The organism is Streptomyces paludis, from assembly GCF_003344965.1.
In the GTDB taxonomy this organism is placed as follows: Bacteria; Actinomycetota; Actinomycetes; order Streptomycetales; family Streptomycetaceae; genus Streptomyces; species Streptomyces paludis.
Genome location: NZ_CP031194.1, coordinates 627,021 through 684,691 on the forward strand (window position 1 = coordinate 627,021; position 57,671 = coordinate 684,691).

Sequence of the window (57,671 nt, forward strand, 5' to 3'; positions counted from 1 at the left end):
GCCACCGCTTCACCACCGGCTCCGACACCGAGGTCGTGCTCCACGGCTACCAGGAGTGGGGCCCGGCGGTGGCCGGACGCCTCAACGGCATGTACGCGTTTGCCGTCTGGGACGGGCGCGAGCGCAAGCTCGTGATGATCCGCGACCGGATGGGCATCAAGCCGCTGTACTACTACCCCACCGACGACGGGGTGCTCTTCGGCTCGGAGCCCAAGGCGATCCTCGCCAACCCCCTCGCCCGCCGCGAAGTCGCCCTCGACGGCCTGCGGGAGCTGTTCGCCTTCGTCAAGACCCCCGGACAGGCCGTCTGGGAGGGCATGCGCGAGGTCGAGCCGGGCACCGTTGTCACCGTCGACCCCAACGGCCTCCGTACACACACGTACTGGACGCTGGAGACCCGCCCGCACACCGACAGCCAGGACGAGTCCGTCGCACAGGTACGCGCTCTCCTCGACGACATCGTGCGCCGCCAGCTGGTCGCCGACGTACCGCGCTCCACCCTGCTCTCCGGCGGTCTGGACTCCTCGGTCATCACCGCGCTCGCCGCGCGGCAGCTGGGCGAGGCGGGCGAGACCCTCCGCAGCTTCACCGTCGACTTCGTCGGCCAGACCGACAACTTCACCGCCAGCGAACTGCGCGGCACCCCCGACACCCCCTTCGCGCGGGACATGGCACGCGCCGCCGGCACCAACCACCACGACATCGTTCTCGACTCCGGTCGGTTCGCGGACCCCGAGGTGCGCTCACAGACGATCCGCGCGCGGGACATCCCCATGGGCCTGGTCGACCTGGACCCCTCGCTGTACATGCTGTTCAAGGGCGTACGGCAGCACTCGACGGTCGTCCTCTCCGGCGAGTCGGCCGATGAGGTCTTCGGCGGCTACCGGCAGTTCTTCGACCCCCGGGCGCGCGAGGCCGACACCTTCCCCTGGCTGATGAAGTTCGCCGAACAGGCCGGCGACGACGGCGACATCCTCACCGCGGACGCCGTCCGCGCCCTCGATCTGGACCGCTTCGTACGCGACAGCTACCGGTCCGCCGTCTCCGGTCTCCAACGCCTCGACGGCGAGAGCGACTTCGAGTTCACGATGCGGAGGATGTGCTATCTGCACCTGACCCGCTTCGTCCGCACCCTGCTGGACCGCAAGGACCGCGTGAGCATGGCGGTGGGCCTGGAGGTACGCGTCCCCTTCTGCGACCACCGGCTCGTGGAGTACGTCTACAACACCCCCTGGTCGATGAAGTCCTTCGACGGCCGCGAGAAGAGCCTGCTGCGCGAGGCCACCGCGGATGTTCTCCCCCGCTCCGTGTACGACCGGGTCAAGAGCCCCTACCCGTCCACCCAGGACCTCGGCTACACCGAGGCGCTCAAGCGGCATGTGCAGGACATTCTCGCCAAGCCCTCCCACCAGGTCTTCGACCTCGTCAGCAGGGACTGGGCGGAGCGCGTCGTCAAGACCGATACGCGGCGGATCAGCCTGTCGGCCCGGTGCGGGCTGGACCGCACGCTGGACCTGGCCCTCTGGATGGACATGTACCAGCCGACCCTGACGCTCTCCTGACGGTGGATCTCGCGTGTCCGGGCCCCACTGACCCTCGGTCAGCTCCACTGCGATGAAATGACTAATTACTCCGAATGGGCGAGATCCACACGGGTGAAAATGGCCCCGTCAACCCACTCTGACCAGCCACAACAGCCTCTCCCGTAACTGTAGGAATATTGCTCCGTACGTGGAACGAATCGGCGCGATACGCCACAGTGTCAGCGGACCGGTACCCAAGTCCATCAGTAACCCGGCGCACCAGCGGCGGGGCATCGGACATAACAGAAACAGGTGACCGCGATGATCGCGAAGATTCGAGGCGCGCTCGGCATCCAGAGCCGTACGCTGTCCGGCCGTTACGAGATGTACATCTGGGCGCTGTAACGAATCCGAATGCCGGCTGGGGAGGGGCATGCGCACTCGTGCTCCTCCCCAGCCTTTTCATGGAAGGCACATCATGGCGACCTCACCTGACGCACTGGCTGACGCACTGACGCTACCCGGACCTGTCGGAGCGGATCGCCGCGGATGGCGCCGTGCCTATGACGCCGACCCGGCCGGATTCCTCTCCGCGAGCCAGGAGCGGTGGGGGGACACCTTCACCCTCGACAAGAACCTGGTGGTGGTCGGTGATCCCGACATGGCGCACCAGATCCTGGTGGCCACCGACCGTGAGTCGGTGATCGGCCCGGACCGGCTCGAAGGGCGCTTCCCCACCGCCGAGGAGACCCGGGAGTGGATGGGGACGCGCAAGCTGATCGGCCGGGTTCTCACACCCCAGGCCGTCCGGGGCCAGCTGCCACGGCTGGAGCAGGCCGTGAGCACCGGCCTGGAATCGCTCGCCGGAGGCGGGCCGTTCGACCCGATGGCGGTGACGCACGAAACCTGTCTGCGCGCCTTCCTGCCGATGTATCTCCCCGGCCCCGCGCCCGCGGTGGTATCCGCGCTGCGGGACTCCATCAGGGCTGCCCTTGTACTGGCCGACGCCGGCGTGCATCTGCCCCGCTGGTGGCCCAGCTCGATGCGACGGCGGGTGCTCACCGCTCGCCGCCGGGTCCACGCCGAGCTGCGCGCGCTGATCACCGCTCAGCGCCCCGACGACCAAGTGCCGAGCGACAGCCCGACCTTGTCGGACCTGCTGCGCACCGCCTCCGTTCCCACTGATCAGGCGGTCCATGTCCTGGGCAACGCGCTGTCGAAGGGACTGCCCGCCACGGCCGGCGCCTGGAGCTGGCTGCTGCACGACCTGGCCGCCCGTCCCGACGACATGGCACGTATCCGCGACGAGGCCATCGCCTGCCGGGCATCCGGTGAGGAGCTGTCGTACACCCGGGCGTTCGTCCGGGAATCGATGCGCACTCACCCGCCCGCCTGGCTGCTGGCCCGCGAGACGACCGCGCCGACCGCGGTCAGCGAGCGGTGCACCGTCCCCGCCGGTACGACCCTCTTCGTCAGCCCGTATCTGATCCACCGCGACCCTCGTTACTGGCCCGATCCCCACCGGTTCACCCCGGACCGCTGGACGTCCCCGCACACCGAGCGGCACCGCTACGCCTATCTGCCCTTCGGTGCCGGGCCCCGGGTCTGTGTCGGCCTGCATCTGGGCGAGGTCCTGCTGACGCTGACCGCGGCCCGTATCGCCACCGATCACCACCTCACCGTCACCACCCCGGCCACCGCACCGGCCTTCCGCTCCGTGCTCCAGCCGACCGGGATCCGTCTCCAACTCACCCGCCGCGCTCCGGGCGCCTGAGCCTGTACCTCAAGGGCGAATCACATATGAGCTTGCTTCTCGAAGAACAGCGCCCCACGGCCCCGCGGCCCCCCGCCCCCGAAGCCGCCCGGCTACGGCCCCTTTCGGTGATCCCCGGCCGGCAGCGCTGGCATGTCGACGTGGTGGGCCGCGATCCCGCGGTGGCACGGCTGCTGGAGGAACTGCTGCTGGCGGGCACGGGTATCCAGCGGGCCCGGGCCAATCCCGTCACCGGCCGGGTCCTGGTCGTACACGACCCGGCCATCCCGTCGGCCCAGGTGGCGACGGTGCTCGGAGAAGCCGTGGGGCGAGCGGTCTTCGCCGCGCACGGCAGCGGTGCGGGGCGGAGGCGCGAACACACCTCCGGTCCCGGTACGAGTACGCCGGCCGCGCCCGGACGGGCGGAGACCGCCCCCGCGCCGGCCGCCCTGCCGTCGTCGGAGAAGGACGGTGCCCCCGACCGCACCACCGCGCCCGGTCCCCGCACCTCATCCCCGGGGCCGCTCGTCAGGGGCGCGGTCGGCGCGATCGCCGTCGGCTGTGCGTGGCTCTGCCGGAAGTTGCTCACTCGACCGCTCGTCGGCCTCGGCGTGGCCCTGACGGCGACCGCGGCGGTTGTCAAACGCGCCTCGGGACGTTCCACCGCTCAGGACACACCACACACCGACGTGCACGAGGCAGCGGACGAGAGCACGGGCAGGCATCCCCTATTGCGGATGCTCGGCCCGCACAGACGCATGGCCGCATGGGCCTGTCTGCTCTCGACCATCGGGCAGATCGTCGAGGCAGCGGTGTTTGTCCTCATCGCCGCGGGTGTGCTGCTCCTGGCCAACGGCGGGAACGCCACACTGGCCCAGCTGGGAATCACCGCCTTCCCGGGTCAACTCGCCTTCCTCGCCGGGGCCACCGCGCTGGTGTGCCTGGCGAGCAGCGCCCTGAACTACAGCGCGACGGCCGCATGGCACGACGTGGGCCACGAGGTGGAGCACGACTGGCGCGTCCGTACCCACGCGCACGCGCAGCGACTGCCGATGGCCTACCTGGAGGACGAGCGCACCCATCACATCGCCTCCGTACTGTCCGACGACATCGGCCAGATCGGCCCCTTCCTGGGCAACGCACCCCACGAAGCGGTCCAGTTGGCCACCAGCATCGCCCTGCTGGTGCCCGTCTTCTGCTTCATGGCGCCCCAGCTCGCCTGGATCGCGTTCGCGCCGATCCCGCTGATGGCATGGCTCTCGTACCGACACTACGACCGGGCGGTGAACGAACAGGCGGTGGCCAACGAGCGGCGCACGGGCATGAGCGGCCGTATCAGTGAGACGCTCCAGGCCGCCATCACGGTCAAGTCCTCGTGCACCGAGACACACGAGGACGAGCGGCTGGCCGATCTCAGCCTCCAGTACACCGAGGCGAACAAGCGCACCGACCGCGGCACCGCGGCGCAGGGTCTGATCGTACGGGCCTGTGCGATGGCGGCGCTGCCGACCGTGCTGCTGTTCGGCGGCATGGCGGTCTTCAGCGGCCAGATGTCCGCCGCCGTGGTCACCCCGCTGATCGAGATGCCCGGCCTGGCCCTGTACCGGCTGTCCCGGCTCGGCGCGGTCACCGACCAGTATCAGCGCGCGCTCGCCGCCTTCGGACGCGTGGAGCGTACGAACCAGCTGCCCATCGAGCCGGCGACCGGCCGCGACGAGCTGCCCGCCGTCCCGCTCACCGGCCCGGTCACCGGCCGGATCGACCTGCGCGACGTCACCTTCTCGTATCCCGGCAGGCCGCCCGTGATCAGCAACCTCTCCCTGGAGGTGCCCGCCGGCCGCACCACCGCCATCGTCGGTGTCACCGGGGCGGGCAAGAGCACGATCGCCAAGCTGCTGCTGCGCCTGCGTGACCGTGACGACGGGCTGATCCTCCTGGACGGCGTCGACGTCAACGACCTGTCTCTCCAGGATCTGCGCCGGACCATCGGCTATGTGGGCCAGGATCCGTATCTGTTCGACACCACGATCGGCGACAACATCCGCTACGGCGCCTTCGACGCGTCGGACGACCAGGTGACGGCCGCCGCGCGCATCGCCGGTGCGCATGACTTCGTCCAGGCACTCCCGCTCGGCTACCGCACCCCCGTCGGGGAACGTGGCGCGGCCCTGTCCGGTGGTCAACGCCAACGCGTCTCCCTGGCCCGTACGATCCTGCGCGACCCGCCGGTCGTGATCCTCGACGAGGCCACCTCGGCCGTGGACAACGAGACCGAGGCCGCGATCCAGCGCGCGCTGAACGCCTTCGGTCACCAACGGACCATGCTCGTGATCGCCCACCGGCTGTCCACCGTGCGTGACGCCGATCTCATCTACGTCCTCGACAGCGGTGGCGTTCCCGCCGAGCGCGGCACCCACCAGGAGCTGGTCCAACAGGGCGGCCTGTACGCCAACTTGTGGAAGCTCCAGGCGGGAGAGCAGACGCGGCGCACCACCGCTCGGAAGGCCGGCAAGAAAGCGGCTTCCCGGCCGGCGAAACCGGCCGTCGAAAGCTGACGGACAGGCCCCCCGCTCACCGATCCGCTCACCGATCCGCTCAGGAGGCCGCCCCATGGCGACCGTGAACATCTCCGTCGAGGACGACACCACCGAGGGCGACACCACTGCCCACCCGCCGCCGACGGTCTTCGCCGCGTGGGACGATCGCCGGCTCCCCGGGCCGCCGGGGCTCCCGGGTCTCTGGGGCCGCCACGATGGATCCCTGGGGCATCCGGGGCGCCATTGGACGAGTACGTGTCTCCGGGGCCTGGGGGGCGAGTTGGAGATCCGCTGATCCGCCAATGCCGCGAACGTATTCCCGCGGCTGCCCGTCGAAAACCCTCGAACTGTCGTCGGTGTTCACCTTCACGGATGAACTTGACGCAATGGTTGGCCGCGTTGTTCGCGCAGCCGTTAGCGTTCCCCCTGTCGACCGTGCACGACGCGATCGACGGCGACAGAAGCAAAAGTGAGCCGAATTCCCGTCGACGCTTGATCATTTACCGATTGCCGTTATCCATGCGGAGCGGCATTCGCTGTACAACTGCGGGCCGTCCGGTCAGCCACACGCAGAGAGAGATCACCATCATGCTGCCTGTTGTCCCTCCCTTCCTGCTCGGTCTTCTCGTAGCACCGTTGGCGAAGCGCCTCGCGAAGCCACTGGTGTTCGGCGTCGTCAAGACGTCGGTGGGCCTTGCGATGGAGGTGAAGAAGGTGGCGCACCAGGCCAACGAGGGGCTCCACGACCTCGCCGCGGAGGCGACCGCCGAGATGATCAGCGCCCAGCTGCGGGCCGACGCGGACGCGGACACCAAGCTGGTGAAGCCCCGGTCCGAGGCCACCGCGTCGGGCACCGCCGGCCCGAACCACTGACGTGATGAGCGCGACGGCCGCGGACGACGCGTCGAAGGACGTGCTGTACACCGCCGAACTCGTCAACGACCGCGGGACCTACACATTGATCGTGCGGGACCTGGTAAATGGCACCCTTCAGTCGGTCACCGTCCCCGGAAAGACAGTCGGAAAGATTCCCACATATCTGTCCATGATCGGCCTCCGGTAGTAAGGAGAATTCACCGTGCCACCTGTTGTGCTTCCTTTCCTCGTGGGTGTGATCGTGTCTCCGCTGGCACAGAAGATCGTGAAACCCCTCGCACGCGGCGCGGTGAAGAGTTCGGTGGGGCTCACCGTCAGTGTCAAACAGGCATGCGCCAGGGCGCGTGCCGAGGTGCAGGGTGCGGCAGCCGTGGCGGCTGCCCAGCATGCCGTCGAGGCCCCGGCTCCGGTGGGCACCGCCGAGGCCACGCCTTCCGCAACCCCACACGGCGCGACCGAGCGGTAGTTCCGCCGCCCAGTCGAATCGGCACCGTGACCGGCGGCGGCGCGGGCCCCGGATAGACTCGCCCGTATGGTCCGATCGTCTCGTGATGGTACGAATCCCGGGACATGGCGGCGCGAGACGGGCACCGTGGTGCGCCGGGCCGCGGCGCTTCCGGAGCGGGCCGGGGGTCCCTTCGCGATCGTCGCCGGGTCACGGGTGCCGCATGCCCCCACGGAGTGGGCGCCGCACTCGCACCCTCTGCACGAGCTGGTCTGGGTACGTGGGGGAACGCTGACGTCCCGCGTGGAGAACCGTATCTTCACCGTGTCCGAGGGGCATGGGCTGTGGATGCCGGCCCATGTGGTGCACGGCGGCCGGGCCACCGCGGGCGCGCGGTTCCACGACGCGTTCTTCGCCCCCGACCGCACTCCGTTCGCCTTTACGGAGCCGGTGGCGATCGCGATGACGCCGGTGCTGGAGTCGTTGCTGACCCATCTGTCCCGCACGGATCTCGACGCGGCGGCCCGGGCGCGGGCCGAGGCGGTCGTGTTCGACGTACTCCAGCCGTCGGAGCGCCAGTTCACGCTGCGGCTGCCCGGCGACGCGCGGATCGACGCGATCACCGAAGCCCTGCTGGACGACCCCGCCGACCACCGCTCGCTGGACGAGTGGGCGCGGGCGCTGAACACCAGCGACCGTACGATCACCCGCGCGTTCCGCCACGCGACGGGACTGTCCTTCGCGCAGTGGCGGCAGGCGCTGCGGGTGCACTGGGCGCTGACGATGCTCTCCGAGGGGCACGACGTGCAGACCGTCTCCGAGACCCTCGGCTACGCGCAGCCCAGCACCTTCATCGCCGCCTTCCGCCGGGTCATGGGAACCACGCCGGGCGCGTTCTTCGACGTGACCGACTGATGGCACGCGACTGACGGCACGCTGCTGACTGACGGCACGCGACTGAGGCACGCGACTGGCGCCGGCGCACTCGGCCGTGTCCCAAATCCCGTATTGGGTGTCCAGAACTCCTGATTGTCGACAAGGTGAGCGGAATATAAGCTTCCTCCAGTTAGGCAAGGCAAACCTTAGTTTTTGCTCCTCCCTCGAGTCACCCGGAACCGTCAATGTTCACGAACTCCTCCGCCCTCGGCGGCCACGATCTGGTGCTGCGGTACGGCGGGACCCCGGTCGTCCACGGCGTCTCGCTGGCCCTGGAGCCCGGCCGCGCGACCGCTCTGGTGGGGCCCAACGGCAGCGGGAAGTCCACGCTGCTGCGCGCGCTCTCCCGGCTGCACCGGGTGGACGGCGGCCGGGTGACGCTGGGTGCCCGTGACGGCCGTCCCGAACGCGAGGCATCGCTGCTCAGCGCCCGTCAGTTCGCCCGCGAGGTCACCCTGTTCTCCCAGTCGAGACCCGCGCCCCAGGGGCTGACGGTGGCGGAGGTCGTAGCGTTCGGACGCCACCCCTACCGGCGCGGCTTCGCCGGTCTGTCCGCCGAGGACCGCGCCGCCATCGAGCATGCCATGGGCGTCACCGGCGTACGGGACATGTCCGGGCGGCCGGTCGGCGAACTCTCCGGCGGGGAGATGCAGCGTGTCTGGCTCGCGGCCTGTCTGGCCCAGGACACCGGCGTCGTACTGCTGGACGAGCCGACGAACCACCTGGACCTGCGCTATCAGATCGAGACGCTCGACCTGGTGCGCGACCTGGTCGAGGAGCACGGCGCCGCGGTGGGGATCGTGCTGCACGACCTCGACCACGCCTCCCGGGTCGCGGACACGCTGGTCCTGATGCACGCCGGCCGTGTGCACGCCGCGGGCACCCCCATCGACGTACTCACCGCGGAGAACATCGGCGCCGTCTACGACATCCGTGTCGAGGTCGGTGTGGACCCCCGCACGGGCCGTCTGCGTATCGACCCACTCGGGCGGCACTCCGCCCGCGGCGGCGCGTCCGCCGCTTCAACGAACCGTAAGAAAGAGGACCTTTCATGAACCGTGCCCGTCGTCTGGCCGCGTCAGCCTCCGCGGGGCTTGTCGTCCTCGCCGCAACGGCGTGCGGCACGACCAGTGTCGAGAAGACCGAGGCCGCCGCCGAGAGCGCGGCCCCCGCGTCGAAGAGCTGTGCCGATGACACCACGGCGACCTCCGACAAGCCGGTGTCCTTCAAGGACGGGGTCGGCCGGCAGGTGACGCTCGACAAGCCCGCCAAGCGGATCGCCGTCCTGGAGTGGCAGCAGGTCGAGGACGCGCTGACGCTCTGTGTCACCCCCACCGCGGTCTCCGACGCGAAGGGATACAGCACCTGGGTCAGCGCGGAGAAGCTGCCCGCCGGGGTGACGGACATCGGCAGCCGTGAGGAGCCCGACCTCGACACCCTGTACGCGGCGAAGCCCGACCTCATCGTCGTGGAGGCGTTCAAGGCCGACGACGAGACCATCAAGAAGCTGGAGAAGCGCGGCGTCCCCGTGATGGCCACGCGAGGGGCGTACCCCGCCGACCCGATCGGGAACATGCGGCAGGTCTTCAGCATGATCGGCGAGGCGACGGGCCGCACCGAGCGCGCCGACCAAGTGCTCAAGGAGTTCGACGAGCACCTCGCGACGGCGAAGAAGCAGGTGGCCGACGCGGATCTGCCGACCAAGGACTTCCTGTTCTTCGACGGATGGCTCCAGGGAGGCAACCTCACCGTCCGTCCGTACGCCAAGGGCGCCCTGTTCACCGAGATAGGTGAACAGCTCGGTATGAAGCCCGCGTGGACGAAGGACGTCAACAAGGCCCACGGAAACGGCGGCGTCAACGCCTCCTACGGTCTCGCGCAAACCGATGTCGAGGGCCTCACCGGCGTGGGCAACGCCAACCTCTTCTACGCCAACGACGAAGGCGCCGGGGGCTATGTCAAGGCGCTTCAGAAGAACCCGATCTGGAAGTCGCTCCCGGCCGTGAAGGAAGGCCGCGCGCACTCCTTCCCGGCGCGGGTGTGGGGCGCCGGCGGGCCGCGCTCCTGCGCGCAGGCGATCGACGCGTACGTCGACGTACTCACCAGCAAGAAGTGAGCACACCGCGACAAGAGGTGAAGCCACCACCTCCGACACCGGCACCCGAACGCCCCGGCGGGTCCGGGCTCTCCGGATCTCCCGGATCTCCCGGATCTCCCGGATCCCCCGGATCCCCCGGATCCCCCGGATCTCCCGGACCCGCCGGACGCGAACCGCTGGCGCGCGCCGATCGCGGCGGCGGCCCCACCGGGCTGGCCGTCCTGGCGCTCCTCGCCGTCGTGACCGTCCTGGTCGGCATGTGGCATCTGACGCAGGGGACGTCGGGGGTGGGCGTCGGGGACCTGGTGCGCCATCTCGCCGGTGCTCAGGAGAGCGCCGGCGGGGCGCCGGTCGGTGAGATCCTCACCGGCTCCCGGCTGCCGAGGCTGGCCGCGGGGGTTGCGGTGGGCATCGCCCTCGGCTGCGCCGGCGCGCTGCTCCAGTCCGTCACGCGCAACGCTCTCGCCTCGCCCGACACCCTGGCGGTCACGGCGGGGGCGTACTTCACCCTCGCGCTCGTCGCGGCCTTCGGCCTCGCGGTCCCGCTGTGGGCTTCGGGCGCGGTCGCCTTCGCCGGCGGCCTGGTCGCGGCGGCGCTCGTGCTGGCCCTCGCGGGCCGGGCCGCGGGCACGGCGGGTACACGGCTGATCCTCGCCGGATCGGCGGTGGCGATGGCCCTGGACGCGGCGACCGGGATGCTGCTCATCCTCTTCGGCCAGAACACGACCGGCCTCTTCGCCTGGGGAAGCGGCTCGCTCGCGCAACTGAACATCGACGCGTCGCTGCGCGCGTTCCCCCTCGTCGCCACGGTGCTGTGCGTCGCCCTGGCGCTCTCCCGCAGGCTGGACGTGATGAGCCTCGGCGACGACGCCGCGGCCACCCTCGGTGTGCCGATCCGCAGCACCCGCGTAACGGCCGTGCTCTGCGCGGTACTTCTGACCAGTACGGCCGTCACTCTCGCGGGCCCGATCGGCTTCGTCGGGCTCGGCGCACCCGTCCTCACCCGGCTGATCGCGAGCCGGGTCCGGGCGCTGCACCGGCATCTCTTCCTGGTGCCCGCGTCCGGGCTGTTCGGCGCGCTGCTCATCCTGCTCGCGGACGCGACGCTGCGGGCGGTCCAGGGCGCGGACGGCGCCGCCGCCATTCCCACCGGGGTGCCGACCGCGCTGCTGGGCGCCGTCGTGATCGTCGTCCTCGCGCTCCGGCTGCGCGACACGGGCCGGCTCCGGCAGCCGCCGCACGCGCGGGTCGCCGTACGGTCGCGCCGCGCGTTCCTCCTCGTCGTACTCGGCGCGGTGGCGCTCCTGGCCGCGGCGGTCCTCGTGGCGGTCCTCGCGGGAAGTCTCTGGCTGCGGACGGGGGACCTCGCGCTCTGGGTCCGCGGGGCCGCCCCGGACCTGATCGGCCAGGCGCTCGACGACCGGGTCCCGCGTGTGGCCGCCGCGGTCCTCGCCGGCGCGGCGCTCGGACTGGCCGGATGCGCCGTCCAAAGCGCGGTGCGCAACCCGCTGGCCGAGCCGGGCGTGCTCGGCATCACGGCGGGCGCCGGTCTTGGCGCGGTGATCGTCGTGACGTCCGGCCTGCCCGGCGGACGGCCGCTGCTCATCGCGGCGGCGGTCGTGACGGGGCTCGCCACCTTCGCGGTGATCACCCTGCTGGCCTCGCGCGGCGGCCTCCTGCCCGACCGGTTCGTCCTGATCGGTATCGGTTTCGGGTACGGCCTCAGCTCCCTCACCACGTTCCTGCTGCTCCGCGCCGACCCCTGGAACACGCCCCGGATCTTCACCTGGCTCTCCGGCACGACGTACGGGCGCACCCTGCCCGATGTGCTGCCGGTCGCGGTGGCCCTGGCGCTCGCGCTCCCCGCGCTGCTCGCCATGCGGGGCCGGCTCGACCTGCTCGCCGTCGACGACGACACCCCGCGTATCGTCGGCGTCCGGCTGGAACGCACCCGCTTCACCGCGCTGGCGATAGCCGCGGTGCTCGCGGCGCTCAGTGTGATCGCCGTCGGCGTCGTCGGTTTCGTGGGGCTCGTCGCCCCGCACCTCGCCCGGTCGCTGGTGGGCGCCCGCCATGGCCGTACGATCCCGGTCGCGATGCTGCTCGGCGGGCTGCTGGTCTGTGTGGCCGACGCCCTCGGCCGTACGCTCGCGGCCCCCGCCCAGATACCGGCGGGCCTCATGATCGCCCTGGTCGGCGCGCCGTACTTCGTGTGGGTGCTACGGCAGTCCCGCGCATGACGCCGCCGGGGAACACGGGAGTGCCGAAGCGATCGACGTACCGGAACACAGGAGCACAAGAGCAGGAGCCACCGGCATGCCGTCCCACCAGGAAACACCCGTGAGAAGCGCCCTCGTCCCGTTCGAGCCCGACGCACTGCCGGCGCCGCTGACACGGCTCGTGCCCCCCGACGTACTGGCGCGCTGGCGGTCGGCCGACCGTGCCGGCCAGGCCCCCCGCGTCGTGGCCGTACCCGGGGAGGACGGCGAGGGGTGGACCGCCGCCGCACTGGTGACGGCGCGCCCGCGCACGGCCTATCTGAAGATCGTCGACGCGGTGGGCGAGGTGCCGGCGGCCGTCGCTGCCGTGGTCGCCGCCGCACGGCACCAGGGGCTCGTACAGGTCAAGTGGGAAGGGTGGACGGCGGACGCCGGGGCAGCCGCCGCTCTCGGCTTCACCCCACTACGGGTTCCGCTCGCGCGGGCCGAGGACGCCGACGGGCCCGGCTCCGGCTATGTGCGCTGTCTGGGCGAGGGCGACGGTGAGGGTGGCAGCGACGATGACGTTGAGGGGAACAGCGGCGGCGCGGTGGCCGAGCCCCCGTACTACGGGCAGACGACACACTTCACCTGCGGCGCCGTCACCGCCCTGATCGCGCGGACCCACGCGGGAGCGCTGCCACCGGAAGCGTTCGACCGGGCGGCGGAGCTGCGGCTGTGGCGCGACGCGACGAACTTCCCCGCGTGCGAGCCCGTCGGGCTGGGCGTCGCGGTGCGCCGGGCATGGCCGTCGTCCCCGGTCACGGTCTTTCTCGATGAGGAGCGGCCGGTCCTGCTCGGCCATCTCCCGGAGAGCGAACGGGAATGGCGCGCCGTGCTCCAGCGCGAGTCGCGGGCGGACGCCGGCCGGCTCGGCGTCCCCGTCGTCCCGCACCGCCTGCCCATGGCCGCGGTCCGTGACGCGATCGGCCGGGGGGAGCAGGTGCTGCTCCTGCTGTCGCTCGCCGGGATGCAGGGGTTCGATGTGCCGCACTGGGTGCTCTGCCACGGTGCCGTACCGGGCGCCGTCGTGATCGAGGACCCCTGGGCCAACGCGGCCACGGGCGACACCTGGGTCGACGCCCACCTGTTGCCCGTGTCCGACGCGTCGCTCGACGAGATGTCGACGCTGTCGGCGCTCTCGGCTGATTCGGCCGAATCAGCGGAATCAGCGGACCACTACCGTGGTGCGGTCATCATCGGCGATACGGAGCCGCGTCACGCATCCTGAGGGGCGGCCGGCCGGTCACGCGCGTCACGCGGACCGGTGTGCCGCACAGAACCCGCAGAGAAGCCAGGAGTCCATGGAACTCGCCGCCTTTCCCCGTCAGTTCGCCAGGACCCGCCGCTTCTCGCTCGGGGTCCCGCAGCGGTTCACCGTCTCACCGGACGGGGAACGCGTGCTGTTCACCCGGTCCGTGTCCGGCACGGACGCGCGGATCCTGCTGTGGGTGTACGAGAACGGCGCGGAACGGCTGCTCGCGGGCGGCGACGGAGACAGGGCCGGAGCGAAAACCGGGGCAGGGGCCGGGATCGGGTCCGGGTCCGGGATCGGCTCGTACGCGACCGACCGCCACGCGCGCGTGGCCGCGTACACCCGCGACGGCGCGCTCTGGACCGTGGAAACCGTGGGAGGCGACACCACCCCGCGCCGGCTGCCCGTCCCCGGCCCGGTGACCGACCCCCGCCCCTCCCCCGACGGAACCCTGATCGCGTACGTCCGGGACGGCGCGCTCCGCGTCGTACGGGACGACGGCACGGCCGACCGGGCGCTCGCCGAGCCGGAGTCCCCCGATGTCACCTACGGGCTGCCGGACCATACCGCCCGGGAGTCCATCGGCCGTACGCGTGCCTTCTGGTGGTCGCCGGACGGCACCGCGCTGCTGGTGGCCCGGGTGGACACGTCAATGGTGCGGCGCTGGCACGTCGGCGACCCGGCCGACCCCGCGCGCCCGCCGCGCGCCGTCCGCTACCCGGCGGCGGGCACCGCCAACGCGGAGACGTCCCTGCTCCTGATCACCGTCGGCGGCGACCGCACCCCGGTCGCGCTCCCGCGTACGGCCCCGGAGCCTGGCGGCGCGCCGGCCGCGCCCGGCACCTGGCGTGACGGCGCCTTCGAGTACCTCCTGCGCGCCGACTGGGACGGCGCCGCCCCGGTCGTCACCGTCCAGACCCGGGACCAGCGCACCGTGTGGGTGCTGCGCGTCGACCCGTCGACCGGCGCCGTACGGCCGCTGTCGCGTCACACCGACGACGCGTGGGTGGAGTTCCCGCCGGGCACCCCGCTGCACACCGGCTCGGGAACGGCCGTGCTGCCGTACATACGCGGCGACGCGTACGGGATCCGGATCGGGGATGTGCCCTCGCCCGCCGGGCTCCAGGTCAGGGCGGTGCTGGGGGCGGTGGGCGAACGGGTCTTCTTCACCGCGTCCGAGGAGCCGACGGAGACCCACGTCTGGTCGTACACCCCCTCGGCCACCCCCTCCGCCGGGCCGTCCCACGGCCCGGACCCCCGCTTCGTCCGGCTCACCGACGTCCCCGGTGTGCACACCGCCACCGTAGGCGGCGACAACGACAACGGCGCGACCGTCGTCCTCGACAGCCGGACTCCGGCCGCCCATACGGTGACGGTGGTACGCGGCGGCGAGCCGGCCGGCCGTATCGCGGTCCTCACCGAGCGTCCCCTCGTCACCCCCGCGCCGGTCCCCCTCGTCCTCGGCGCGCGGGAGTCGCGCGGGCAGCTCCATCTGCCGTCCTGGTACGAACCGGGCGCGGGCCCGCTCCCGGTGCTGCTCAGCCCGTACGCCGGCCCCGGTATGCAGGTCGTGAACCGGGCGGGCGCCTGGCACTCCGTGGTGCGCCAGTGGTTCGCCGAACACGGCTTCGCGGTGCTGGTGGTGGACGGCCGCGGCACCCCCGGCCGCGGGGTGGCCTGGCAGCGCGCCATCACCGGCGACCGGCTGACGCCCGTACTCGACGACCAGATCGACGCGCTGCACGCGACGGCCGCGCGGTACGACGGCGCCCTGGACCTGACCCGGGTCGGCATCCGGGGCTGGTCGTTCAGCGGCTATCTGGCGGCCGGCGCCGTGCTGCGCCGGCCCGATGTGTTCCACGCGGCGGTCGCCGGGGCGCCCGTCACCGACCGGCGGCTGTACGACACGTACTGGGAGGAGCGCTATCTCGGCCACCCGGACAGCCGGCCGGAGGGCTACGCGCGCTCGTCGCTGCTCCCGTACCCGAGCGACGCGAACGGTACGGGCACACCTGTCCGGCCGCTGCTGCTCGTCCACGGGCTCCTCGACGACAACGTCTTCCCGCTGCACACCCTGCGGCTCTCCGCCGCGCTGCTCGCCGCGGGCCGGCCGCACTCCGTCCTGCCACTGCCGGGGACCGGGCATCTCGTCGCCCGGGAGGGGACGGCCGACGCCCTCCTCCTGCGCGAGCTGGCCTTCTTCCGGGAAGCACTCGCCGCCGGGGGCCGGCCGGCCGCTGAATCCGCGGCCCGTTGAACACAGGAACGCCCGGTACCGTACTCCCCCATGAACCGGCCGAACGAGCGCCGGACGGGAACACGGGAGTTCGGTATGACGGGAACGTACGGCGGCAGCGCACGCATCGTGACACGCCGGACCGTGGTGGCGGCCGCCGGTGCGGCGGGGCTGGGCGCCGCGCTCGTGGCATGCGGCTCGGACGACAGCTCGGACAGCGGTTCCGGTAGCGGTAGCGGTTCGGGCAGCGCTTCCGGTGGCGGTTCGGACAGCGGCTCCGGTGGCGGTTCGGGCGGCGGCTCCGGCGCGGTTCTCGCCAAGACGACCGACATCCCGGAGGGCGGCGGGGTCGTCTTCGGTGACCAGGGCGTGGTCGTCACCCAGCCGCAGGCCGGCGAGTTCAAGGCGTTCTCGTCCGTGTGCACCCACACCGGCTGCGCGGTCAAGGGCATCGCGGACGGCATCATCAACTGCCCTTGCCACGGAAGCAAGTTCAGCGCGACGGACGGCAGTGTGCAGGCGGGCCCGGCGACTGCGCCACTGCCCGCCAAGGAAATCAAGGTCACCGGTACGGAGATCAGCCTGGCCTGACCGGTACACGTGTGACCGGTACGAGCGGCGTCCCGCGCGGACCCCGCTCCCCCTGAACGGCGGCCGGCCGGCCCCACCCTTCGTCGGCAGAAGGTGGGACCGGCCGGCCGTCCTCTTTGTTCAGGTGCCTGTGCTTCAATCCAGCGTCTGTGCCTGCTCGTTCGGGCCGCCCGCCGCCGTCCTCAGCGCCTCGACCGCCGCCCTGATCGACGGCCGCCGGTCCGCGTCGGTCCGCCACACCGCGTACACATGCCGGCGCATCCGCTGCCGTACGGGGACGACGGCGACCCCCGCCGGCACCGGACCGCGGCCGAGCCGGGGCGCGACACAGACGCCGAGTCCGGCCGCGATCAGGGCGAGTTGGGTGTGGTACTCCCCCGCCAGATGCGCGATCCGCGGCTCGACGCCCTTCGAGCGGAGCGTGAACATCAGCCAGTCGTAGCAGAATTCACCCTCGGGCCAGGACACCCAGTCGTCGTCGGCGAACTCCTCCAGGTCCACCTCCGCCCGCCCCGCGAGCGGATGGCCGACGGGCATGGCCACATCGGGGGCGTCGTCGAGCAAATGGGCCGACGCGAGCCCGCCGGGCACCGGCAGCCGCTTGTTGCTCCAGTCCAGCGCGACCGCGAGATCGAGATCCCCTCTGATCACACTGCGGATTCCAGCCTCGGGCTCCATCTCACGGGTGTGGACGCGCAGTTCGGGATGGTCCTCGCGCAGCGTCCGGATCAACTGCGGAAAGAGTCCCCGCGCGGCCGTCGGGAAGGCCGAGATCCGCACTTCGCCCACCACCGCGCCCCGCTGGGCCTCGATGTCCGACTGGGCGATCTCGACCTGGGAGAGGATCCGCGCGGCGTGGTCGGCGAGCAGCCGTCCGGCGTCGGTGAGCCGGACCCCGCGCCCGTTCTTGGTCAGCAGCCGCTGGCCGACCTCACGCTCCAGTTTGGCCAGTTGCTGGGAGACCGCCGAGGTCGTGACATGCAGCCCGTCGGCCGCGCCGCTGACCGAGCCGTGGCGGGCCAGGGCGTCCAGGGTGCGCAGGCGCTCCAGATTCAACATGTAAGCAATGCTAAGCGATGGGGTGGACTTATTCTCGCTTGTTCTACGAGGTCAAGCGGGCCATGGTGGTCCTCATGAGCGCCACCACCGACACATCACCCACAGCGGCACCCACCCCCACGCCCACACCTCCGGCCGTCTCCGCACCCCACGCACACCGCGCGAGCGCCCGCAGCCGTCCGGCGCTCGGCTGGCGGGTCCGGTTCGCGGCGCTCGCGCTGATCTGGGGCTTCAGCTTTCTGCTGATCAAGGTCGGCACACACGGCTTTGCCCCGTTCCAGGTGACCTTCGGCCGGCTGTTCTTCGGTACGGCGGTGCTGGCTGTCGCGATCGCGGTGAAGCGGGAGCGGCTGCCCCGGTCGGCACGCACCTGGGGGCATCTGGCCGTCGCGGCGTTCCTGCTCAACGCCCTGCCGTTCTCGCTGTTCGCGTACGCGGAGCTGACGATCCCGTCGACGCTCGCGGGCATCTGCAACGCCACCTCGCCGCTGTGGGGCATGCTGCTGTCCCTCGTCGCGCTCTCCGAGGACCGGCCCACGCGGCGCCGGGTGGCCGGGCTCGGTATCGGTTTTCTCGGGGTGCTGACCGTGCTGGGCGCCTGGCAGGGCTTCTCCGGACTGGATCTCAGGGGTACGGGGATGGCCCTGCTGGCCTCACTGAGCTATCCGATCGGCTGGATCTACGTACGCAGGACCCTGGCGGGCAGCGGCAGCTCCCATCTCTCGCTGACCGGCGCGCAGCTCTTCCTGGGCACTCTGCAACTGGCCGTGGTGACACCGCTGTTCACCACGCTCCCGACATCCTTCCCGGTGGGGCCACTGCTCGCGGTGGTGGTGCTGGGCGCGCTGGGCACGGGGCTGGCGATCCTGATCCAGTACGGCATCGTCGCCGAGGTCGGCCCGACGACCGGGCAGATGGTCACGTACTTCATCCCGGTCATCGCCGCGGCGGCCGGGGTCACGCTGCTCGGAGAGCGGCTCGACTGGAACACACCGGTGGGCGCGCTGGTGGTGCTGGCGGGCGCGGCCCTCACCCAGAGCCGCGCGAGGCGGCCCGGAGCGGCGAAGTAGCGGCTTGACGGCCCCTAGCCGACCCACCGCGGCACGCACAGCGCACCGCACACCCCCTCAGCCGTGGGTACGGGCCGGAGCCGGCCCGGCCGCCGAGGCCAGCGCGTCGGCGACCGGCCCGATGTCGTCGGCCGTCAGCTCGGAGACCGTCAGCCGTACGCCCGGCGGCGCCGCCAGCCGGAAGCGCGCCCCGGGCGCGACCGCCCAGCCGGCCCGCAGCAGCCGTGTCACCGCGCCGGTCTCGTCCGCGACCGGCACCCAGACGTTCATCCCGCTGCGGCCGTGTGCCGCGACACCCCGGGCGGCGAGCGCGGAGACGAGCGCGTCGCGCCTTTCCCCGTACGCCCGGGCCACCGCCGTCACATCGACCGCGCCCGAGGTCCACAGCTCGACCACCGTCCGCTGGAGGATCCGGCTCACCCAGCCGGGGCCGAGCCGCTGCCGCCCCGCCACCCGGTCCACGGTCAGCGCGTCGCCGGTCAGCACGGCGATCCGCAGATCGGGTCCGTACGCCTTCGCCGTGGACCGTACGAGCGCCCAGCGGTCGGTGACACCGGCCAGCGGGTACAGCGGGAGGTCCACGATGTGGTGGCCGTGGTCGTCCTCGATGAGCAGGACGCCGGGGTACGCGGCGAGGAGCGCGCGCAGGGCGGCGGCGCGCGCGGCACCGACCGCCGCACCGGTCGGGTTCTGCGCGCGGTCGGTGACGACGACCGCGCGGACGCCCGCGCGCAGGGCGTCCGCCAGCGCCCCGGGGAGCGGCCCGTCGTCGTCCACCCCCATCGGGACCGGCCGCAGCCCGAGCGCGGGGACGAGATCGAGCAGGCTGCCCCAGCCCGGGTCCTCGACGGCGACGGCGTCGCCGGGCCGCAGATGCGCGGCCAGCACGCGTTCGATGGCGTCGAGCGATCCGGAGGTGACGGCGACGGGCCCCGGGGGCACTCCGTCGACGTCCAGTCCGGCCCGGGCCAGCCGGGCGAACTCCGGGTCGACGGGCGCCTGTCCGTACAGTACGGGCCGCTCGGCGGCCTGGCGGGCGGCGGCGGTGAGCGCGTCGTGCAGCGGGGGCAGGAGGGCGGGGTCGGGGTTGCCCTCCGAGACGTCCCGTACGCCGGGCGGTACCTCGATCCGGATCGAGCCGCGGACCGTACTGGCGGGACGCGGCCGGATCCGGCTGCCCCTGCGCCCGGCCGTCTCGATCACCCCGCGCTCGCGCAGGGTGCGGTAGGCGGCGGCGACGGTGTTCGGATTGACCCCCAGCTCGGTCGCCAACTCCCGCATGGGCGGCAGAAGTTGCCCCGGAACCAGCTCCCCGGCCCCCACCGCGCGTTCGACGCTCGCGGAAATCTCCGCGGCACCGCGTCCCGTAATCCGATACTCTCCTAGCACAAAGAACATTATGCACTAGAGCAAAAGAGAACGCAATGAAGGAGAAGGAGCGCACCGTGAACATGAAGGAGAACGCCGTGAAGGAGAGCGCCGCACCGGAAAACACCGCGCCGGAGGGTGCCATGCAGGAAAACACCGCGCCGGAAAACGGCGGCACCGCCTACCCGTCCTCCTCCCGCACCGTCCCCACCCGGGCCCGCGAGCGGGCCTCGTACGACCGTGAACTGGTGCACGGCATACTCGACGCGGCGTATGTCTGCCATCTCGGCTTCGTCCGCGACGGCGCTCCCGTGGTGCTTCCGACGCTCTACGCGCGCGTGGGCGAGCGGCTCTACCTCCACGGCTCCACCGGATCGCGCCCGCTGCGCATGGCGGGCGGAACATCTGCCGCGGAGGGGAGCGACCCGGGGCTCGCGGTCTGCGTGACCGTCACCCATGTCGACGGCCTGGTGCTGGCGCGCTCCGCCTTCCACCACTCGATGAACTACCGCTCCGTGGTGGTGCACGGCACCGCCCACCGCGTCACCGCGCCGGAGGAGCGGCGGACGGCCCTCGACGCGATCGTCGACCAGGTCACCCCCGGCCGCTCGCGCGACTCACGCCCGGCCAACGACCGCGAGCTGGCGGCGACGGCCGTGATCAGCCTCGATCTGCACGAGGTCTCCGCCAAGGTCCGTACGGGCGGCCCCAACGACGACCCCGAGGACCTCGCGCTGCCGTACTGGGCGGGGGTCGTACCGCTCACACCGGGCTACGGCGCCCCCGTACCGGCGGACGACCTCGATCCGGCCGTCCCGCTGCCCGGCTACCTCTCCGCGCGCCGAGAGAGGGGCGGGCGCTGAGACGGGGGCGAAGCTACTGCCCGGCGGGCCCGGCCGGAACCGGGGAAGGATCGCCGTCCCCCACGCCTTCCCCCGCAGGCGCACCCGCACCCACGCCGCCCACACCCACGCCGCCCGCACCCGCACCCGTCCCCCCACCGGCCACCGGCCCGGCGGGCGGCGCCTTCGGGGTCGACGACTGCGCGATGAACGCGCCGATCAGCACGACCACCCCACCGAGGATCTGCGGCGCCGAAAGGTGCTCCCGCAGCAGCACCCACGCCAGTACGGTCGCGATGACCGCCTCCAGACAGGCGACCACACCGGCGACCTGCGGGGAGAGGCGGCGTACGGAGATCACCCCGGTGACGTACGCGAGGACGGTGGCGATCAGCACGATCCAGCCCAGCAGCAGCCAGACCGCGACACGCGACCCGTCCATCACGGCGCTGCCGCCGAGCAGCGACCAGTCCATCCGCCAGGGGCGGGCGACGGCCGTCAGCACGACGGAGCCGATGATCAGTCCGTACGCGATCACGCCCAGCGGATCCGCCACGTCCTCGCCGTCGCCGTCCGGGTCGGACAGGACGAAGTAGCCGACCTGGCAGCAGGCCGCGCCGAGCGCGAGCAGCACCCCGACCGGGTCGAAGCCGAGCCCGGCCCACACCTCCACCACACAGGCGAGCCCGCCCACCGCGAGCACGACCCCGACGGCGGCGGCGCGGGTGACCGGCCGGCGCCGTACGAACCGGACCCAGAGCAGCACGAGCGCCGGCGCGAGGTACTCGATGAGCAGCGCGACCCCGACGGGGATACGGGAGAGCGCGGCGAAGTAGAAAGCCTGGACGCCCGCGACAGCCAGCAGCCCGAAGCCGAGGAGCAGCGCGGGCCGGCGGACGAGCAGCGCGCGATGGCGCCAGGCCACCGGGAGCATGACAAGGGCGGCGCCGGTGACCCGGAGCCAGACGACATGGAGCGGGTCGAACCCCGCTTCGATCAGCGGCTTGGCCGCGACACCCGAACCACCGAACGCGACCGCCGACACGAGGGCGAGCCCCAGGCCGGCGTTCCTCTCCCGAGACACCTGCATGGCGTCATCATGACACCTCGCGTCAGGAGCCTCACTCCCATGACACCTGTCGAGACGCGGCGGAGACACGGTCGCTCAGCGACAGGGTGTCCACCCCGGCCCGTTCGAGTACCTCGACCGCCCGGCAGGACCCGTCGGCGGCGAGCGCCGCCAGCAGATCGAGCCCGCGGGCCCGGGGCGCGCCACGCAGCGCCGCCCGGTTCAGCGCGGCGGCCATGGCGGTCACGGCGGGCGGCGACCAGCCCGGCACCTCACGCCGTACAACGGGCAGCGCGCCGGAGTCCTCGACGGTCCCCTGCCAGCGCAGCCCGTATCCGATGCTCCGCTGGACGAGATAGCCGAGCACCCGGGCCGGCTGGGGCTCGCTGTCGAACACGGCCCGCACCTCGGGGTCCGTCTCCAGCAGGGAGTGCAGCAGATGGGCCGTGTCGATCTGCGCGTCGGCGCCGCGGTGGGCCCGTCTGCGGGCGCCCGCGACCACGGACATCAGCTCGGGAGAGAGCTGCGCCTCAAGTTCGTCGATGCGCGGCGGCGCCGCCGGGTGGGGTACTCGCGGTGGAGGGTTTCGCACTCCTTCACCCCATCAGTCCCGGGCGTGCGTGGCATCCACGCGGGGGAGCATCTTCGGACCTGCCGGAGAGTAGTACATCTGCGCCCTTTCTCCTCCTTACGGATGAGAAGAGGCCCGCGACACCCAGGCCACGGACCTCCAACACCCCCTCCCCCACGCCCTCATCCTTCGTCGGCGAGGATCAGATAGAGCTTCTTGCGCGATTCGTTGATGACCGCGAGGGCCTTCTCGCGCTGCTCGGGCGTGCCGGTCTTCCAGACCTGCCCGAACGCCTCCATCAGCCCGAATCCGGCCTGCCGGATCTCATCCACGGACTCCCGGTCGAACCCGCGGCCGGCCTCCTCCCAGGGAGCCTCCGACCCGGCCTCGGCCTCCGCCGTGCCGGCCTCGGTGAGCGTGAACAGCTTCTTGCCGCCCTCGCTCCGGTTGGTGATCAGCCCTTCGTCCTCCAGCAGCTGGAGCGTCGGGTACACCGACCCCGGACTGGGGCGCCAGGCCCCGCCACTGCGCTCGCCGATCTCCTGGATCATCTCGTAGCCGTGCATCGGCCGGTCCTTGAGCAGCGCCAGGATCGACGCCCGCACATCACCACGCCGAGCCCTCCCCCGCCCCCCACCGGGCCCCCGCCCCCGCCCGAACGGCCCACCGAACGGCGGCCCAAACGGCCCAAAAGCCCCACGCCGCCCGACTCCCGGCCCGTACTCATGTCCGTGTTCATGTCCATGTGAACGCATCGCTTCCACTTCTCCTTCTATCGTTGATCTGTCGCGATGCGTCAACGATATATCGGAACCTTTCGTTTGACAACACCCCCGCCGCATGGATGGTGTGCGCGTCCCGGATCGCGCCAGAGTGACGGGTCGCCCGGACGGGCGGACGGCGGACGGTTTTACGTCGCCGGAGTACGGCGTCGCCGCTCCCGCAGCCAGCCGTCGATCACGGCGAAGTCCGCGCCGGTGAGACCGGTCATGGCCGCCACGCGGTGCAGAAGCGCCGGACCACGGTGGTGGCGCGATACCCAGGCGCGGTCGAGGGCGGTGATCTCGTCGTCCACCCAGACGAAGGGGCGTCCGTCGGCGAGGGCGACGAGAGCGCGGGTCTTCCAGTGCAGGGCGCCCGTCTCCTCCTCTTCCGGCGCGTCCGGCAGGCCCACCACCGGCAGTGGGGGCAGCCCGAGCAGCGGGGCTATCACCTCGTTGGCATCGTCCATCCACGCGGTGGCCCACATCAGCACGCAGGGGAGCGCCAGCAGGCGCGGACCGTGTGTGCGGTCGATCTTCGCCAGCTGGGGGTTCGACGTGTCCTGCCAGCCGTCCCACTCTTCGGCGCTCGACGGAAGCCGCGCTCCTCCGTACGGGAGGAGGGTGCCGTCAACGTCCAGGAAGAGCAGTGGGGTTTCCACGTGATCGGTCATGGCCGCACACGCTATCGACCCTTCGCCCGAGCGAGCGGTGGACCGTATGCGCGGCCCCGGACTGTCCGTAGCCATGCCACCATCCGAGCGAGCGAGGTCGCGGCCCATGGCCCATGCGGCGGATGCCACCTCGCCAGGGACGGGGGCGGGCGGTGCCGGTGGTGGATGTGGTGCGGGAGTCGGCTCGGGCGGGGCGGATGGTGTTCTTCGAGGAGTCGGCGCGGGACGGGGCGCAGGCCAAGACATTGATGGGCGCCGGTTTCCGGGTGCGGCTGGCCCGCGAGCAGGGTGCGATCTTCGGCGCGGACGGGCCGCGGCATGTGGTGTTCGCGGCGGGCTTCCCCTCGGTGTGCGCCCAGGAGTTCGAGGCGACGCGCCAAGTCGCCCTGGAGGCACAGGATTCGGTGAGTCCGGCGGCGATCTGCCGGGGCACGGCGGCGGACGTGCGGCTGGCGCTGGGTGCGGTACGGGGCGCGGCGGGCGCGCGGGTGATGGTGATCGTGGCGGCGTCGGAGGCGACCGCCCGCGCCCTGGTGCACAGCGACGCCCGTACCGCCCTGGCCACGGGCATGGACGTGGTCAAGGAGGCCGTGGACCTGGCGGCGGGCGACGGTGTCGCGGTGGACGTGTGCCTGGTGGACGCGCCCCGCGCGGACCCCGCGCTGGTGGCCGAGTACGCGGGGGCGATGACGGCGGGCGGCGCGGGGACGATCGTCCTGGCCGACACCGTCGGAGATCTGCTGCCCGGCCAGGCCCGCACCCTGTTCCAGCGGGTCGCGGCCGGGGCCGGCCCGGACACCGTCCTGGTGTCACACCTGCACAACGACCTCGGCCTCGGCCTGGCCAACACCCTGGCCGCGCTGGAGACCGGCGTACGGGTGGTGGCCTGCTCCTGGCTCGGCATGGCCGAGCGCAGCGGCATGGCGGCCACCGAGCAACTCCTCTTCCTGCTCGCCCACGACCCGGCCAAGGCCGCCCGACTCACCGGTTCCGCAAGGGAGTTGTGGTGGACGCCGCCGGACCTGACCCGGCTGCCGGGGATCGCCCGGATGGTGTCCGCCGAGACCGGTGTGCCGCTCACCGTCACCACACCCATCGTGGGCACCGGCGTCGCCACGATCTCCACCGGCACCCCGTTCACCCACCCGAGAACCTTCCAACCGTACGATCCCCAGCGGCACTTGGGCCTGGAGCCGACCGTCGTCCTGACCCATCTCGCGAGCCGGCGTGTGCTGCGCGCGGTCGCCGAACGCCTCGGACACGACCTGGACCCGGTCCGTACCCGGACCGCACTGGCCTGGGTCAAGGACCGCGCGTACCGGCTCGGCCAAGCCGTCGTCCCCGACGCCGACTTCGCCGCCTACCTCGACGGCCTCACCGCCAGCACAACGGCGCCCACGCCCGAGCCCGTACCCACGCCCGGACCCGCGACCGCGCCCACTTCCTGAACGGACCCCGATGCCGCCCACCGCACCGCTCGACACCGGCCCCGCCGCCGACGCCCTCGCCGCCGGCCGGGCCGCCGTCCTGCCGAACCCCAGCCCGCTGACCTACGTCGTCACCGCCACCGGTCCGCAGGCCGTCAACCACGCCAAAGCCCGGCCCTCGAACCAGGAGGTCGCGCTCTGGACGCACGACGACACCACGTGGACCGAACTGACCGCCGCACTCGACCTGACGCCCGCCGCCCTCGGCACGGCGTCGTATCTGCTCCGCGTCGAACTGGTCACCCTGCTGGTGCCCGTACGCCCCGGCACCCCACCCCCGGCATGGGCTCTCCCCGCCCTGCGCGACGGTCACCTCCTGCTCTTCGGCGCCCGCTGGCAATCCCTGGCCCCGCTGCTGGCGCGCTTCCCCCGTCTGTACGTCAGCAGCGCCAACCGCACCGGGCAGGCACCCGCGCCCACCGCCGCCCGGGCCGCCGCGATGTTCGGCCCCGGCGTCCCCGTCGCGGACGGCGACCACCTGCGCGACACCAGCACCGACACCGACACCAACGCCACCACCACACTGCGCATCACGCCCGACGGCACACTGACCCATATCCGTCACGGAGCCCAGGACCTGGCACACGGCCCCGATCCCGCCGTCTACCTCGAACGGCTGCGTACACAACACCGTTGACGGCAGCGGTATGCGCTACGGCTACGCCCGCGGCGCCGAAGCCGACTCAGACGCCGCGCCGGACGTCGACACGGACACCGCCGCCGGTGTCCCCGTAGCGATCGGCTCCGTGCCGGTGTCGCGCCGCAGCGGCACCTCCTTGATGAACAGCACCATCACGAACGCCACCAGCGCGAGCGGCGCCGCGTACAGGAAGGTGTCGGCGACGGCATGCCCGTACGCGCTCTCGACGACCGCCCGCACCGGAGCCGGGAGCAGCGCGAGATCCGGGATGGAGCCGCTGCCGGATCCGGTGTCCGTGACGCCGAGCCGCGCCAGGCCGTCCGCCATGTAGTGCGTGACCCGTGTGCCGAGCATCGCGCCCAGCGCCGCGACCCCGGCGGAGCCGCCGAGCGAGCGGAAGAAGCTGACCATCGAGCTGGCCGCGCCCAGATCCCGCTGGTCGACCTGGTTCTGGGTGGCGAGCACCAGGTTCTGCATCATCATGCCGACGCCGAGACCCACCAGCGCCATGAAGACGGCCGTCCGCCAGTACGGTGTGTCGGCGCGGATGGTGCCCAGCAGACCGAGCCCGGCGGTGACGAGCGCGCCCCCGGAGACGAGCCAGATCTTCCAGCTGCCGGTCTTGGTGATGATCTGCCCGGAGAGCGTGGAGGAGACCGCCAGCCCGCCGATCAGCGGAATGGTCATGATCCCTGCCATGGTCGGCGACTCACCGCGGGCCATCTGGAAGTACTGGCTCAGGAAGATACTGCCGGCGAACATCCCGACGCCGACGAAGAGGCTCGCGACGGAGGCGAGGGTGATCGTCTTGTTGCGGAACAGCCGCAGCGGGATGATCGGCTCGCTCGCCCTGCTCTCCACCAGCACGAAGACCGCGCCGAGCAGCACCGCGCCGCCGGTCATGACCGCGGTCTGCCAGGAGGCCCAGTCGAACTTGCTGCCCGCGAAGGTGACCCAGATGAGCAGCAGACTGACGGACGCGCTCATGAAGAACGCGCCCGTCCAGTCGACCTTCACGTCCCGCCTGACCACGGGCAGCCGCAGGGTCCGCTGCACCACGGCGAAGGCGACCGCCGCGAACGGCACGCCTATGTAGAAGCACCAGCGCCAGCCCAGCCAGCTGGTGTCCACGATGGCCCCGCCCAGCAGCGGTCCCGCGACCGTTGAGACCGCGATGGTGGCACCGATGTAGCCGCTGTACCGGCCCCGCTCGCGCGGCGAGATCATCGCCGCCATGACGATCTGCACCAGGGCCGTCAGACCGCCCGTGCCGATGCCCTGGAGCACCCGGAAGACGATCAGCGTCGCGACGTTCTGCGACAGCCCCGCCCCCAGCGAGCCGATCAGGAAGACCACCAGCGCGATCTGGACCAGCAGCTTCTTGCTGATCAGGTCGGCGAGCTTGCCCCACAGCGGGGTGGAGACGGTCATCGCGAGCAGCGCGGCGGTGACCACCCAGGTGTAGGCGCTCTGCCCCGAGTCGAGATCGGAAATGATCTTCGGAAGGGCGTTGGTGACGATCGTGGACGAGATCATCGCCACGAACATGCCGAGCAGCAGCCCGCCCAGCGCGGACATGATCTGCCGGTGCTCCATCGGCGCGGGTGGTGGTGAGGTCGTACTCATCGTCGTCGGCCCTCTCGCTTTCGTCCGACAATCACCTGATTGCCCGAGGCAACTTAACATAAGTGGAGGAGAACCTCCGATACAAGGCCGCCACCCTCCCGCATATGGCCAGAAAGGCGCCTATATCCCCAAAACGAACCGCCCCGTTCGACCGCATCTCCGCGCAAAACGGAGGGCGTACTCCGGCACGTAGCATGGAGCGATGAGTTCTCAGCACCAGGAGTCCGGCGCGGAATCCGCCGGAGCCGCTGCCGGAGCCGCCCCCTCGCGCGCCCTGCGGGCCGACGCGGAACGCAACCGGGCCCGGCTCGTCGAGGCCGCCCGGAGCGTCTTCGCGGAGACCGGTGTCGACAGCCCGCTGGAGAACATCGCCGAGCGCGCGGGCGTCGGTATCGCGACGCTCTACCGCCGCTTCCCGACGCGCGAGGAACTCATCGCCGCGACCTACGAGGCCAAGATGGCCGAGATCACCGACTTCACCGAAGAGGCGCTGCACGCGCCCGACGCCTGGACGGGCCTGCGCGACTGCATCGAGCGCTTCTGCGCGATGCAGTCCGAGAACCGCGGCTTCAGCAGTGCCGTCATCATGGCGCTGCCCGTCCCGGCGGTGGTGCCGCCCCACCGCGAGCGGCTACGGACGAACCTCGCGGCGCTCATCGAGCGCGCCCAGGAGGAGGGCAGCCTCCGCGACGACTTCGTCCTGGAGGACATCACGCTCCTCATGATGGCCACCGGCGGAATCCTGCGCGTCACCCGGGAGGCGGCGCCCCACGCGTGGCGCCGGCTGCTCGCGTACCAGCTGGAGGCGTTCCGTACGCCGGGGTCGGCCGGCCCGGCCGACCCCCTGCCCACCGCGCCCACCGCCATGCAGCTGCGCCGCGCCGCGGAGGCCCACCGGGCCCGCCTGCGGCAGTCACCCCCGGCGTCGTCCCCCGTGGGCTGAAAGGACGCGGCCGCTGTACGCCGCGCCCCAAGCACCGAGCCGCCGTGCCCCGAGCCGCCGCGCGCTTCAAGGCCGCGCACCTCGGATTGGCCTTGGCCCGGGACGTCCCTCGGCTTCTACGCTCCGCACATGCGCATCCGAATCGTCGACGCCTTCACCGACCGGCCCTTCGCGGGCAACCCCGCCGGAGTCCTGCTCCTCGACTCCCCCGCGTTCCCCGCCACCGAGTGGCTCCAGCGGGTCGCCGCCGAGGTCAACCTCTCCGAGACGGCCTTCGCCCACCCCCTGCCGCCCGGCGGCGACGCCGACTGGGCGCTGCGCTGGCTCACCCCGGCCACCGAGGTCGACCTGTGCGGCCACGCCACCCTGGCCACCGCCCATGTGCTGCACACCACCGGCCGTGCGACGGGCGCCCTGCGCTTCGCGACCCGCTCCGGGATCCTCGGCGCCGTCGCCCACGAGGACGGTTCGCTGACCCTGGACTTCCCGACCTCGCCGCTGACCCCGGTCCCGGTCCCCGACGGCCTCGCGGCGGCGCTCGGCGCCACGCCCGTATCCGCGCACGACACCGCCGAGCACCTCGGCGATCTGGTGGTCGAGCTGGCCGACGAGCCGACCGTACGCGGCCTGTCCCCCGACTTCGACGCGCTCGTCGCCTGCTCCCGGCGCGGCATCATCGCGACGGCCCGCGCCGAGGACCCGGCCCGTGGCTACGACTTCGTCTCGCGCGGCTTCTTCCCCCAGGTCGGGGTGGACGAGGACCCGGTGACCGGCAGCGCCCACACCGCGCTCGCGCCGTTCTGGTCGGCGCGGCTGGGCGGTGCCACGGAGCTGACCGGGCTTCAGGGCTCCGCCCGTACCGGACTGGTACGGGTCTCCCTGCGCGGCGCCCGGACGCTGCTCACCGGCCGGGCGGTGACGGTCATCGACGGCGAGCTGCTCAGCGCGCCGTAAAAGCGGGCGAGCCCCCAGCCCTCGTCCACGAGGGACCCCCCACGCCGGCCGACTACAGCGTCGGCAGCCAGTCCACCTTCCCCGCCAGCAGCGCGTACCCGACGAACGCCCCGATGTCGAGCAGCGTATGCGCCACGACCAGCGGCCCGACCCGCCCCCAGCGCCGGTACAGGAGCACGAACACCACGCCCATCACCATGTTGCCGATGAAGCCGCCGATGCCCTGGTAGAGGTGGTACGAGCCGCGCAGCACCGAGCTGCCCACCAGCGCCGCCATCGGCGTCCAGCCCAGCTGCCCGAGCCTGCGCAGCAGATAGCCGACGACGATCACCTCCTCCAGCACGGAGTTCTGCACCGCCGAGAGAATCAGCACCGGGAACTTCCACCAGACATTCGGCAGCGACTCCGGCTGGACCGTCAGATTGAACCCGGTCGCCTGCATCACCAGATAGAACGCGAGCCCGGCGCTGCCGATCCCGGCCGCCACCAGCGTGCCGCGTCCCAGGTCGGGCCAGGGCCGCCGGCCGTCGAAGCCGATGTCGCGTATCCCGCTGCCCTCGCGCAGCAGCAGATGCGCGACCAGCGCGACCGGCACCAGGGCCGTACTGATGTAGAAGAGCTGAAGGGAGAGGTCGAGCCACGGCCGTCCCGGGGCCGCCGACGAATTGAGCCTGGCCGCCTGCTCGTTGAGCGCCTGGGGCGCGGTGAGCGCCCCGATGAATCTGATCAGCGCGCCGACGCCGCTCGCTCCCAGCGAGAGCGCCAGTACGAGCAGGGTCTCGGACCGCAGGGTCCGGCGCGCGACGGCTCCCCGCCCCTCGGTCACCCGCCCGCCGGCCCCCGCCACATCAGCCGCCGACGCCCCGGCGCTCCGCTTCTCGGCGCCCGGCACCTCGGCCCCCTGCTCCGGCCCTCGATCCCGCTCCGGTCCCGGACCGTCCACCTGTCCCGCCTCCGCACGCACACCCGACTCCAGTTTCTACGTCCCGGTGTGGAATCCGGGCCCTGTCCCGCGCACCGTGCCGCTAGGGTCTCGCATACGAGTACGAAGATCGCGCGAGACCCGCACCCGCGGCACCCCCGCCATCCCCCTCTCCCACCTTTCACAAAGGAGGGGCGTCACCGTCATGGGACGTCACAGCTTGCCCGATGTGCGGCCGGCGAGCGCGGGCAGGGCCCGTTCGCCGCGCCGCCGCAACGTCGCCATCGCCGCCGCGCTCGTGCTGGCCGTGGCGGCCGGCACCGGAATCGCGGCGCGCGCCGGTCTGCTCTCCTTCGCCGCGCCCTGCGAGAGAGACGCCGTACGGCTGGACATCGTCGCGTCCCCGGACATCGCTCCCGCCCTGCGGGAGACGGCCGACCGCGCCCGGCGGGACAAGGTGACCTCCGACGGCCGCTGTCTCGACATACGGGTCACCGCCCGCGACAACTTCAAGGTGGCGAGCGCACTCGCCACAGGAGCCACAGGCATCACAGGAGCCACAGGCGGTACGGGCGCCACCGACGCCACCGGCGCCGGCGGCTCCAGCCGCGCCACCGACGACTCCGAAGGCTCCGACGACTCCAAGTACCAGGTCTGGGTGCCGGATTCCGGCGTCTGGGTCGACCGCGCCAAGGGCAGCGGCGACGGAGTCCCCCTCACCCCCGCCGGGAACGTGGCCTCCTCCCCCGTGACGCTGGCCACCGTACCCACCGCCGCCCGCACCCTGGGCTGGCCGAGGAAGACGTACACCTGGTCCGATCTGGCGCAGACCGCGACCGGCGGCGGTCTGCCGCGCGTCGGTTCGGCCGATCCGGCGCGCAGCGCCTCCGGCCTGCTCGCGCTGAGCGCCATCGCGGAGTCCGCGCAGCAGGACGGCGCCAAGGGCGAGACCCGTACGGCCGCCACCGCCAAGCTCCTCTCCGAGCGCGTCGCCGACACGGACACCCAGCTGCTGGACACCCTGGCGCGCGACGACTCGGGCGCGGAGAAGGGCAATCCGCGCCGCAACGAGGCGGTGCTGATCTCCGAGCAGGCCGCGTTCACCCACAACTCCGAGGGCAACGGCGTGGCCGGCCTCGACCTCTTCTATCCCACGGACGGCGCGCCCGCGCTCGACTACCCGTACAGCCTGGTCGATCAGACCGAGCTGACCACGGACCAGAGCCGCGCCGCGATGCGCTTCATGGCGCTGCTCGGCGAGGACCGCTCGTACCGCACGCTGGAGAAGCACGGCTTCCGGGCGGCGAACACCCCGGTGACCGGCGAGGTGCTGCGGACGGCGGGCGGGCGCGCTCCGCAGCCGTACGAGGGCGAGGACGCCCGGCCGCCGTCGGCGGAGGCGGTGCAGCGCGCGCTCGGGCTGTGGACGGTGACGGTGCGCAGCACCCGGCTGACGACGGTCGTCGACGCCTCCGGGTCGATGGCGGCGCCGGTGCCGGGCCGGTCGGGCCAGAGCCGGATGGATGTCACGAAGGCGTCGCTGCTGCGGGCGCTCTCCCAGTTCACCGCCGAGGACGAGATCGGCCTGTGGGAGTTCGCCACCCGGCTCGACGGCTCGAAGGACTACCGCGTGCTGGAGCGGACGGCCCGGCTCGGGGAGCCGGTCACGGGCGGCGGCACCCACCGCGAGCGGCTGTCCGACGCCTTCGCGGCGCTCCGCCCCGTACCGGACGGTGACACCGGGCTGTACGACACGACGCTGGCCGCCTACAAGGAGGCGCGGTCCTCCTATGTGCGCGGCAAGTTCAACGCGCTGGTCATCCTCACCGACGGTTCGAACAAGGACGACGACAGCATCTCGCGGGCCGATCTGATCAAGCGGCTGAAGGCGCTGGTGGACCCCGCGCGCCCGGTGCCGCTGATCGCGGTCGCGGTGGGCCCGGACGCCGACCGGGCCGAGGTCGACCGGATCGCGAAGGCGACGGGCGGGGCGGGGTACGAGGTGAGCGATCCGGCCGACATCCAGTCCGTACTGCTGAAGGCGATCATGCTCTCGGCCGCGTCGACCACCCCCTGAGCGATACGACCGGAACCCGGCCCGCACCCCGCGCCGGCACCCCGCACCCCGTACCCGCCGCGCCACCGCCCCTCGCCCACCCCACCTCACCCCACGCGACCTCCCCGCCCCGGGAACCCCACCGGCCACGTGTGCACCGGCTCCCCCTCGTGCATCAGCTCGCAGTACCGGCGGGTCATGGCGGCCAGCGCCGCGTCCCGCTCCAGCCCGGCCTCCAGCGCCCGGTGGAAGGTGTCCACCTGCCAGGAGGCCCCGTTCACCCGCCGCTTGCACCGCTCCTCGATCACCCCGAGGTAGAAGTCCCGGTCCGCGGGCTCGATGTGCCACGCGTCGAGCCCGGCCGCGGCGAGCGGCAGCAGCTCGTCCCGTACCAGCTTCACCGTCGGTACGGTCGTGATGCCCGACGCCCGCCCCGGGCGCGGCCAGCGCAGCTCGGCGTCGATGCCGTGGCGGCAGGCGGTGTCGAAGTTGGCGGCGGCGTCGGCGAAGGGCAGCCGGCTCCACACCGGCCGGCTGTCCTCGGCGAGCGCGCGCACCAGACCGTAGTAGAACGCGACGTTGGCGATCACATCTGTGACCGTGGGGCCCGCGGGCAGCACCCGGTTCTCCACGCGCAGATGCGGTGCGCCGTCGGCCACCTCGTACACCGGCCGGTTCCAGCGGTAGACCGTGCCGTTGTGCAGCACCAGCTCCTGGAGGTCCGGCACACCCCCGCGGTCGAGCACCGCCAGCGGATCCTCGTCGTCACAGATCGGCAGCAGCGGCGGGAAGTAGCGCACGTTCTCCTCGAAGAGGTCGTACGCGGAGCCGATCCAGCGCTCGCCGAACCAGGTCCGGGGGCGCACGCCCTGGGCCTTCAGCTCCGGCGGCCTGGTGTCGGTGGACTGTTCGAAGAGCGGCGGCCGGGACTCCCGCCACAGCTCATGGCCGAACAGGAAGGGCGCGTTGGCACCGAGTGCCACCTGCACGGCGGCCACGCACTGGGCCGCGTTCCACACATCCGCGAACCGGTCGGGGGTGACCTGGAGATGCAGCTGTACGGAGGTGCAGGCGGCCTCCGGGGTGATCGACGACGAGGTGGAGGAGAGCCGCTCCACCCCTTCGATGTCGAGGGTGAAATCCTCTCCCCTGGCCGCGACCATCTGCTGGTTGAGGAGTGTGTAGCGGTCGGCGTCGGAGAGGTTCGCGGAGACCACGTCGTGCCGGGTGAGCGTCGGGAGAATTCCGATCATCACGATCCCGGCGTCGACCTCGGTCGCTTTGCGATGGGCATATCCGAGGCCGGTGCGCAGTTCTTCCGCGAGCTGGTCGAGAACCCGTCCCCCCAGCCGGTGGGGCGCCACATTCACTTCCAGGTTGAACATTCCGAGTTCGGTCTGGAAATCGCCGCTCGCGATGCGCTTCAGCACCTCCGCATTCATCATGCGGGGCATCCCGTCGGAGCCCGCCAGATTCAGCTCGATCTCCAGGCCCATCAGGTTCTTGGGCCGATCGAACCTCTCCTCCGTCAGGAGCCGCTCCAGCACCGTCAGGCACTGCTGGAGCTTCCTGCGGTATCTCTGCCGGTCGGACAGTTCCGAACCGTCCGACTCGACTTTCTCCCCCATCGAAGTGTCCCTCCTCGAGTGGGCAGCCCGCGGCACCGGCCGCTCGCGTCACGATCGATAATGCCCACACCGTGTGATCCGTAACGTCTTCCGCCCCGTCGGCGCGTCGCGAGGGGTAGTGTGGGCCATCGGTCGCGCGGCACATTCCTTTGGCAAGGTGTGGGTGTTCTGTTTCCACTGCCCGGCCGTCCACGAAAAACGCCGTCGGGTTTCAGCCGTCCCCGCTGGGCGAGTCATCCCAGGCCAGGCACCGTCTCTTCCGGTTTTATCCGCGAAAAGTCCGGGAGAGATGGACTTAATAGTGCCTTGCCCGCAATATCCGGGACAGCTAGAAGAAACATGACGTGAACACGTGTCGTATAAACTCCGCGTACGAGGCAGAGAGTCGGCGGCCGGGCGTACACCCCGAAGCCCACCTCTGACCCCGCATGCCGACAGCGACGTCCGCAACAGTCATGCACCACCTCACGCGTCACCCTGTCTCCTGAGTGAGAGGCAACCCACCATGCCGCTGCAAGTACCCCCGGCCCCGGCGCCCGCTCTGCGCAGCGTTCTCGCGGCACTCAGTTCCCCCACCGCCGTGCGCGATGCCCGTACCCCGGCCCTCCAGTCCGCCCAGGGACCGCTGACCCCGGAACTCCCTCTCCCCGTCCATGTCCTCGACCACGTCACCCCCTCGGGGGGCCGTACGTCCGGGCCCGACGGCCGCACGCCCCGCACGGGGCTGGCGGGCTGGCGTTTCCTCATCCGCAGCGGTGAGCGCACCGTGGCCGCCGCCGACACGATGCTCACCCCCGACGGCTGGACCTTCTCGCGCTTCTTCGAGGGCCCGTATCTGACCGCCACGGAGCGTGCGCTGCGGCAGGCCGACTCCCTGACGACCGTTTATCAGCCACGGCTGCTGTCGGTGCCCGAGCTGTACATGCTCACCCTCTGGCTGCACGGGGACACCTCCGCGGACGCCGCCACCGGCAGCCCGGACCCGTCCGACATCCTGGTGCCCCTCGCCCCGGCGCCGCCGGGTATCGCGGCGCACCGTCCGCACCGGGTCGCGGAGCTGCTGCCGATGATCGGTCTGCGGATCACCCCGCCCCCACTGCTGCGTACGCCGGCCTGACCGGCCCCCGCGCCGCCGGCCGCCCCCCGGCCGCCCGTCCGGACTAGGTCCTGTCCGGCGGATCACTGGCGGAGCCAGAGTCGGATCGCGGCGGCGGTGACGGTGCCGTGGAAGACGTAGGCCCGCTTGTCGTAACGAGTGGCGACCGCGCGGGAGTTCTTGAGCCGGTTGATGGTCCGCTCGACCTCGTTGCGGCGCCGGTAGCGGTCGCGGTCGAAGCCGGCGGGTCTGCCACCGCTGCTGCCTCTGCGTTGGCGGTTGGCCCGCTGGTCCTTCGGTTCCGGGATCGTGTGCCGGATGTGGCGTCTTCGCAGGTAGCGGCGGTTTCGGCGGGAGCTGTATGCCTTGTCGCCGCTGACGTGGTCGGGCCTGGTTCGGGGGCGTCCGCCCCGTGGCCGGGGGACCCGGATTCGGTCCAGGACCTCGACCATCTGCGGGGCGTCGCCCCACTGACCCGGCGTGAGCAGGAGGGCCATGGGGCGGCAACCGCCTTCGCCGGCGAGGTGGATCTTGCAGGTCAGGCCGCCCCGGGACCGTCCGAGTCCCTCGTCGGGGCGGTGGTGCCGGGGCGTCGTCCTTTTTTCGGGATCCGCGGACGGGCCTTGCGGGCGCCGGCCGCGTGCTGATGGGCCCGGCAGGACGTCGAGTCGATGCCGATCATCGACCAGTCGATCCGCCCGGCCAGGTCGGCGTCGGCCTGGACCGCGTGCAGGATCCGGTCCCAGGTACCGTCCGCCGACCAGCGGCGATGCCGTTCATAGACGGTCTTCCACGAGCCATAGCGTTCCGGCAGGTCACGCCACGGGACACCGGTCCGGACCCGGAAGAGGATCCCGTTGACCACGGTGCGGTGGTCGTTCCACCGGCCGCCCCGGCCACCCAGAGATGGCAGATGCGGCTCCAGCAACGACCACTCGCGGTTCATCAAATCCCCCCGACCCATACCCGAACCAACGAGCGACCGGTCAGAAGGTCACATGATCCGCCGGACAGGACCTAGTCCGGAGGGGCTATCCAGAACCACCCGAAAAGTCGGTGCAGTTGACCTGAACCGTCCGGCCGGGTGACGCGTCCTTGAGCAAGAGGAAGTACTGCCGTGAAATCCCTGCGGATTGCTCTCCGTGGGGCAACACTGTGACAGGACACGACAGATACGGGGGGCGGCCATGACCACATCGAGCCGCGGGACACTCACGACGACACAGCGAAAGAACTCGCCCATGTGCCAGCACCAGCCATCCTGCCCGACAGCCGACTCTGCCGACCGCGACGCCGCCCGACTGCGGGCACACCATCCGGAGCAGGGCTGGAGTCTGCTGTGCAATGGCGTTCTGGTCTTCGAGGACACCGGTGAACTGCTGCCGAACGGGAAGATCATCGCCCCGCACCGGCCGCAGCGCGCCGAGCGCGTGGTGACGGCCGCCTGATTCCGCCACCGCCCGCACCTCCCGAAAACGTGGGGCCGGCCCGGAGACTGTTCTCCGCACCGGCCCCGACGCGTATCCGGTCAGTTGTCGTACGCGTCCAGCGGCGGGCAGGAGCAGACCAGGTTGCGGTCGCCGAACGCGCCGTCGATCCGGCGGACCGGCGGCCAGTACTTGTCCGCGGCCGAGACACCGGCGGGGAAGACCGCCTCGTCGCGGGTGTAGGCGTGCTCCCACTCCCCGCCCAGCGCGGCCGCGGTGTGCGGCGCGTGGCGCAGCGGGTTGTCGTCGGCGGGCCACTCGCCCGAGGCGACCTTCTCGATCTCCGTACGAATCGCGATCATCGCCTCGCAGAAGCGGTCGATCTCGGTCAGATCCTCGCTCTCGGTCGGCTCGATCATCAGGGTGCCCGCCACCGGGAACGACATCGTCGGCGCGTGGAAGCCGTAGTCGATCAGCCGCTTCGCGATGTCGTCGACGCTGACACCGGTGGACTTGGACAGCGGCCGGAGATCCACGATGCACTCGTGCGCGACCAGCCCGTTGGGGCCGGTGTAGAGCACCGGGTAGTGCGGCTCCAGCCGCTTGGCGATGTAGTTCGCGGCGAGCACGGCGACCTGCGTCGCGCGCTTGAGGCCCTCGCCGCCCATCAGCCGTACGTACGCCCACGAGATCGGCAGGATGCCGGCCGAGCCCCAGGGCGCCGCCGAGATCGGCCCCACACCCGTCGCGGGCCCCGCGGCCGGCTGGAGCGGGTGGTTGGGCAGGTACGGCGCGAGATGCGCCCGTACGCCGACCGGGCCGACCCCGGGACCGCCGCCGCCGTGCGGGATGCAGAACGTCTTGTGCAGGTTCAGATGCGAGACGTCCGAGCCGAACCGGCCCGGCTTCGCCAGCCCCACCAGCGCGTTGAGGTTCGCGCCGTCCACGTACACCTGGCCGCCCGCGTCGTGCACCGCCGCGCAGATGTCGCCGATGTGCTCCTCGAACACCCCGTGGGTGGACGGGTAGGTGACCATCAGGACGGCCAGCTCCGGGCCGTACCGGTCGATCTTCGCGTGCAGGTCCTCGACGTCGACGTCGCCGTCCTCGCGGGTCTTGACGACGACGACCTTCATCCCGGCCATCACCGCGCTCGCCGCGTTCGTGCCGTGCGCGGAGGACGGGATGAGGCAGACCGTACGCCCGGTGTCCCCGTTGGCCCGGTGGTACGCCCGTACGGCCAGCAGCCCGGCCAGCTCGCCCTGTGAACCGGCGTTGGGCTGGAGGGAGACCGCGTCGTAGCCGGTGACCTCGGCGAGCCGTTCCTCCAACTCCCTGATGAGCGTCAGATAGCCCTGTGCCTGCTCCGCCGGGGCGAACGGGTGCAGCGCGCCGAACTCGGGCCAGGTGACCGGCTCCATCTCGGTGGTCGCGTTCAGTTTCATGGTGCAGGAACCGAGCGGGATCATCCCGCGGTCCAGCGCGTAGTCCCGGTCGGAGAGGCGGCGCAGATAGCGCAGCATCGCCGTCTCGGAGCGGTACTGGTGGAAGACGGGGTGCGTCAGATAGTCGTCGCTCCGCAGCAGCCCGCCCGGCAGCGCGTCGTCCGTCCCGCCGTCCAGCGCCTCGATGTCCGCCTCGACCCCGAACGCGGCCCATACGGCGGCCAGCTGGGCGCGGCCGGTGGTCTCGTCGCAGGCCACGGAGACCCGGTCGGCGTCCACCTGCCACAGGTTGACCCCGCCCTCGCGGGCGGCGGCCACCACGGCGGCGGCCCGGCCGGGCACCACCGCGGTCAGCGTGTCGAAGTACGTGTCGTGCGCGATCCGCACCCCGCCCGCGCGCAGCCCGGCGGCGAGCAGCGCCGCGTACCGGTGGGTGCGCCGCGCGATGGACCGCAGCCCCTGCGGGCCGTGGTAGACCGCGTACATCCCGGCCATCACGGCCAGCAGCACCTGCGCGGTGCAGATGTTGCTCGTGGCCTTCTCGCGCCGGATGTGCTGCTCGCGGGTCTGGAGCGCCAGCCGGTACGCCTTGTTGCCGTCGGCGTCCACGGACACACCGACGAGCCGGCCCGGCAGACTGCGCGCGAACTGCTCGCGCACGGCCATGAATCCGGCGTGCGGTCCGCCGAAGCCCATCGGGACACCGAAGCGCTGGGTGGTGCCGACGGCGATGTCCGCGCCCAGCTCGCCCGGGGAGGTGAGCAGGGTCAGCGCGAGCAGGTCGGCGGCGACGGTGACGACCGCGCCCAGCTCGTGCGCCCGCCCGATCACGGCACGGAGGTCCCGGACCGCGCCAGAGGCGCCCGGGTAGGCGAGGAGCACACCGAAGACACCGCGCTCGGCGATCTCCGCCGGGATGCCCTCGGTGAGATCCGCGACCACCACCTCCACGCCCGTGGGCTCGGCGCGGGTCTCGATCACGGCGACGGTCTGCGGCAGGTTGTCGGCGTCGACCAGGAAGACCCCGCCCTTGACCTTGCCGACCCGCCGCGACAGCGCCATCGCCTCGGCCGCCGCCGTGCCCTCGTCCAGGAGCGAGGCGCCCGAGGTCGGCAGCCCGGTCAGCTCGGCCACCACGGTCTGGAAGTTGAGCAGGGCCTCCAGACGGCCCTGCGAGATCTCCGGCTGGTACGGGGTGTACGCCGTGTACCAGGCGGGGTTCTCCATCACATTGCGGAGGATCACGGGCGGGGTGAACGTCCCGTAGTAGCCGAGGCCGATCATCGGCGCCAGCACCTGGTTGCGGTCGGCGAGCGTACGCAGCTCGGCCAGCACCTCGGCCTCCGTGCGGGCGCCGGGCAGCCGCAGCGCCTCGGCGCTTTTGATCGCGTCGGGCACGGCGGCGTCGGTCAGCTCGTCGAGCGAGCCGTAGCCCACCTGCGCCAGCATCTTCGCCTGGGCGGCCGCGTCGGGGCCTATGTGGCGCTGCTCGAAGGGAATGCCTCGCTCCAGCTGGGCGAGCGGAATGCGTGGGGCGTTCATGAGGAGGGCCTCCTGGTCTGCTACGACCTACGAGGGGCACCAGGACGCGGGTGCCCGGACGGCCTCCCCCTCTGTCATCTGACCTGAGAGCTTCACCGGGCAGCCGTGCGGCGGTCCGGCTTTCACCGTCGGTGAGGGCGGATGCCGTCGGGCACCGACCTGCTTTCCAGAGTGACCTCGTCCGCGCGGTACGGGGGCCTGAGAGATTCCGGGGAGGAGTTGCTCCTTCGGCGCCTCCGGAACACTCTCCGGAGGACTCTCCCGCACGGGGTCAGCAGCCGCTGCCAGCCTACCAGCGGGCCACTTCGGGCGGATTTCGAGTGGCCGCCGTCCCGGATCTGCACTTTTGTGGTGTCTACTGCCCCTGCCGGGAGGGGCACGAGGAACAGCTCCGACCAGTTGGAGGGACCGTGGAGACCGATATCGATCCGCGCAGCCTGATAGGGCGCAAGGCGTTCGACCGGGACGGCCACAGACTCGGCACGGTGGACGAGGTGTATCTCGACGACGCCACCGGCGTCCCGGAGTGGGCGGCCGTACGCACCGGCCTCTTCAGCCGGGACGCGTTCGTCCCGCTCGCCCCCAGCACCCTGTCCGAGGACGGGCTGCGGGTCCCGTTCGACCGCGCCCTCATCAAGGACGCGCCGGACTTCGGGGTGGGCCGTCATCTCTCCCCGGACCAGGAGCTCCAGCTCTACCGGCACTACGGTCTCGCCCTCCCCGAACCGGGGCCGCCCGAGCGGCCCGCGTCCCTCTCCGACCGGGACACGGACCGGGACTTCGGGCGGCTGGCCGGACAGGAGGACTGAACCGGTGCCGTAGCCGTGGCCGACGGCACCAGGGGCAGCGGCTCGGAGAGCACCAGATCGGGATCGTCGACCCAGAACGTCCGCACCCACCCCGGCGCGGACCCCGGCTCCTCGAACCGTACGGTCACTCTCCGCAGCCCGCTGCCCTGCACCCAGCCCGGTCCGAACTCGGCGTGGCGCACATCGTGCCCGGCCGGGAACCGCCGGTCCTCCGGCACCTCCGCCGCCACGGGCTCCCCCGCCGCCGACCCGGCATCCCCCGCGCCCGAGCCCGTGCCCGGCTCCCCCGGCACCGCGCCCGCCCGCTCGTCACCACCCCGGCCGCCCTCGCCGTCACGGCCGTCCCCGGCCTTCCCGGCGGCCTCGCGCCCAGCCGCCTCGCGCCCGGCAGCCGCCGCCTGCGCGAACAGGTCCTCCTGCGTGTAGTCCGCGAGCCCGGTCACCCCCACCCCCAGCAGCCGCACCCCGCCGGTCGTGTCCACCGACTCCAGCAGCCGCCCGGCGGCCTCCCGCACCACCCCGGGATCGTCCGTGGGCCCGCGCAGCGTCTCCGAACGGGTCAACGTCGAGAAGTCGTAGCGCCGGACCTTCAGGACCACGGTGCGCCCCGAGTGCCCGGCCGCCCGCAGCCGCTCGACACACCGGTCGGCGAGCCGGTCGACCTCCGCGCGCACCCGCACCCGGTCGTGCAGATCGACGTCGAAGGTGTCCTCCACCGACACCGACTTGGTCTCGCGCTCGGACACCACGGGCCGGTCGTCGTACCCCCGCGCCATCCGGTACAGCGAAGCGCCGTGCGCCTTCCCCAGCAGCCGTACGAGTTCGTCCTCGCCCGCCTCGGCCAGATGGGCGACGGTGGTCATCCCGGCCCTGCGCAGATGCTCCCCGGTCGCGGGTCCCACCCCGGGCAGGGTCCGCACCGTCATGGGCCCCAGCAGCTCACGCTCCGTACCCGGTGCTATGAGGACGAGTCCGTCGGGCTTGGCCTGCTCGGAGCCGATCTTCGCGAGCATCTTCGAGCCGGCCAGCCCCACGGAGCCGGCCAGCCCGGTGGCCGCCCTGATGTCCTCGCGCAGCCGCTCACCGGCCGCCAGCGCCGAGGCGGTGTCATGGGCCGAGCCGCCCGCCTCCAGGTCCACGAACGCCTCGTCCAGGCTCAACGGCTCCACCAGCGGGGACAGCGCCCGCAGCAGCGCCATCACCCGGTCGCTGACCTCCCGGTAGACCGCGAAGCGCGGCACCAGATACGCGGCGTTCGGCGCCAGCCGTCTCGCCTGCGCCATCGGCATCGCCGAGTGCACCCCGAACCGCCGGGCCTCGTACGAGGCGGTCGAGACCACCCCGCGCGGCCCCAGCCCGCCGACGACCACCGGCTTTCCGCGCAGGCTCGGCTTCGCCGCCTGCTCGGCGGCGGCGAAGAACGCGTCCATGTCGAGATGCAGGATCGTCGGTGCGGCTCTCACACCTCCGATGCTGCCTCACACCACTGACAACGGGCCCTCCGGCGGCGCCGGAGAGCCGGTCAGACGGCCCGGTCGCGGCGCCTTCGCGCCAGCTCGTCGGCCGGATTGTGCCCGATCAGCGTCTCGCCCGTGTCGACGCGCTCCCCGTGCAGCTGGGACAGCGCGGCCTCGACATCCCGCCACACCACCCCGACCGCGATCCCGAAGACCCCCTGCCCGCCCTGGAGCAGGCTCACGACCTCGTCGGGCGAGGTGCACTCGTGGACCGTCGCGCCGTCGCTCATGAGCGTCATCCGCTCCAGGTCCTGGAAGCCCCGGGCCCGCAGATGCTGCACGGCCGCCCGGATGTTCTGCAACGCCACCCCGGTGTCCAGGAACCGCTTCACGATCTTGAGGACGACCACGTCCCGGAAGCTGTAGAGCCGCTGCGTGCCCGATCCGTGCGCCGGCCGCACAGACGGCTCGACCAGCCCCGTGCGTGCCCAGTAGTCCAACTGGCGGTACGTGATGCCCGCCGCCGCGCACGCGGTCGGACCCCGGTATCCGACCGTCTCCGCACCGGGTCCTGGCGCGCTGCCGTGAAGCGGATACGGACCGCCCGCCGCCGTACCGTCGCCGATGCTTCTCACGCCGACCCTCCGTCCTTGACCTGCCCTGTCGAAGGTAGGCAGTCACCCGGGGTGCGTCAACGATCGCCACACTCGCCACGCCGAGTGATAATCACCCTGAGAGTGGTTTCCCGTGTCCCGTTCCGGGGAAGGGCTGACCGAATGCCCTGACGGGAGCACCGTACGGTGCTCCCCGGGGCGGTCACTGGCTGTTGGTGCCGAAGTCCTCCGGCGAGATCTGGTCGAGGAACTCGCGGAACTTCTCCACCTCGTCCTCCTGCTCGTCCGGGATGGCGATGCCGGCATCGTCCAGGACCCCGTCACTGCCGTAGATCGGTGTGCCCGTGCGCAGTGCCAGCGCTATGGCATCCGACGGCCTGGCGCTCACCTCGACCCCGCTCGCGAAGACCAGCTCCGCGTAGAAGACCCCTTCCCGCAGGTCCGTGATCCGGACTTCGGTCAGCTCCTGGCCGACCGCCTCCAGCACGTCCTTGAAGAGATCATGGGTCAGCGGCCGGGCCGGGGCCATGCCCTGCTGGGCGAAGGCGATCGCGGTCGCCTCCCCCGGTCCGATCCAGATGGGGAGGTACCGATCGCCTCCCACTTCACGCAGGAGCACGATCGGTTGGTTCGAGGGCATTTCCACCCGGACACCCACAACGTCGAGCTCGTTCACACAGCAACCCTAGGACGTGCCCGGCAGGTTTGGGTAGTCGGGCTCCCCCATGATCAGTACCGGCGGTCCCCGAGAGCCGTGTGGAACAGTGCCTGGTGCAGCCGCACGGAGAGCGTCGCCAGCTCCTTCGTGGTCGCCTCGGCATGGGCCCTGGTCTGCGGGTTACGGTGCCGACGCAGCGGCGCGACCACCTGTTCGACCAGTCCGGCCTCGCGTTCGGCCGCCGCTTTCATCACCCGCAGATGCCTGGGTTCCAGTCCGAATCCGGCAAGATCCGAGACCAGTTTCGCCACGGTGACGGCCTCCGGGTCATAGCCGCCGTCCGGCATCGGGGTGATGAGCCCGTACGACTCCCACTCCGCGAGCATCCCCTCCTCGGCCCCGGCCGCGGCGAGCAGCTCCTCGCGGCCGATCCGCGCGACGGTGGGTGCCCCCGATTCCGCCTCAGGAAGGCCCTCCAGCGGCCCCCGCTGCGGCGCGGGCAGCTGGACGTGCTCGCCCCGCCCCAGGGCGTCCAGATGCTCCCTGATGACCTTGAGCGGCAGATAGTGGTCCCGCTGCATCCGCAGGATCCGGGCGAGCCGCTCCACGTCGTCGGGGCTGAACTTGCGGTAGCCGGACGGCGTTCTGCGCGGTTCGACGAGCCCCTCGGCCTCCAGAAAGCGGATCTTGGAGATCGAGACCTCGGGAAACTCGTCCCGCAGCCTGGCCAGCACCGCGCCGATGCTGATCAGCGGCTCGGCCGTGCGGGCGGTGCCGTGTCCGGCACCGCCCCTGGATGTACGCGGCATGGACCTTCCCTGAGGGTCACACGCCCCGCTGGCTCGCGTAGAAGACCAGCCGGTACTTACCGATCTGGACCTCGTCGCCGTTCGCCAGCAGGACCGAATCGATCCGCTCACGATTGACGTACGTACCGTTCAGGCTGCCGACGTCCGAGACGGTGAAGCGCCCGTCCGCGCCCCGGCGGAAATCGACATGGCGACGCGACACGGTCACATCGTCCAGGAAGATGTCGCTCTCCGGGTGACGGCCCGCCGTCGTCAGCTCGCCGTCCAGCAGGAAGCGGCTGCCCGAGTTCGGCCCGCGGCGCACCACCAGGAGCGCCGAGCCGGCCGGCAGGGCGTCGACCGCCGCCTGGGCCTCCGGGGTCAGCGACGGGAGCGACGTCTGCCCCGTCACCTCCGAGTCGTACGCCTCAAGACCCGAGATGGAGATCGTCGAGGTCTGCTCCGAGGCGCGCTCCGGCGGAACCCCGCCCCGCAGCGGCGCACCGCAGTTGGAGCAGAACCGGCTCGCGGCGGTGTTCTCGTGACCGCATCTCGTACAGACCGGCAAGCCCGCCATCGTGGGACCCTCCTGCCGCGACTGCCCACCGGGGGCAGATGATTCCCCGAAACCTATGCGGCCGGAACCGGCAGGGTCAACAGACGACGCGCCGGAACCCTCCGCCGGATCGCCCCCCACCTGGTCACGGAAGAGCGGGCGCTCACCGCTCGATTCCTCACTCCCACCCTGGCGCGAGGCGCGATGGCGGTTGGCGCCGCCGTCCTCGCGCGCGCTCTTGCCGAACAACTTCCCAAACAACTTCACGGGCGATTCCCCTTGACCGAAACAGACCCGCCCGTGGGGCAGGACGAACCCTGAATGAATACACCTGCCGGCGCGGACATCATGACAACGTCCGTATCCACCCGACAGTTTCCACCACTCACCACGCTGATCGTGCGCCGACCCCCCGCAACCTCATGCCCGCGTACGACAGCTGTCATGCACCCCCGCTTCACCGCGATGACGACCGAGCGTAGTCAGGTCTCTTTGCCGCTCGCAAGGCGTCCACGATGATCTTCTCAGCCCGGGTCACGGTGGCCGTGGCCTGCTCCTTCTCCAGCGTCTGCACCACCCCGCCGGGGATGTTGAGGGCCGGCTCCAGATCTTGCGGCTTGCCGATGACCTTGAAGCTGTACGGCGTCCGGACCGGCTTCCCGTCCACCTGTACGTCACCCCCCGTACCGGAGAAGAATGTACCGGCGACCACCCGGACGTCATTGACCTGGATGGCCTCGGCGCCGGCGGCCCGCAGCTCCTGGAGCGCGTCGAGCAGCATGTCGGGCGTGACGGTCCCGTTCGCGTCGTCGACGGTCAGCGTGATCCCGGGCCCCTGCGCGGCGACGGTGCCCGCCAGGATGCCCAGCTGCTGTTCCTTCTCCCGGGTCTGCTTGCGGGCCTCCTCCGCCTGGTCCGAGCTGTTCTCCAGCTCGGTGCGCTGGTCGTCCAGGCGCTGTCTCTCGTCCTCCAGCCGCTGCGTACGGTTGTCCAGCTCGTCGAGGATCCGCACCAGGTCCTCCTGGCGGGCTCCGCGCAGCGCGGTGTCGTCGTTGTTGGACGCGACCTGGATCGCCAGCCCGAGTCCGAGCCCGAACAGCAGCAGCGCCACCACGAGCTGAGCCCGCGTCACCCGCGGCGGCCACAGCCCCGCCGCCAACCGCTGGCGTCCGGTGAGCTGTTGGGGCCGCTCGGCGGTCTCCGGAGCCTCAGGAGCCTCGGGGGCCCCAGGGGCGTCCGGAGCGGGCAGAGAGGCCCGGGGAGCCTCCTCGCCCGGCGTCGTGCCGGGCGTCGCAGCCGGCGTGGCTCCCGAGGGCTCCCCCGCCGGCTTCCCCGGCGTTCCGGGAGTCCCCGGCGTCCCAGGAGTCTCCGGTGTCTCTCCGGTCGGCTTGTTCTCGCTGTTCATCGGCGTCACGCCCGGAACACGTGCCGGCGGATCGCGGCAGCGTTGGAGAAGATCCGGATACCGAACACGACGACCACACCGGTGGAGAGCTGGGCACCCACGCCCAGCTTGTCCCCCAGGAAGACGATGAGCGCGGCGACGACCACGTTCGACAGGAAGGAGACGACGAACACCTTGTCGACGAAGATCCCGTCGAGCATGGCCCGCAGGCCGCCGAAGACCGCGTCGAGCGCGGCGACGACGGCGATGGGCAGATAGGGCTCGACCACTGCCGGCACCTCGGGCCGGACCAACAGTCCGACCACGACTCCCACGACGAGGCCCAGTACGGCGATCACGATGTGCCCTTCTCGGTGTCGGCCGCGCGCTGCCCGTTGTCCTTCCCACGGGCGGCGGCCTCAGGTTCTGCGGTACGTACGATCAGGCTCGGCGCGGCGGGCAGCCGCACCTCCGCCTGCTCGGAGATCTTGGTACGGATGGCGAAGTCGTCGTGCAGGGAACGGAGATAGCGGCCGTCGGCACTGGCCTGAAACGCACTGCTCAGCTTCTTCGCCTCGCCCACCGCGAGCACCGTGTACGGCGGCACCAGGGGCCTGTTGTCGACCAGTATGGCGTCGCCCGCCGCCCGGATCGCGGAGAGCGAGGTCAGCCGCTGGTCGTTGATCGCGATCGCTTCCGCGCCCGACTCCCAGAGGCCGTTGACGACCCGCTGCATGTCCCGGTCCCTGACCCGCCCGGTGTCGGCGAAGCCACTGCTCTCGCGCGGTCCGCCGCCGTCACCGGCCGAGGCGTCCTTCGCGTCGTCCACCACCAGCAGCACCCCGGGACCCTGCACCGGGGTCGCGCCGGCGAGCAGCGCCACCAGCTCCCCCTGGTCGCCGCCCCGCGTCCGCAGAGCGGCCCGCTGCCGGTCACCGACCTCCCCGCGCAGCTTCTCGACCGTACGCGCCAGCGAGTCGGCGGCGTCGGACTCGGAGTTGATCCGGTCGATGAGTTCCTCGCGCTCCTTCGCCAGGACGGGCGCCGAGATCCTCGCCTGGGCGGCCCCGACGGTGACGACCAGGGCGGCCAGCACCAGTCCGGCCGCGAGCCCCAGCTTCGCCCTGAGCGTCCGGGGCAGTCCGCCGCCCTCGGCGTCCCGGCGGGCCGCCGCCTCCGCGTACCCCTCGTCAAGACTGTGGTTCATCACACTGTTCAGCAGCGACATCGACGCGTCGGGGCGCGGGGGCGGAGAAGCGGTGCTCCGATCGGGGGACTGCTGCGACATGCCGCACATCGTCGCACGTGGTGGGCCCTACCGCCGAATGGCCCCGCACACACGCCGGACGGCGTCCGTGGACGCCGTCCGGCACACCGCTGTCACCTCGGCCGAGCCGCCCTAATGCCCGGCTCCGTCCACCACCGCGGACCATTCGTCGAGCAGCGCCTGGGCGGACGCGTCGTCAGGACCCTCGGCCCACAGATGGGTGACGGCCTCGGCGGGATCCGGCAGGACCATCACCCAGCGCCCGTCGGCCTCCACCACCCGTACGCCGTCGGTGGTGTCCACCTGCCGGTCCCCGGCCGCCTCGACCACGCTGCGCATCACCAGCCCCTTGACGGCCCACGGGGTGGCCAGATCGCGACGCAGCACATGGGCGCGCGGGATCCGGGCGTCGATCTGGCTCAGCGTCAGCTGCGTACGCGCGACCAGACCGATCAGCCGTACGAAGGCGGCCGTACCGTCGAGCACACTGCTGAACTCCGGCACGATGAAGGCACCGCGGCCGTCACCACCGAAGATCGTGGTCTCCTCACGGCCCACCCGGGTCAGATCGTCGGGCGATGTCGTCGTCCACTCCACCTGCGTCCCGTGGTACGCGGCGACCTGCTCGGCGATCCTGGTGGTGGTCACCGGCAGCGCCACCCGCCCGCTGCGCCGCTCGGCGGCGACGAGATCGAGCAGCACCAGCAGGGCCCGGTCGTCCTCGATGATCCGGCCCCGCTCGTCGACGAGCGACAGCCGCTCACCCACGGGGTCGAACCGGACACCGAACGCGGCCCGCGCGGAGGCGACGATCTCCCCCAGCCTGACCAGCCCGGAGCGACGCGATTCGGCCGTCTCCGTCGGCCGGGACTCGTCCAGACCGGGATTGATCGTCAGCGCGTCGACCCCGAGCCTGCCCAGCAGACTGGGCAGGACAAGCCCCGCGCTGCCGTTGGACGCGTCGACCACGACCTTGAGCCCGGCCTCGGAGATCCCCGTCGTATCGACGTTACGGAGCAGCGAGCCGGTGTACGAGTCGAAGACGCTGGCCGGGAAGTGCAGATCCCCGATCTCACCGGGGAACGCGCGCCGGTACTCCTGACGCGCGTACACCCGGTCCAGCTTGCGCTGGCCGCCCTGTGAGAGATCCGCGCCGCGCTCGTCGAAGAACATGATGTCGACGGAGTCGGGGACCCCCGGCGAGGTACGGATCATGATGCCGCCGGCGCTGCCCCGGGCGGTCTGCTGGCGGGCCACCGGCAGCGGGACGTTCTCCAGGTCGCGTACGTCGATGGCGCTGGACTGGAGCGAGGAGATCACGGCCCGCTTGAGCGCGCGGGCCCCTCGCGAGTGGTCACGCGCCGTGGTGACGGTGGACCCCTTCTTGAGGGTGGTGGCGTACGCGCCGGCCAGCCGCACCGCGACCTCCGGTGTGATCTCCACATTGAGGATGCCGGAGACCCCACGCGCACCGAAGAGATGCGCCTGACCCCGGGACTCCCAGATCACCGAGGTGTTGACGAACGCGCCGGCCTCAATGGTCTTGAACGGGTAGACCCGCACATTGCCCTGGATGATCGATTCTTCACCGACCAGGCACTCATCACCGATGACCGCGCCGTCCTCGATCCGGGCCGCGCGCATGATGTCGGTGTTCTTGCCGATGACACAGCCGCGCAGATTGCAGTGCTGTCCGATGTAGACGTTGTCGTGGACGACGGCCTTGTGCAGGAAGGCACCGGTCTTGACGACTACATTGGAGCCGACCACGGTGTGTTCGCGGATCTCCGCGTCGGCTTCGACCTTGGCGTAGTCACCGATATAGAGCGGGCCGCGCAGTACGGCGTCGGGGTGCACCTCGGCGCCCTCGGCGACCCAGACTCCGGGCGACATCTCGAAGCCGTCGATCTCCACGTCGACCTTGCCTTCGAGGACATCGGCCTGCGCCTTGACATAGCTCTCGTGGGTGCCGACGTCCTCCCAGTACCCCTCGGCGATATAGCCGAAGATCGGCTTGCCCTCCTTCATGAGCTGCGGGAAGACATCGCCGGACCAGTCGACCGAGACATCGGCCTCGACATAGTCGAAGACCTCGGGCTCCATCACATAGATACCGGTGTTCACGGTGTCCGAGAAGACCTGGCCCCAGGTGGGCTTCTCCAGGAAACGTTCGACCTTTCCTTCCTCGTCCACGATCGTGATCCCGAATTCCAGTGGATTCGGCACCCGGGTCAGACACACCGTGACCAGTGCGCCCTTCTCCTTGTGGAAGGCGATGAGGTCGGTCAGATCGAAGTCGGTGAGAGCGTCGCCGGAAATGACGAGGAAGGTGTCGTCCTTCAGCGCTTCCTCGGCGTTCTTGACGCTCCCGGCGGTTCCGAGCGGCTTCTCCTCGTTGGCGTAACTCAGCTCCATGCCGAGTTCTTCACCGTCGCCGAAGTAGTTCTTGACGAGGGAGGCGAGGAATTGCACGGTTACGACGGTCTCGTTGAGCCCATGGCGCTTGAGCAACCGCAGCACATGCTCCATGATCGGCCGGTTCACGACCGGCAGGAGAGGCTTGGGCATGCTTGAGGTCATGGGGCGAAGTCGAGTTCCTTCGCCACCGGCCATCACGACGGCCTTCATGTCGGAAGCGTCCTCCTTGAAGAGACGGACTCGCCGACTTCACCCGTCTGGGGCGTCCGGGGCAGGACCGAAGTCCCTTGGCGGTCAAGCGCGGGCCGGGCGACGCTGCGCGGCACCACATCGACGAGCTTCAATCGGCCTCGGTGTCCGCCTTCACGAGCCGGCGGACCTGGACCACATAGAGGACTCCTGCCCACCAATACAGACTTGTACCCCATCCTGCGAACGCCCATCCGAAAACTTCGGCGAGTGACGCGAGCCACCCACTTCTGTCACTGAGGAGCAGAAGCGGGAAGGCGTACATCAAGTTGAAGGTAGCCGCCTTCCCCAGGAAGTTCACCTGGGGCGGCGGATAACCGTGCCGCCGGAGGATCCCCACCATGACCAGAAGCATCAGCTCACGGGCCAAAAGCGCGGCCGTGAGCCAGAGCGGCAGGATCTCGCGCCAGGTGAGGCCAACCAGGGTGGAAAGGATGTACAGACGGTCGGCGGCGGGGTCGAGGAGCCGCCCCAGGCTGCTGATCTGGTTCCAGCGGCGGGCGAGCTTGCCGTCGAGATAGTCGCTGATACCGCTCAGCATCAGGACCAGCAATGCCCACAGGTCACTGTTGGGCCCGCCGAACTCGGGGCGAAGAATCAGCCACAGGAAGAGCGGCACGCCAACGAGACGGGCCATGCTGAGGACGTTGGGGATGGTGAGTACCCGGTCCGTCTGAACGCGGGTCTCCTGGACCTCCACCCGGGGGCCTCCTGTGTGGAACGTGCCAACGATGCCTCCTGACCTTACCCTCAGAGCCGCCGGCCGAGGGTAAGGGGGGCCTTAAACGCAGAAATGCCCTGTACCAGATACCTGGCACAGGGCATTCCCACAATAATTGTTCGGCGGCGTCCTACTCTCCCACAGGGTCCCCCCTGCAGTACCATCGGCGCTGTGAGGCTTAGCTTCCGGGTTCGGAATGTAACCGGGCGTTTCCCTCACGCAATGACCACCGAAACACTATGAAGATATCCAACAGCTGGAAGACAACACGGCTGTTCGTTACTTCAGAACTAACACAGTGGACGCGAGCAACTGAGGACAAGCCCTCGGCCTATTAGTACCAGTCAGCTCCAACCGTTACCGGTCTTCCACATCTGGCCTATCAACCCAGTCGTCTACTGGGAGCCTTAACCCCTCAAAGGGGGTGGGAGTCCTCATCTCGAAGCAGGCTTCCCGCTTAGATGCTTTCAGCGGTTATCCTTTCCGAACGTAGCCAACCAGCCATGCCCTTGGCAGAACAACTGGCACACCAGAGGTTCGTCCGTCCCGGTCCTCTCGTACTAGGGACAGCCCTTCTCAAGACTCCTGCGCGCGCAGCGGATAGGGACCGAACTGTCTCACGACGTTCTAAACCCAGCTCGCGTACCGCTTTAATGGGCGAACAGCCCAACCCTTGGGACCGACTCCAGCCCCAGGATGCGACGAGCCGACATCGAGGTGCCAAACCATCCCGTCGATATGGACTCTTGGGGAAGATCAGCCTGTTATCCCCGGGGTACCTTTTATCCGTTGAGCGACGGCGCTTCCACAAGCCACCGCCGGATCACTAGTCCCGACTTTCGTCCCTGCTCGACCCGTCGGTCTCACAGTCAAGCTCCCTTGTGCACTTACACTCAACACCTGATTACCAACCAGGCTGAGGGAACCTTTGGGCGCCTCCGTTACTCTTTAGGAGGCAACCGCCCCAGTTAAACTACCCATCAGACACTGTCCCTGATCCGGATCACGGACCCAGGTTAGACATCCAGCACGACCAGAGTGGTATTTCAACGACGACTCCACCTGAACTGGCGTCCAAGCTTCAAAGTCTCCCACCTATCCTACACAAGCCGAACCGAACACCAATATCAAACTATAGTAAAGGTCCCGGGGTCTTTCCGTCCTGCTGCGCGAAACGAGCATCTTTACTCGTAGTGCAATTTCACCGGGCCTATGGTTGAGACAGTCGAGAAGTCGTTACGCCATTCGTGCAGGTCGGAACTTACCCGACAAGGAATTTCGCTACCTTAGGATGGTTATAGTTACCACCGCCGTTTACTGGCGCTTAAGTTCTCAGCTTCGCCAACCCGAAAGTCAGCTAACCGGTCCCCTTAACGTTCCAGCACCGGGCAGGCGTCAGTCCGTATACATCGCCTTACGGCTTCGCACGGACCTGTGTTTTTAGTAAACAGTCGCTTCTCGCTGGTCTCTGCGGCCACCCCAAGCTCAGGAAGTAAATTCCCTCACCCAGAATGGCCCCCCTTCTCCCGAAGTTACGGGGGCATTTTGCCGAGTTCCTTAACCATAGTTCACCCGAACGCCTCGGTATTCTCTACCTGACCACCTGAGTCGGTTTAGGGTACGGGCCGCCATGAAACTCGCTAGAGGCTTTTCTCGACAGCATAGGATCATCCACTTCACCACAATCGGCTCGGCATCAGGTCTCAGGCTACGTGCTGTCCGGATTTACCTGGACAACGCCCTACACCCTTACCCCGGGACAACCACCGCCCGGGCTGGACTACCTTCCTGCGTCACCCCATCGCTTACCTACTACCACCTTGGTTCAGCGGCTCCACCACTCCCCTTCACCCGAAGGATCCAGGACGGCTTCACGGCCTTAGCATCAATGGATTCGATACTGGGCGTTTCAAAGCGGGTACCGGAATATCAACCGGTTGTCCATCGACTACGCCTGTCGGCCTCGCCTTAGGTCCCGACTTACCCTGGGCAGATCAGCTTGACCCAGGAACCCTTAGTCAATCGGCGCACACGTTTCCCACGTGTGTATCGCTACTCATGCCTGCATTCTCACTCGTGAACCGTCCACAACTAGCTTCCGCTGCTGCTTCACCCGGCACACGACGCTCCCCTACCCATCACAGTCCCCGTTGGGGGTACGTACTGCAATGACACGACTTCGGCGGTACGCTTGAGCCCCGCTACATTGTCGGCGCGGAATCACTTGACCAGTGAGCTATTACGCACTCTTTCAAGGATGGCTGCTTCTAAGCCAACCTCCTGGTTGTCTCTGCGACTCCACATCCTTTCCCACTTAGCGTACGCTTAGGGGCCTTAGTCGATGCTCTGGGCTGTTTCCCTCTCGACCATGGAGCTTATCCCCCACAGTCTCACTGCCGCGCTCTCACTTACCGGCATTCGGAGTTTGGCTAAGGTCAGTAACCCGGTAGGGCCCATCGCCTATCCAGTGCTCTACCTCCGGCAAGAAACACACGACGCTGCACCTAAATGCATTTCGGGGAGAACCAGCTATCACGGAGTTTGATTGGCCTTTCACCCCTAACCACAGGTCATCCCCCAGGTTTTCAACCCTGGTGGGTTCGGTCCTCCACGAAGTCTTACCTCCGCTTCAACCTGCCCATGGCTAGATCACTCCGCTTCGGGTCTTGAGCGCGCTACTATAACGCCCTATTCGGACTCGCTTTCGCTACGGCTTCCCCACACGGGTTAACCTCGCAACACACCGCAAACTCGCAGGCTCATTCTTCAAAAGGCACGCAGTCACGACGCACCGAGTAAACTCGGCGCGCGACGCTCCCACGGCTTGTAGGCACACGGTTTCAGGTACTATTTCACTCCGCTCCCGCGGTACTTTTCACCATTCCCTCACGGTACTATCCGCTATCGGTCACCAGGGAATATTTAGGCTTAGCGGGTGGTCCCGCCAGATTCACACGGGATTTCTCGGGCCCCGTGCTACTTGGGTGGTTCTCAAACGAGCCGTACAGATTTCAGCTACGGGGGTCTTACCCTCTACGCCGGACCTTTCGCATGTCCTTCGCCTATCCATACGGTTTCTGACTCGCCGACCGGCCGGCAGACCGATCAAAAGAACTCCCACAACCCCGCATGCGCAACCCCTGCCGGGTATCACACGCATACGGTTTGGCCTCATCCGGTTTCGCTCGCCACTACTCCCGGAATCACGGTTGTTTTCTCTTCCTGAGGGTACTGAGATGTTTCACTTCCCCTCGTTCCCTCCACACTGCCTATGTGTTCAGCAGCGGGTGACAGCCCATGACGACTGCCGGGTTTCCCCATTCGGACACCCCCGGATCAAAGCTCGGTTGACAGCTCCCCGGGGCCTATCGCGGCCTCCCACGTCCTTCATCGGTTCCTGGTACCAAGGCATCCACCGTGCGCCCTTAAAAACTTGGCCACAGATGCTCGCGTCCACTGTGCAGTTCTCAAACAACGACCAGCCACCCACCACCCCACCCCCTACAGGGCAAGTTCACTGGGGCCGGCAACCCGAAGGGCGAGCAACGCTCGCACCCTCAGACACCCAACAGCGCGCCCGGCACACCCGATCCCGTCCTGATTTCCACGCCGAAGCAGTACTCACAGAACCAAACCTGATGTGCCGAATAGTCAACGTTCCACCCATGAGCAACCAGCACCGGACATTCGCCGATGTACTGGCCTCTGACCAGAGCAAGCCCTGGTAAGAAATGCTCCTTAGAAAGGAGGTGATCCAGCCGCACCTTCCGGTACGGCTACCTTGTTACGACTTCGTCCCAATCGCCAGTCCCACCTTCGACAGCTCCCTCCCACAAGGGGTTGGGCCACCGGCTTCGGGTGTTACCGACTTTCGTGACGTGACGGGCGGTGTGTACAAGGCCCGGGAACGTATTCACCGCAGCAATGCTGATCTGCGATTACTAGCAACTCCGACTTCATGGGGTCGAGTTGCAGACCCCAATCCGAACTGAGACCGGCTTTTTGAGATTCGCTCCGCCTCGCGGCATCGCAGCTCATTGTACCGGCCATTGTAGCACGTGTGCAGCCCAAGACATAAGGGGCATGATGACTTGACGTCGTCCCCACCTTCCTCCGAGTTGACCCCGGCAGTCTCCTGTGAGTCCCCATCACCCCGAAAGGCATGCTGGCAACACAGAACAAGGGTTGCGCTCGTTGCGGGACTTAACCCAACATCTCACGACACGAGCTGACGACAGCCATGCACCACCTGTACACCGACCACAAGGGGGCGACCATCTCTGGCCGTTTCCGGTGTATGTCAAGCCTTGGTAAGGTTCTTCGCGTTGCGTCGAATTAAGCCACATGCTCCGCTGCTTGTGCGGGCCCCCGTCAATTCCTTTGAGTTTTAGCCTTGCGGCCGTACTCCCCAGGCGGGGAACTTAATGCGTTAGCTGCGGCACCGACGACGTGGAATGTCGCCAACACCTAGTTCCCAACGTTTACGGCGTGGACTACCAGGGTATCTAATCCTGTTCGCTCCCCACGCTTTCGCTCCTCAGCGTCAGTAATGGCCCAGAGATCCGCCTTCGCCACCGGTGTTCCTCCTGATATCTGCGCATTTCACCGCTACACCAGGAATTCCGATCTCCCCTACCACACTCTAGCCTGCCCGTATCGAATGCAGACCCGGGGTTAAGCCCCGGGCTTTCACATCCGACGCGACAAGCCGCCTACGAGCTCTTTACGCCCAATAATTCCGGACAACGCTCGCACCCTACGTATTACCGCGGCTGCTGGCACGTAGTTAGCCGGTGCTTCTTCTGCAGGTACCGTCACTTGCGCTTCTTCCCTGCTGAAAGAGGTTTACAACCCGAAGGCCGTCATCCCTCACGCGGCGTCGCTGCATCAGGCTTTCGCCCATTGTGCAATATTCCCCACTGCTGCCTCCCGTAGGAGTCTGGGCCGTGTCTCAGTCCCAGTGTGGCCGGTCGCCCTCTCAGGCCGGCTACCCGTCGTCGCCTTGGTAGGCCATCACCCCACCAACAAGCTGATAGGCCGCGGGCTCATCCTTCACCGCCGGAGCTTTCAACCTTCCCCCATGCGGAGAAAAGTATTATCCGGTATTAGACCCCGTTTCCAGGGCTTGTCCCAGAGTGAAGGGCAGATTGCCCACGTGTTACTCACCCGTTCGCCACTAATCCACCCCGAAAGGCTTCATCGTTCGACTTGCATGTGTTAAGCACGCCGCCAGCGTTCGTCCTGAGCCAGGATCAAACTCTCCGTGAATGTTTGCTCGGCCAACTCAATTTTAAGAGGGGCCGGCTAGCACACACGAGAGCGGAACCACCGGCCGGAATAAGACCAGTGGTTCACAGCGTCCTCGCTGTGTTTTTCTTCAAAGGAACCTCAACCCACCGAGTATTCGGTAGGTCGGGGTATCAACATATCTGGCGTTGACTTTTGGCACGCTGTTGAGTTCTCAAGGAACGGACGCTTCCTTCGTACTCACCCTCATCGGGCTTTCCTCCGGGCGCTTTCCCTTCGGTGTTTCGTTCTTGCGTTTCAAACTCTACCAGGGCTTTTCGTTCTCCCTGACCACCGTCCCGCAGACATGCAAAAGCAGAACCACGGTTTAGGATCAAGACTTGGTAGATGCCGCCGACCCCCGACTCAATGTCGTGTTGGGGTCAGGCAGGAGTACGACAGTACATCTCGTCGGTCGGCGCAGGCAAATCGATTCCGGGCCGCCGCCCGCCTGTCAACCGGTACCTCTTGCACCGAACCGTCACTTCCTATGACTTACCCTTCTCAACAGCACGTCGCCCGCTCACGCAGGGTGACGGACGGAAGCTCCTGTTCTCGTCTCACCCAAGCCTCCGGGAGGCTCCCCATGACGATCGTGACGGCTCCACTGCCCGGACGAGCCATTGGGCTTGCCGCGGTGCCCGATCCGGTGTTCTCCGGTGCGATGGTGGGGCCGGGTACCGCCATCGACCCCGTCAGGGGGCCAGGGGTGGCGGTGTCGCCGGTCGACGGGGTGATGGTCTCGCTGCATCCGCACGCCTTTGTCGTGGTGGACGCCGAGGGACACGGGGTGCTGACGCATCTGGGTATCGACACGGTGCAGCTCAACGGCGCCGGGTTCGAGCTGCTCGTCAACAAGGGCGACACCGTGGTGCGGGGGCAGGGGGTCGTGCGGTGGAACCCTGAGGCGGTCGAGGCCGCCGGCAAGTCGCCCATCTGCCCGGTCGTGGCGCTGGAGGCGACGGCGGACTCACTCGCCGACCTCCGTGAGGACGGCGAAGTGGCGGTCGGCGACACTCTTTTCGGCTGGCAGTGAAGCCGGCCTCGTATGTCAGGGACGGGCGCGGGGCGCCCGTCGTACATTCAGCGCGGCGACCGGGTCGCCGCATATCCGGAGACGGGTGACATGGAGACAACGCTGCGAGGCGTCGGGGTCAGCCACGGTGTGGCGATCGGCGAGGTACGGCACATGGGGACGGCGGTGCTGGAGCCGCCGGCCAAGCAGATCCCCGTGGAGGACGCGGAGCGTGAGCAGAGCCGCGCCCACCAGGCCGTGGAGGCCGTGTCCGCCGATCTGATCGCCCGTGGCAATCTGGCCGGCGGCGAGGCCCAGGCCGTGCTGGAGGCCCAGGCGCTGATGGCGCAGGACCCTGAGCTGATGGCCGACGTCGAGCGCAGGATCGCGGTCGGCTCCACGGCCGAGCGCGGGGTGTACGACGCGTTCGCCTCGTACCGCGCGCTGCTGGCGAACGCGGGCGAGTATCTGGCCGGGCGCGTCGCCGACCTGGACGATGTGCGGAATCGTATCGTCGCCCGGCTGCTGGGCGTTCCGATGCCCGGTGTGCCGGACAGCGACGAGCCGTATGTGCTGATCGCGCGTGATCTCGCTCCCGCGGACACGGCGCTGCTGGATCCGGCGCTGGTGCTCGGTTTCGTGACCGAGGAGGGCGGCCCGACGAGTCACAGCGCGATTCTGGCGCGGGCGCTCGGTGTGCCCGCCGTGGTGGCGCTGCCCGGTGCCGGGGAGATCGCCGAGGGCACGGTGATCGCGGTCGA

Annotated in this window: 47 protein-coding genes, 3 rRNA genes and 1 riboswitch (2 of these 51 cut by a window edge); of the genes, 26 read left to right on the top strand and 24 right to left on the bottom strand. The window is 69.9% G+C overall.

Features of this window, described 5'->3' with window-relative positions; all coding sequences use genetic code 11:
* The 14 genes from asnB to DVK44_RS02735 form a co-directional block, all read left to right on the top strand.
* Nucleotides 1–1,562 carry the 3' portion of an asparagine synthase (glutamine-hydrolyzing) gene (gene asnB, locus DVK44_RS02675; protein WP_114658140.1) on the top strand. 280 nt of this gene lie to the left of the window's left edge, so 1,562 of the gene's 1,842 nt are visible here — the last part of the coding sequence; the start codon falls outside the window, past its left edge; it ends in the stop codon at nt 1,560–1,562.
* A gap of 439 nt (nt 1,563–2,001) precedes the next feature.
* A complete protein-coding gene (locus DVK44_RS02680; protein WP_162793642.1) occupies nt 2,002–3,297 on the top strand; it encodes a cytochrome P450 in 1,296 nt (431 codons plus the stop codon).
* 26 nt (nt 3,298–3,323) lie between these two features.
* A complete protein-coding gene (locus DVK44_RS02685) occupies nt 3,324–5,831 on the top strand; it encodes an ABC transporter ATP-binding protein (RefSeq protein WP_114658142.1) in 2,508 nt (835 codons plus the stop codon).
* 55 nt (nt 5,832–5,886) lie between these two features.
* A complete protein-coding gene (locus tag DVK44_RS02690) occupies nt 5,887–6,108 on the top strand; it encodes a hypothetical protein (RefSeq protein WP_114658143.1) in 222 nt (73 codons plus the stop codon).
* A 293-nt stretch (nt 6,109–6,401) separates the two neighbouring features.
* The gene (locus DVK44_RS02695; RefSeq protein ID WP_114658144.1) at nt 6,402–6,686 is read left to right on the top strand and encodes a DUF5132 domain-containing protein; all 285 of its coding nucleotides are present in this window, start codon (nt 6,402–6,404) and stop codon (nt 6,684–6,686) included.
* Nucleotides 6,687–6,690: 4 nt separating this feature from the next.
* Nucleotides 6,691–6,876 carry a hypothetical protein gene (locus tag DVK44_RS02700; protein ID WP_162793644.1) on the top strand — a complete coding sequence of 62 codons (186 nt, stop codon included), beginning with the start codon at nt 6,691–6,693 and terminating at the stop codon, nt 6,874–6,876.
* Nucleotides 6,877–6,891: 15 nt separating this feature from the next.
* Entirely contained in the window at nt 6,892–7,155 is a 264-nt protein-coding gene (locus tag DVK44_RS36240; RefSeq protein WP_162793646.1) for a DUF5132 domain-containing protein, read from the top strand.
* A gap of 66 nt (nt 7,156–7,221) precedes the next feature.
* On the top strand, nt 7,222–8,049 hold the full coding sequence (locus tag DVK44_RS02705; RefSeq protein WP_114658146.1) for a helix-turn-helix domain-containing protein: 828 nt from the start codon (nt 7,222–7,224) through the stop codon (nt 8,047–8,049).
* Nucleotides 8,050–8,255: 206 nt separating this feature from the next.
* Nucleotides 8,256–9,125, top strand: a complete 870-nt coding sequence (locus DVK44_RS02710) for an ABC transporter ATP-binding protein (protein ID WP_114658147.1) — start codon at nt 8,256–8,258, stop codon at nt 9,123–9,125.
* The gene (locus DVK44_RS02715) at nt 9,122–10,186 is read left to right on the top strand and encodes an iron-siderophore ABC transporter substrate-binding protein (protein WP_114658148.1); all 1,065 of its coding nucleotides are present in this window, start codon (nt 9,122–9,124) and stop codon (nt 10,184–10,186) included. Before DVK44_RS02710 ends, DVK44_RS02715 begins: the two co-directional genes overlap by 4 nt.
* A 158-nt stretch (nt 10,187–10,344) precedes the next feature.
* The gene (locus tag DVK44_RS02720; RefSeq protein ID WP_114664856.1) at nt 10,345–12,408 is read left to right on the top strand and encodes an iron ABC transporter permease; all 2,064 of its coding nucleotides are present in this window, start codon (nt 10,345–10,347) and stop codon (nt 12,406–12,408) included.
* 76 nt (nt 12,409–12,484) lie between these two features.
* Nucleotides 12,485–13,657, top strand: coding sequence for a peptidase C39 family protein (locus DVK44_RS02725; protein WP_114658149.1), 1,173 nt, complete (start codon nt 12,485–12,487; stop codon nt 13,655–13,657).
* Between the two features lie 73 nt (nt 13,658–13,730).
* The gene (locus DVK44_RS02730; RefSeq protein ID WP_114658150.1) at nt 13,731–15,938 is read left to right on the top strand and encodes a prolyl oligopeptidase family serine peptidase; all 2,208 of its coding nucleotides are present in this window, start codon (nt 13,731–13,733) and stop codon (nt 15,936–15,938) included.
* Between the two features lie 75 nt (nt 15,939–16,013).
* Nucleotides 16,014–16,508, top strand: coding sequence for a Rieske (2Fe-2S) protein (locus DVK44_RS02735; RefSeq protein WP_114664857.1), 495 nt, complete (start codon nt 16,014–16,016; stop codon nt 16,506–16,508).
* A 135-nt stretch (nt 16,509–16,643) separates the two neighbouring features.
* Here the strand turns inward: DVK44_RS02735 and DVK44_RS02740 are convergent, their stop codons facing one another.
* The gene (locus tag DVK44_RS02740) at nt 16,644–17,567 is read right to left on the bottom strand and encodes a LysR family transcriptional regulator (RefSeq protein WP_114658151.1); all 924 of its coding nucleotides are present in this window, start codon (nt 17,565–17,567) and stop codon (nt 16,644–16,646) included.
* Between the two features lie 74 nt (nt 17,568–17,641).
* Here DVK44_RS02740 and DVK44_RS02745 point away from each other — a divergent pair, with 74 nt between their 5' ends.
* Nucleotides 17,642–18,637 (top strand): DMT family transporter, encoded by a 996-nt coding sequence (locus DVK44_RS02745; RefSeq protein WP_181957391.1) that lies wholly within the window; start codon nt 17,642–17,644, stop codon nt 18,635–18,637.
* A gap of 57 nt (nt 18,638–18,694) precedes the next feature.
* Here DVK44_RS02745 and DVK44_RS02750 read toward each other — a convergent pair whose 3' ends face one another.
* Complete coding sequence (locus DVK44_RS02750) at nt 18,695–20,026, bottom strand: aminotransferase class I/II-fold pyridoxal phosphate-dependent enzyme (protein ID WP_114664858.1); 1,332 nt, start codon at nt 20,024–20,026, stop codon at nt 18,695–18,697.
* A 122-nt stretch (nt 20,027–20,148) separates the two neighbouring features.
* Between DVK44_RS02750 and DVK44_RS02755 the strand changes: the two genes are divergently transcribed.
* Nucleotides 20,149–20,868, top strand: coding sequence for a pyridoxamine 5'-phosphate oxidase family protein (locus tag DVK44_RS02755; protein ID WP_114664859.1), 720 nt, complete (start codon nt 20,149–20,151; stop codon nt 20,866–20,868).
* A gap of 13 nt (nt 20,869–20,881) precedes the next feature.
* Here DVK44_RS02755 and DVK44_RS02760 read toward each other — a convergent pair whose 3' ends face one another.
* The 4 genes from DVK44_RS02760 to DVK44_RS02775 all read right to left on the bottom strand — a co-directional run bounded on the left by DVK44_RS02760 (nt 20,882) and on the right by DVK44_RS02775 (nt 23,922).
* Nucleotides 20,882–21,937 carry an EamA family transporter gene (locus DVK44_RS02760; RefSeq protein ID WP_114658153.1) on the bottom strand — a complete coding sequence of 352 codons (1,056 nt, stop codon included), beginning with the start codon at nt 21,935–21,937 and terminating at the stop codon, nt 20,882–20,884.
* A gap of 31 nt (nt 21,938–21,968) precedes the next feature.
* Entirely contained in the window at nt 21,969–22,508 is a 540-nt protein-coding gene (locus DVK44_RS02765) for a Clp protease N-terminal domain-containing protein (RefSeq protein WP_181957392.1), read from the bottom strand.
* Nucleotides 22,509–22,669: 161 nt separating this feature from the next.
* Nucleotides 22,670–23,242 (bottom strand): PadR family transcriptional regulator, encoded by a 573-nt coding sequence (locus DVK44_RS02770; RefSeq protein ID WP_114658155.1) that lies wholly within the window; start codon nt 23,240–23,242, stop codon nt 22,670–22,672.
* A 155-nt stretch (nt 23,243–23,397) separates the two neighbouring features.
* Nucleotides 23,398–23,922, bottom strand: a complete 525-nt coding sequence (locus DVK44_RS02775; RefSeq protein WP_114658156.1) for a hypothetical protein — start codon at nt 23,920–23,922, stop codon at nt 23,398–23,400.
* A gap of 122 nt (nt 23,923–24,044) precedes the next feature.
* Between DVK44_RS02775 and DVK44_RS02780 the strand changes: the two genes are divergently transcribed.
* Both DVK44_RS02780 and DVK44_RS02785 read left to right on the top strand, forming a co-directional pair.
* Complete coding sequence (locus DVK44_RS02780) at nt 24,045–25,370, top strand: 2-isopropylmalate synthase (RefSeq protein WP_228446965.1); 1,326 nt, start codon at nt 24,045–24,047, stop codon at nt 25,368–25,370.
* Between the two features lie 10 nt (nt 25,371–25,380).
* Nucleotides 25,381–26,046, top strand: coding sequence for a hypothetical protein (locus tag DVK44_RS02785; protein WP_114658157.1), 666 nt, complete (start codon nt 25,381–25,383; stop codon nt 26,044–26,046).
* Between the two features lie 21 nt (nt 26,047–26,067).
* On the opposite strand, the gene DVK44_RS02790 is transcribed toward DVK44_RS02785, so the two are convergent.
* The gene (locus DVK44_RS02790) at nt 26,068–27,675 is read right to left on the bottom strand and encodes an MDR family MFS transporter (protein WP_114658158.1); all 1,608 of its coding nucleotides are present in this window, start codon (nt 27,673–27,675) and stop codon (nt 26,068–26,070) included.
* Between the two features lie 202 nt (nt 27,676–27,877).
* Here DVK44_RS02790 and DVK44_RS02795 point away from each other — a divergent pair, with 202 nt between their 5' ends.
* Complete coding sequence (locus DVK44_RS02795) at nt 27,878–28,618, top strand: TetR/AcrR family transcriptional regulator (protein ID WP_114658159.1); 741 nt, start codon at nt 27,878–27,880, stop codon at nt 28,616–28,618.
* Between the two features lie 129 nt (nt 28,619–28,747).
* Nucleotides 28,748–29,572 carry a PhzF family phenazine biosynthesis protein gene (locus DVK44_RS02800; protein WP_114658160.1) on the top strand — a complete coding sequence of 275 codons (825 nt, stop codon included), beginning with the start codon at nt 28,748–28,750 and terminating at the stop codon, nt 29,570–29,572.
* 52 nt (nt 29,573–29,624) lie between these two features.
* Here DVK44_RS02800 and DVK44_RS02805 read toward each other — a convergent pair whose 3' ends face one another.
* On the bottom strand, nt 29,625–30,419 hold the full coding sequence (locus tag DVK44_RS02805; protein ID WP_228447557.1) for a CPBP family intramembrane glutamic endopeptidase: 795 nt from the start codon (nt 30,417–30,419) through the stop codon (nt 29,625–29,627).
* A gap of 280 nt (nt 30,420–30,699) precedes the next feature.
* Here DVK44_RS02805 and DVK44_RS02810 point away from each other — a divergent pair, with 280 nt between their 5' ends.
* Complete coding sequence (locus DVK44_RS02810; protein ID WP_114658161.1) at nt 30,700–32,571, top strand: substrate-binding domain-containing protein; 1,872 nt, start codon at nt 30,700–30,702, stop codon at nt 32,569–32,571.
* 86 nt (nt 32,572–32,657) lie between these two features.
* Here the strand turns inward: DVK44_RS02810 and DVK44_RS02815 are convergent, their stop codons facing one another.
* Entirely contained in the window at nt 32,658–34,178 is a 1,521-nt protein-coding gene (locus DVK44_RS02815; protein WP_114658162.1) for a glutamate--cysteine ligase, read from the bottom strand.
* Between the two features lie 505 nt (nt 34,179–34,683).
* On the opposite strand from DVK44_RS02815, the gene DVK44_RS02820 reads away from it, so the two are divergent.
* Nucleotides 34,684–35,295, top strand: a complete 612-nt coding sequence (locus tag DVK44_RS02820; RefSeq protein WP_114658163.1) for a hypothetical protein — start codon at nt 34,684–34,686, stop codon at nt 35,293–35,295.
* Nucleotides 35,296–35,357: 62 nt separating this feature from the next.
* On the opposite strand, the gene DVK44_RS02825 is transcribed toward DVK44_RS02820, so the two are convergent.
* Nucleotides 35,358–36,238 (bottom strand): IS5 family transposase gene (locus DVK44_RS02825; RefSeq protein ID WP_114658164.1). Its coding sequence is split into 2 segments (ribosomal slippage): nt 35,358–35,878 and nt 35,878–36,238, totalling 882 coding nucleotides; the frame shifts between segments, so codons are not numbered across the junction.
* A gap of 277 nt (nt 36,239–36,515) precedes the next feature.
* Here DVK44_RS02825 and DVK44_RS02830 point away from each other — a divergent pair.
* Nucleotides 36,516–36,722 carry a DUF5999 family protein gene (locus tag DVK44_RS02830; protein WP_181957605.1) on the top strand — a complete coding sequence of 69 codons (207 nt, stop codon included), beginning with the start codon at nt 36,516–36,518 and terminating at the stop codon, nt 36,720–36,722.
* Between the two features lie 80 nt (nt 36,723–36,802).
* Here DVK44_RS02830 and gcvP read toward each other — a convergent pair whose 3' ends face one another.
* Nucleotides 36,803–39,688, bottom strand: coding sequence for an aminomethyl-transferring glycine dehydrogenase (gene gcvP, locus DVK44_RS02835; protein WP_114658166.1), 2,886 nt, complete (start codon nt 39,686–39,688; stop codon nt 36,803–36,805).
* Between the two features lie 176 nt (nt 39,689–39,864).
* A riboswitch (glycine riboswitch) is annotated at nt 39,865–39,962 on the bottom strand.
* 136 nt (nt 39,963–40,098) lie between these two features.
* On the opposite strand from gcvP, the gene DVK44_RS02840 reads away from it, so the two are divergent.
* Nucleotides 40,099–40,497, top strand: a complete 399-nt coding sequence (locus DVK44_RS02840; RefSeq protein ID WP_114658167.1) for a PRC-barrel domain-containing protein — start codon at nt 40,099–40,101, stop codon at nt 40,495–40,497.
* Here DVK44_RS02840 and DVK44_RS02845 read toward each other — a convergent pair.
* The 13 genes from DVK44_RS02845 to DVK44_RS02905 form a co-directional block, all read right to left on the bottom strand.
* Nucleotides 40,392–41,960, bottom strand: a complete 1,569-nt coding sequence (locus tag DVK44_RS02845; RefSeq protein ID WP_114658168.1) for a DNA polymerase IV — start codon at nt 41,958–41,960, stop codon at nt 40,392–40,394. The two genes, DVK44_RS02840 and DVK44_RS02845, sit on opposite strands and share 106 nt — an antisense overlap.
* Nucleotides 41,961–42,019: 59 nt before the next feature.
* Nucleotides 42,020–42,589: a MerR family transcriptional regulator gene (locus DVK44_RS02850; RefSeq protein WP_114658169.1), complete on the bottom strand. Its 570-nt coding sequence runs from the start codon at nt 42,587–42,589 to the stop codon at nt 42,020–42,022.
* A gap of 181 nt (nt 42,590–42,770) precedes the next feature.
* The gene (locus DVK44_RS02855; RefSeq protein WP_006123076.1) at nt 42,771–43,244 is read right to left on the bottom strand and encodes a bifunctional nuclease family protein; all 474 of its coding nucleotides are present in this window, start codon (nt 43,242–43,244) and stop codon (nt 42,771–42,773) included.
* A 53-nt stretch (nt 43,245–43,297) separates the two neighbouring features.
* A complete protein-coding gene (gene ftsR / locus DVK44_RS02860; RefSeq protein WP_114658170.1) occupies nt 43,298–44,035 on the bottom strand; it encodes a transcriptional regulator FtsR in 738 nt (245 codons plus the stop codon).
* Nucleotides 44,036–44,051: 16 nt separating this feature from the next.
* Nucleotides 44,052–44,879: an FHA domain-containing protein gene (locus DVK44_RS02865; protein WP_408055385.1), complete on the bottom strand. Its 828-nt coding sequence runs from the start codon at nt 44,877–44,879 to the stop codon at nt 44,052–44,054.
* Between the two features lie 148 nt (nt 44,880–45,027).
* Nucleotides 45,028–45,975, bottom strand: a complete 948-nt coding sequence (locus DVK44_RS02870) for a DUF881 domain-containing protein (protein WP_114664862.1) — start codon at nt 45,973–45,975, stop codon at nt 45,028–45,030.
* A 5-nt stretch (nt 45,976–45,980) separates the two neighbouring features.
* A complete protein-coding gene (locus DVK44_RS02875) occupies nt 45,981–46,313 on the bottom strand; it encodes a small basic family protein (RefSeq protein WP_023543062.1) in 333 nt (110 codons plus the stop codon).
* A complete protein-coding gene (locus DVK44_RS02880; RefSeq protein ID WP_114658172.1) occupies nt 46,310–47,242 on the bottom strand; it encodes a DUF881 domain-containing protein in 933 nt (310 codons plus the stop codon). The genes DVK44_RS02875 and DVK44_RS02880 overlap by 4 nt, the downstream gene beginning before the upstream one ends.
* Before the next feature lie 111 nt (nt 47,243–47,353).
* The gene (locus DVK44_RS02885) at nt 47,354–49,849 is read right to left on the bottom strand and encodes a mannose-1-phosphate guanyltransferase (protein WP_114658173.1); all 2,496 of its coding nucleotides are present in this window, start codon (nt 49,847–49,849) and stop codon (nt 47,354–47,356) included.
* A 130-nt stretch (nt 49,850–49,979) separates the two neighbouring features.
* Nucleotides 49,980–50,588 (bottom strand): CDP-alcohol phosphatidyltransferase family protein, encoded by a 609-nt coding sequence (locus DVK44_RS02890; protein WP_114658174.1) that lies wholly within the window; start codon nt 50,586–50,588, stop codon nt 49,980–49,982.
* A gap of 138 nt (nt 50,589–50,726) precedes the next feature.
* A 5S ribosomal RNA gene (gene rrf / locus DVK44_RS02895) occupies nt 50,727–50,843 on the bottom strand.
* 80 nt (nt 50,844–50,923) lie between these two features.
* Nucleotides 50,924–54,048, bottom strand: a 23S ribosomal RNA gene (locus tag DVK44_RS02900).
* A 303-nt stretch (nt 54,049–54,351) separates the two neighbouring features.
* Nucleotides 54,352–55,877: ribosomal RNA gene (locus DVK44_RS02905) — 16S ribosomal RNA — on the bottom strand.
* The 16S, 23S and 5S rRNA genes sit together here, the layout of an rRNA operon.
* Before the next feature lie 604 nt (nt 55,878–56,481).
* Between DVK44_RS02905 and DVK44_RS02910 the strand changes: the two genes are divergently transcribed.
* Together DVK44_RS02910 and ptsP are read left to right on the top strand one after the other, a co-directional pair.
* On the top strand, nt 56,482–56,931 hold the full coding sequence (locus DVK44_RS02910; RefSeq protein ID WP_114658175.1) for a PTS sugar transporter subunit IIA: 450 nt from the start codon (nt 56,482–56,484) through the stop codon (nt 56,929–56,931).
* Nucleotides 56,932–57,021: 90 nt separating this feature from the next.
* Nucleotides 57,022–57,671, top strand: partial view of a phosphoenolpyruvate--protein phosphotransferase gene (gene ptsP / locus DVK44_RS02915; RefSeq protein ID WP_114658176.1) — the 5' portion only. Its footprint extends 1,021 nt past the window's final position; 650 of the gene's 1,671 nt are visible here — the first part of the coding sequence; its start codon is at nt 57,022–57,024; its stop codon lies beyond the right edge, outside the window.

What these genes read in the sequence shown, in the direction of transcription:
- DVK44_RS02870 (WP_114664862.1), bottom strand. Translation starts at nt 45,975, where the DNA reads ATGAACAGCGAGAACAAGCCGACCGGAGAGACACCGGAGACTCCTGGG.
- DVK44_RS02695 (WP_114658144.1), top strand. Translation starts at nt 6,402, where the DNA reads ATGCTGCCTGTTGTCCCTCCCTTCCTGCTCGGTCTTCTCGTAGCACCG.
- DVK44_RS02790 (WP_114658158.1), bottom strand. Translation starts at nt 27,675, where the DNA reads ATGAGTACGACCTCACCACCACCCGCGCCGATGGAGCACCGGCAGATC.
- gcvP (WP_114658166.1), bottom strand. Translation starts at nt 39,688, where the DNA reads ATGAACGCCCCACGCATTCCGCTCGCCCAGCTGGAGCGAGGCATTCCC.
- DVK44_RS02740 (WP_114658151.1), bottom strand. Translation starts at nt 17,567, where the DNA reads ATGTTGAATCTGGAGCGCCTGCGCACCCTGGACGCCCTGGCCCGCCAC.
- DVK44_RS02830 (WP_181957605.1), top strand. Translation starts at nt 36,516, where the DNA reads ATGTGCCAGCACCAGCCATCCTGCCCGACAGCCGACTCTGCCGACCGC.
- DVK44_RS02730 (WP_114658150.1), top strand. Translation starts at nt 13,731, where the DNA reads ATGGAACTCGCCGCCTTTCCCCGTCAGTTCGCCAGGACCCGCCGCTTC.
- DVK44_RS02685 (WP_114658142.1), top strand. Translation starts at nt 3,324, where the DNA reads ATGAGCTTGCTTCTCGAAGAACAGCGCCCCACGGCCCCGCGGCCCCCC.
- DVK44_RS02705 (WP_114658146.1), top strand. Translation starts at nt 7,222, where the DNA reads ATGGTCCGATCGTCTCGTGATGGTACGAATCCCGGGACATGGCGGCGC.
- DVK44_RS02880 (WP_114658172.1), bottom strand. Translation starts at nt 47,242, where the DNA reads ATGTCGCAGCAGTCCCCCGATCGGAGCACCGCTTCTCCGCCCCCGCGC.
- DVK44_RS02785 (WP_114658157.1), top strand. Translation starts at nt 25,381, where the DNA reads ATGCCGCCCACCGCACCGCTCGACACCGGCCCCGCCGCCGACGCCCTC.
- DVK44_RS02710 (WP_114658147.1), top strand. Translation starts at nt 8,256, where the DNA reads ATGTTCACGAACTCCTCCGCCCTCGGCGGCCACGATCTGGTGCTGCGG.
- DVK44_RS02715 (WP_114658148.1), top strand. Translation starts at nt 9,122, where the DNA reads ATGAACCGTGCCCGTCGTCTGGCCGCGTCAGCCTCCGCGGGGCTTGTC.
- DVK44_RS02820 (WP_114658163.1), top strand. Translation starts at nt 34,684, where the DNA reads ATGCCGCTGCAAGTACCCCCGGCCCCGGCGCCCGCTCTGCGCAGCGTT.
- DVK44_RS02815 (WP_114658162.1), bottom strand. Translation starts at nt 34,178, where the DNA reads ATGGGGGAGAAAGTCGAGTCGGACGGTTCGGAACTGTCCGACCGGCAG.
- DVK44_RS02690 (WP_114658143.1), top strand. Translation starts at nt 5,887, where the DNA reads ATGGCGACCGTGAACATCTCCGTCGAGGACGACACCACCGAGGGCGAC.
- DVK44_RS02725 (WP_114658149.1), top strand. Translation starts at nt 12,485, where the DNA reads ATGCCGTCCCACCAGGAAACACCCGTGAGAAGCGCCCTCGTCCCGTTC.
- DVK44_RS02745 (WP_181957391.1), top strand. Translation starts at nt 17,642, where the DNA reads ATGAGCGCCACCACCGACACATCACCCACAGCGGCACCCACCCCCACG.
- DVK44_RS02910 (WP_114658175.1), top strand. Translation starts at nt 56,482, where the DNA reads ATGACGATCGTGACGGCTCCACTGCCCGGACGAGCCATTGGGCTTGCC.
- DVK44_RS02885 (WP_114658173.1), bottom strand. Translation starts at nt 49,849, where the DNA reads ATGAAGGCCGTCGTGATGGCCGGTGGCGAAGGAACTCGACTTCGCCCC.
- DVK44_RS02700 (WP_162793644.1), top strand. Translation starts at nt 6,691, where the DNA reads ATGAGCGCGACGGCCGCGGACGACGCGTCGAAGGACGTGCTGTACACC.
- DVK44_RS02780 (WP_228446965.1), top strand. Translation starts at nt 24,045, where the DNA reads ATGCCACCTCGCCAGGGACGGGGGCGGGCGGTGCCGGTGGTGGATGTG.
- DVK44_RS02775 (WP_114658156.1), bottom strand. Translation starts at nt 23,922, where the DNA reads ATGACCGATCACGTGGAAACCCCACTGCTCTTCCTGGACGTTGACGGC.
- DVK44_RS02735 (WP_114664857.1), top strand. Translation starts at nt 16,014, where the DNA reads ATGACGGGAACGTACGGCGGCAGCGCACGCATCGTGACACGCCGGACC.
- ftsR (WP_114658170.1), bottom strand. Translation starts at nt 44,035, where the DNA reads ATGCCGCGTACATCCAGGGGCGGTGCCGGACACGGCACCGCCCGCACG.
- DVK44_RS02760 (WP_114658153.1), bottom strand. Translation starts at nt 21,937, where the DNA reads ATGCAGGTGTCTCGGGAGAGGAACGCCGGCCTGGGGCTCGCCCTCGTG.
- DVK44_RS02795 (WP_114658159.1), top strand. Translation starts at nt 27,878, where the DNA reads ATGAGTTCTCAGCACCAGGAGTCCGGCGCGGAATCCGCCGGAGCCGCT.
- DVK44_RS02810 (WP_114658161.1), top strand. Translation starts at nt 30,700, where the DNA reads ATGGGACGTCACAGCTTGCCCGATGTGCGGCCGGCGAGCGCGGGCAGG.
- DVK44_RS02680 (WP_162793642.1), top strand. Translation starts at nt 2,002, where the DNA reads ATGGCGACCTCACCTGACGCACTGGCTGACGCACTGACGCTACCCGGA.
- DVK44_RS02800 (WP_114658160.1), top strand. Translation starts at nt 28,748, where the DNA reads ATGCGCATCCGAATCGTCGACGCCTTCACCGACCGGCCCTTCGCGGGC.
- DVK44_RS02755 (WP_114664859.1), top strand. Translation starts at nt 20,149, where the DNA reads ATGCAGGAAAACACCGCGCCGGAAAACGGCGGCACCGCCTACCCGTCC.
- DVK44_RS02770 (WP_114658155.1), bottom strand. Translation starts at nt 23,242, where the DNA reads ATGCGTTCACATGGACATGAACACGGACATGAGTACGGGCCGGGAGTC.